Here is a 41846-nt window from a genome sequence, read left to right as displayed (position 1 = left end):
AGGAAGGTGACATCGCCGCTGACATGCAAGACACCGAGCGAATGGCCCGGCGCAACCGTACCGCCGGCATTGGCGGAAAGGGCTGCCAGGCGGCCGTCATGACCGGTGAGTCTGCCGCCTGCATTGATGGCGACCCTGCCGGACGACCCATCGAGACTGGCGAGGCCGCCATCGACAGTGACATCGCCGGTAACCCCGCTCGTGCCAACCTGCAGCGCTCCGCCCTTGTTGATCGTTGCATTCGCCGCCGTCCCATCGACCCGGAACAAGCCGGCGTCATTGACAACAGCGTTCGAGACGATCGAGCCGCCTTGGGCAATGGCAAGCTCCCCGCCATCGACGATCGTATCGCCGCGATACGTGTTCTTGCCGGCAAGCGTCAACGTGCCCAAACCGGATTTGGTCAGGCCGGCATCGTAGGTCTTGGTTGCGAGATAGGCCGTGCGAAGTTCACTGGACGTGAATTCGGATTCTACCACTTCCGCCGCTGCCGGCGCGATCACACCTGCTATTGCCCGATCATCTGTGTAGCTGGCGATGAAGTTGGCATAGTCTGTTTCAGTGCTCCAACCGCTTGCCCATCCGGGATGGGACTTTTCATAGAGCGCGAGCAGTGCCGATCCCGCCGGGTTTGCCCCGGCAGCAACCAACGCAGCCTGCAATTTCTCGGCTGTGTACTTTTCCTGTATATTGGCTGCGATCGCTGCCTCGAGCAGCTTCTTGCCTTCCGGAACATCATTGACGAGAGTGCCGGCAAGTGTTTCGACAAGATTCGCGGGAATCCCGTCTTTCAAACCTAGAGCGCTCTTTCGGGCACTCCACGCCGTTACCTCCTGCTGCTGCTCCGTCTGCCGCTGGTCGAGAGCGACTTGCGAAATATCGTTGGACCATGTGTCGGTGACACCCTCTCCCAGATTGGCGTTGAATCGCGACAGGAACTGCCCGGGACCGTTCATGGCCTTGGCAATATCGATGCGACCCCAGCCAAACTTGGCGTCGACGCCCGCCTCGCCTATGTCCGTCGCCGTGGTAAGCATGATTTGACGAATTTCATCGTTACCGAGACCAGGAAAGCGCTGCATCAGCAAAGCCAGTGTCGCGGAAGCATGAGGTGTCGCGGACGACGTTCCGCCAGAGCCGGCATATCCATCGTCAAGATATGTGCTTGTGGAGCCGTCGCCGGGCGCGGAAATACACCAGTATTGGGCTGCTCCGCATTTGTTGCTGGAGCCCAACTCTTCGGGAGCGTCCAGATTGGCAACGGCGATCCAGTTCTTTTCGAGCTCTGGCCGGTAATGGGGCAATATTGGCGTGATTGCGGGATTGGCTGTTCCTTCATTATACCCAGCGACAACCTGGATCACGCCAGCATTTGCAGCATCCGCCATCGCATCCAGATAGGAAGGCTTGGGCGCACGGGAATAAAACCCGTTCAGATAATTCAAAGTCCCATCAATTCCCGGCGATTGACCCCAGCTGTTACTGATGATGCGCACACCGGATTTGACCAGCCCTTCCTGCACAAGCTTGAAATATTCGTAGGGCCTCGTCGCATATTCCAGATCGTGGCTATCGTCGAGCCCGGTGCTGCCAATCACGAGATCCGCGCTGTAGGCCAGGCCCATCATGCCAATATGGTCACGCGCTGCGCCAAGAAGCCCGGCCATTTTTGTGCCGTGCCCATCTTTTGGATCGTCGCCGCGAATGTCGAACGGTGTCCCGTCAGCATAGGTGCCCGTATAGCTGAGAACCTTGATGTTCTTGTCCTTGAATTCAGGGTGGCTCACCTTCGTGCCGCTATCAAGGAGACCGATAAGAATGCCCTTGCCGGTGATGCCGCGCGCAAATGCAGCTTCAGCATTGATGGCTGCAAAACCCCATGTTCCCTTGAATTCTGGATCGTCGCGCCAGCTCTGCATGGCCGTATCGAGGTCATCAGTTTTGCTGCCATCGGCCATGAAATACTTGCCGGCGTCATGCGCCAAAGCGGGAACTGTCGGCAATGCGATGGCGATTGCCGCTGCTGACACAAACGAAAGCAGCTTGCGGCGCACGCGATGGAATGAAGGCGATAATGGAGAACGGGCGGAATCCGCCCCTGAAAATGCATACATGAAAAGCGTCCTTTAAAAAATCAGGCAATATGACGTGCAATAATAGCTGGAAAGAACTTTGCGGTTGTATATCGTTGTGTCAACTGCCTGAATTCGAGGCACGGTCAATTATTATGCATGTTGCAAAAAAACACACAATTTCAGGTTGTTAGATTGTCAGTGTAATCGCGCCGGTTGCCTTGGCCACATTTGGCATTAAGGCCAACTCGCCAGCAGCTGCGCTGTGCGTGGTTCGACAAGCTCACCATGAGGGAACTGCGTTGATTGCAGCGAGCCAGGCTCTGCAACGTTGACGGTTAACATGCAGCCCACCAACCTCCCTCATGGTGAGCTTGTCGAACCACGGCTGGGTGTTCCTCAGCAACTAACTAACGCCGGCTGAGGCTACCCAATATCCCGCGCACCAGCGCGCGGCCGAGCGACCCCCCGACGGAGCGGACGACGGATTTCATCGCGGCTTCGGCCACGGTCTGCCGGCCCCTCACCTGGCCCCCGCGCGGGCCGGTCTTCGGTTCGCCGCCGAGGAAATCGGGCAGCCTCCAGCCGCCGGTGCTGTCGGCGCTGGCCTCCTGCGCCGCCTCCGCTTCGGTTTTGGTCTGCGCCGCCTTCTTCTGCAAAAGCTCATAGGCGGATTCGCGGTCGACCATCTCGTCATAGAGACCAGCTACCGGGCTCGCATTGATCAGTGTCTGACGCTCGTCGCTGGTCAGCGGCCCGATGCGTCCCGCCGGGGGGCGGATCAATGTCCGCTGCACCATGGAAGGAACGCCCTTGTCGGCCAGAGTCGAAACCAGCGCCTCGCCGGTGGCGAGATTGGTGATCGCTTCGAACGTGTTGAAGGCAGGATTGGCGCGGAAGGTGTCGGCTGCGGTCTTCACCGCATTCTGCTCGCGGGGCGTGTAGGCCCGAAGTGCATGCTGCACGCGGTTGCCGAGCTGCGCCAGCACCGTTTCCGGCACGTCCAGCGGGTTTTGCGAAATGAAGAACACGCCGACGCCCTTGGATCGGATCAGGCGCACCACCTGTTCGACGCGGGTGAGCAACGCTTTTGGCGCCTCATTGAAGAGCAGGTGGGCCTCGTCGAAGAAGAACACCAGGCGCGGCTTTTCCGGATCGCCGATTTCCGGCAGTTCCTCGAAGAGTTCCGACAACAGCCAGAGCAGGAATGTCGAATAGAGCCGCGGGTTCATCATCAGCTTGTCGGCCGCAAGGACGCTGACGAGACCGCGGCCGTTTGTGTCCGTGCGCATGATGTCGGCGATCTTCAGCGCCGGCTCGCCGAAGAACTTCGTGCCGCCCTGCTGTTCCAGCACCAGGAGCGAGCGCTGGATCGCGCCGACCGAAGGCTTCGTGACATTGCCGTAGCGGGCGGAGATTTCTTCGGCACGTTCCGCGATATTGACCAGCAGCGACTGCAAATCCTTCATGTCGAGGAGGAGTAGTCCCTCCTCGTCGGCGATCTTGAAGGCGATGTTCAAGACGCCTTCCTGCGCTTCCGTAAGGTTCATCAGGCGCGAGAGCAGCAAGGGACCCATTTCCGAGATCGTGGCGCGGATCGGGTGCCCCTGCTCGCCGAAAATATCCCAGAAGATCACCGGCGAGGCAGAATGCTCGTAAGGATCGAGTTTGACGTCGGCGGCGCGCTTGACGAGAAAATCCTTGTCTTCGCCCTTGGCGCCGATGCCCGAAAGATCGCCCTTGATGTCGGCGCAGAAAACCGGAACACCGGCTTTCGAAAAGCCTTCAGCCAGTACTTGTAACGTGACCGTCTTACCCGTACCGGTAGCGCCAGTAACCAGGCCATGCCGGTTGCCGAATTTCAGCAGAAGGGATTCTGCCTGCTGGTAGGTATCGTCGGGCTTGCGGCTTGCACCAAGGAAAATACTGTCATCGGCCATGTCGTTCGTCCTCGTCGCAACGGTCACTTTATCCACGGTATAAACAGCCAAACTCCACGCGACAATGGCCAAGGCTTTATCGTCTCGGGAAAATTGCCGATACCCGGCAAAGTCCGGAATGCAAATGGAAAAGAAATATGCGGTTCCTGCACAAGAGTCCGTGATTCCCATGCAAGAAAGTGCGAATCTGGTGCAGGAATTTCATCGTCCGATTGCAATTTGATTGTACGAAGTGGAGAGAATGATCCAGATTGACTTAAACGCTTGTGCGGACGAACATTGCCGCATATTACGTAAACGTAATTCATAGCAGACGGGAGATTGAACTAATGGACGAACTTATAGCGCGCATTTCCGCCAATGTCGGCACCGATCCGGACACGGCTCGCAAGGCTGTCGGCCTTATTCTGGCATTCCTGCAGAAAGAAGCGCCAGCCGACAAGGTTGACCAGTTGATTGCCGGCGTTCCCGGTGCCGAGGCTGCCATCGCCGAAGCCAACAATAGCGGCGGCGGACTTTCGGGCCTGATGCCGGGCGTCATGGGCCTCGGTTCCAAGCTGATGGGCATTGGCCTCGGCATGGGCGAAATCACCGGCATTTCCAAGGAAACCATTGCTTTTGCTCGTGAAAAAGCCGGCAGCGGACCAGTCGACGAAGTGGTGAATTCCATTCCAGGTCTGAGCCAGTTCGTCTAAGCCGACCTCATCGCCAATTCTGAAAACGCGCGCTTTTCGGCGCGCGTTTTTGTTTTGCAGGCATCCAGAAAAACATGGTATCAAGCTGAATATTTTGAATAATTTGATCACCAGAGATATTATGAGCAGAGCAAAACTTCCCCGGACAACTCACCTTGAGCCCTTGAAAACAAGTGACGGAGATGGCACCTTTACCGATATGGAAGCACAGGTCGCAAAACTCTCGTCCGATATGGAGAATATCAAGATTGCTGTCTCTGACATCAAGACTGATATCAGAGAGTTGCGAAGTGATGCGCGGACCGATTTTCGTCTTCTATTTGGTGCGCTGATTTTTGTTGCTCTCGGTTTGGCAACCCTGATGGCCAAGGGATTTCATTGGCTCTAGCCACTTCCTTCAGGTCCGGTTGATCGAGACACCGCCATCGACCAACATGGCCGAGCCCGTGGTAAAACTCGACGCATCGGACGCGAGATAGAGCACTGACCTGGCGATTTCTTCTGGTGTTGCCCGCCGCTTAAGTGCATGTAACCCCTCAACAAAAGCAAGCTTCTCCGGCGTGTCGACCCAGGCCTCTGCCATGCTGGTTGCGGTTCCGCCGGGCAGAATCGCATTGACTCTGATCCCTTGCGAACCAAGCTCTGCGGCAAGTGTCTTCATCAGACCGATGACTCCTGCCTTGCTGGCGGCATAGGCCGCAGTGCCCGGCATTCCCACCGTGTGGCCGACGAAGGTCGAAGTGAAAATCAGCGAACCACCGCCGCGTCTCTGCATCGCGGGGATCTGGTATTTCGCTCCGAGAAAAGCGCCCGTCAGATTGACGTTCAGCGCTTCGTTCCAGCCGTCGAGCGAGACGTCCGGCGTCGGTCCCATTTCACCATTTGTGCCGGCATTATTGAAGGCAATGTCAAGCCCGCCGAAGGTACTTTCCGCCAATTCAACCAATGACTTGGCATAGGTTTCATCACGGACGTCACCTGCGAGCGCGATGGCTTTTCCCCCATCCCATTCGATGAGCGCCGCCAATTTGTCGAGTTCCTGCTGGCGTCGTGCGGCCAAAACCACATTGGCGCCTTCGCCAGCAAAGAGTCTTGCCGTTTCATAACCGATGCCTGAACTCGCGCCGGTTACGATGGCCGTCTTTCCCGTTAGCATGTTCATTCTTTGACCTTTCGCGTTTAACGTTTGCACCAGCCTTTCACGCCTGCTCCGCTCCAGCCACCCGAAACCGGATCTAACGAAAAATCGCGTCTTTCCAATAAGTTGCGCCAGCGGCACTTTGCTTTGTTGCGAAGCAGCATGACTCCTCCTAAAGTCGAAAAAACAATGCGCGCAACAGGGAGAAAGCATGGACGCGTCACTGCTCAAGGAAACTGAATTTGCGCCGATTGACCGGGATGGCTGGGTTAAACTCGCGCAAAAAGCCCTCAAAGGCGCGGATTTCGATGAATCCCTGATCTCGAAGACCGATGATGCTATCGCCATCGAACCTCTCTATGAACGACGCCGCACCGCGCAACTGACCCCGCGAAAAAATCCCTCGAATCCTTGGCATATCGTCCAGCGTATTGATGATCCGGATCCGGTTCGTGCCAACAGGCAGCTTCTGGAAGAACTGGAAAATGGCGCTACCGGTATTGCTCTGGTATTCGAGGGCGCCCCGAATGCTTTTGGCCATGGCCTCCCCTCGACGCGTGAAGCGGTCGACAAGGTGCTCTATGGCGTTCATCTCGACATGATCCATCTGCGCATGGACGTGCATCCGAAAAGCCGAGCCTGTGCCGACTGGTTCGTGGATTACATGCGCCCCCGCGATGTCAATCCGAAGACGCTGAGCTTCTCGCTTGGCATCGATCCCGCCGCCACTCTGGCAGGAACGGGCCGTCTGCGCATGAGCCTTGCAGCGCTGAAAGCCTCGCTGCCACAATCGCTTTCTGGCTTTTTCTCCTCCGATCTGCCAGGAATTGTGCTCGAGGCGGATGGCCGCGTCTATCACAATGCGGGTGCCACCGAGGCGCAGGAACTCGGTGCGATGTTATCCATCACCACTGGCCATTTCCGGCTGTTCGAAGAGGCGCGTCAGCCCATTGTCTACGCTGCACCACATATCGGTTTTGCACTTTCGGTCGACCAGGATCAGTTCGTTTCGATTGCCAAGGTCCGTGCTTTGCGGCGTCTATGGGCGCGTTTGCAGGAGGCTTGCGGCAGCATGCGCCCCTCGCAGGCAACGATCCATGCCGAAACATCGTACCGGATGATCACAAGGCTCGATCCCGAAACCAATATATTGCGTAACACCATTGCCGGCTTCGCTGCGGCTGCCGGCGGCGCAGATTCGATCGCGGTTTTGCCCCATACGATTGCCCATGGCTTACCCGATGCCTTTGCGCGGCGCCTTGCCCGCAACACACAGCTTGTCATTGCCGAAGAAAGCAATATGGCCTTCGTTGCCGATCCGGCGTGCGGTTCAGGTGCGGTGGAAAGTCTGACGGAGAATCTCTGCGAGGCGGCATGGAAGGAATTTCAGGCGCTTGAACACGACGGCGGCATTCTACAAAGCCTTGTCGATGGCAAGTTTCAGGCTCGTATCGTTGCGGCCCGGAATGCCCGAACAGAGGAATACCGTTCCGGCAAACGTGCCATTGTGGGCACGACGCTCTTCCCTGCCCGGCAAGAACGGCCGGTCGCCGTGCTCGATGCACCCCACATGCCTTTGCCCACGGATGGCGTCGTTCATTGCGAACCGCTAACCCTCCCGCGCATCGATGAAACCTTGCAGGCCTCTGAATAAAATGAGAATTCCGGACTTCACCAAGATCGATTGGCAAGAGCCGAAGCCCCTCGCTCCAACGCCGGAGGCCGCAGCCTGGATCACGCCTGAGGGTATCCAGGTCAAGCGCTCCTATGGCGATGCGGCGTTACGCGGGCTGCCGCATCTGGACGGCTTTCCCGGTGCTGCACCGTTCATCCGCGGCCCCTACCCGACGATGTATGTCCAGCAGCCCTGGACGATCCGGCAATATGCCGGCTTCTCGACCGCCGAGGAATCCAATGCCTTTTACCGGCGCAATCTTGGCGCCGGCCAGAAAGGCCTTTCCGTTGCTTTCGATCTGGCCACCCATCGCGGTTATGACAGTGACCACCCCCGTGTCGCAGGCGATGTCGGCATGGCGGGCGTCGCCATCGATTCAATTCTCGATATGCAACAGCTGTTCGACGGTATTCCGCTTGGCGAAATGACCGTTTCCATGACCATGAACGGGGCAGTGCTGCCAATTCTCGCCCTCTACATAGTTGCAGCCGAAGAACAGGGCGTCAGTCAGAAGCAGCTCGCCGGAACCATTCAGAACGATATTCTGAAGGAGTTCATGGTACGCAACACGTATATCTACCCGCCGCAACCTTCGATGCGCATTGTCTCGGACATTTTTTCCTACACGTCGGAAAATATGCCGAAGTTCAATTCGATCTCGATTTCCGGCTATCACATGCAGGAAGCGGGGGCAACCGCCGACCTTGAGCTCGCCTACACGATCGCCGACGGCATAGAATATGCGCGGGCCGGCGTTGCGGCTGGTCAGGATATCGACAGTTTTGCGCCGCGCCTCTCCTTCTTCTGGGCGATCGGCATGAATTTCTACATGGAAGTTGCGAAGCTGCGCGCCGCGCGCCTGCTTTGGGCCGTTTTGATGAAGAAGAACTTCAATCCGAAGGACGAGCGCTCGCTGTCGCTGCGCACCCATTCGCAAACCTCGGGCTGGTCGCTGACAGCACAGGACCCCTACAACAACATTGTGCGCACCATGATCGAGGCCATGGCTTCGACACAGGGGCATACGCAGTCGCTGCACACCAATTCTTTCGACGAAGCGCTGGCTCTTCCAACCGATCACTCGGCTCACATAGCCCGCAGCACACAGCTTGTTCTGCAAAAGGAGTCCGGCACGACGCGCACAATCGATCCCTGGGGCGGTTCATTTTATGTCGAGCGGCTTACACATGACCTTGCCACCCGTGCCCTCGCCCACATCGACGAGGTCGAAGCGCTGGGCGGTATGGCCAAGGCGATCGAACAGGGCATTCCGAAGATGCGCATCGAAGCCGCTGCAGCCCGCACGCAAGCCCGCATCGATAGCGGCCGGCAACCGGTCATCGGCGTCAACTCCTATCGCCCGACCGAGGATATGGAAGTCGACGTGCTGAAAGTCGACAACGCAGAGGTGCGCGCACGTCAGCTTGCCAAGCTGCAGCAGTTGAAGGGAACACGCAATGTTGCCGCAGTCGATGCAGCCCTCTCTGCGCTGACGGCCGCTGCGAAGTCGGGCAACGGCAATCTGCTCGACCTGGCTATTCAGGCCGCGCGCGCGCGTGCAACCGTCGGCGAGATCTCGTTGGCGCTGGAAAAAGCCTATGGGCGGCATGTCGCCAATATCCACACGATTTCCGGTGTTTACCGCAAGGAGGCCGGGAAGAGCGAAGTCATAGACCGGGTTGAAGCGAAGGCGATCGCCTACGAAAAACGCACAGGGAGGAAGCCTCGTATTCTTGTCGCAAAGATGGGCCAGGACGGCCACGATCGGGGCCAGAAGGTCATAGCGACGGCTTTCGGTGATCTCGGATTCGAGGTCATCGTTGGCGCCATGTTCCAGACACCTGAAGAAGTTGCGGACCTCGCCGTCGAGAGCAGCGTCGACATCGTTGGCGTCTCGTCGCTGGCAGCTGGACATCTGACACTTGTACCGGAGCTCAAGCAGGCGCTGAAACGCCGCGAGCGTGAAGATACTCTTATCATCGTTGGTGGTGTCATACCGCCGCAGGACTTCGATGCGATCCTCAAGGCAGGTGCAACGGCCATTTTCCCTCCTGGCACTGTAATCGGCGAGGCTGCCGAGAAACTCATCGATACATTGCTGGATTCATTGTGAAATGATTTATGTCTACGCGCTGCAAGACGATTATCTGATGCCCAGTGCTGCGCTTGCGGGGGCAGAGCTGCCGCCCAATGCAGTCTGGATCGACCTTATCAACCCGACGCATGAAGAGGACGTCCAGGTTGAGAACTGGACCAAGGCTACCATACCGACCCACGAGGATATGATCGAGATCGAGGAGTCCAGCCGCTTCTACGCCGAGAACGGCGCGCAATATCTGACCGCTTCCATCCTGCATTCCACCGAATTGAAGCATCACGGTATCGCTCCGGTATCGTTCATTCTAACGGGAAAGTTGCTTGTCACTGTCCGCTACACGGAACCGAAGGCCTTCAGTCTGTTCATTAGCCGCGCGACCAAGCCGGGAAACGGTCTTATTACACCTAGATGCAGCGGCATCAGCATTCTGCTGGGATTGGTCGAAGCTGTAACGGACCGGATTGCCGACATTCTCGAAGGTGTTGCTGGCGATATCGATGTGAATTCTCACGCCATCTTCCGGCGGTCGGAAAACGACAAGCCGATGACAACAAAGAACTTCAGGGACAGTCTCAATAATATCGGCATTCAAGGTGCGTTTCTTTCCAAGATTCGGGAAAGCATCGCCGGCGTCAGCCGGCTCCTTGTTTATACGGCAGCCATGCCGGAAGAGGCTTTGGGCAAGAAGGACATCCGGGCTACGATCAAGTCGCTGGAGCGCGACACGCAATCGCTAAGCACCTATGTCGATTTCCTTTCCAATAAGGTGACCTTTCTGCTTGATACAGTCGTTGGGCTCATCTCGATCGAGCAGAACGCCATCATCAAGATTTTCTCCGTCGCCGCTGTGGCCTTCATGCCGCCAACGCTGGTCGCATCGATTTACGGCATGAATTTCCATTTCATGCCGGAACTCGACAAGGTCTGGGGGTATCCGATGGCCATTGGTTTGATGATCGCCTCAGCGGTTATCCCGCTCCTGATCTTCCGCAAAAAGGGCTGGCTGTAAGACCACAATCTCCAGCTTGTATGTGCCGTGCACTTACGTTATACCTCTCGTTATAACATTGGAGTTAAGGCCATGAATGTGACCGTGAGGAAAATCGGAAATTCGGAAGGGGTTATCCTGCCGAAGGACGTGCTTGAGAGGAACCATCTGAAGGCTGGAGATCAGCTGGAAGTCATTCAAACTGCCGACGGCATAATTTTGAAGCCTACTGACGATTCGTTCGAACGTCAGATGGAAGCCGCACGCAAAATGATGGACAAGTACAAGATCGTTTTTCAAAAGCTTGCTGAATGAGTTGGGAATTCCTTTCCCGCTTGTCAGTGGAAGCAATGCATGCGGAGCAGTTGCATCGTCATGGCGGGGCTCACGGTTTGAGAGACGAAAATGCCCTCGAATCGGTTTTGGCTCGCGCCGAAAACAAATCTAATTATGGCGATCCAGACATAGCAGAGCTAGCCGGAGCTTACATGTTTGGCTTGGCCAGAAACCATGCCTTTGTCGATGGAAACAAGCGTACGGCGCTCGCTGCAGCCCTCGCCTTCCTCGTGATCAACGGCTATGTGCCGACTGCCGATCCCGGTACACTTTACACGTTTGTGATGAACGTCGCCGCTGGCGAAATTGACGAAACTGGCGCGGCAGCCTTCTTCCGCGATCACATCGAGTCGGCATGAAAAACGCTTTGAATTGAATCTCTTGGGGCTCACTGCTCAAAGCAGGATTCAACTTCAAGGTGCAGTATCGATCGCCGTTATCTCCCACTCGTGATCGTTCAGCACGAAACTGTCGCCAATGGATTTACCGAACATCGCCTTCGCCATGGGCGACACATGCGAGATCTTGCCATGGCTGGCGTCCGCTTCGTCCTCACCGACAATTGCCCAGGTTTGTGACTTGTCGTCTTCATTGGCGATTGTGACTGTCATGCCGAACCGGACCACGTCACTATGCGGATCGGGGCGGGAGACTTCGGCCGATTCTCTGCGTGCGTTCCAATACCGCAGATCGCGTGAGGCTCGCGCGATCAGATCGCGATCAGCCTCGGCATTGCCTTTAGCCAGCGCCTCATGCGCCGCTGCGAGCTCGGCATCAATGTGGGCGAGGCCCTTCTCCGTCACCAGATTCCGGTGCGGGCTTATCGGGCGCTCGCCGACATCGATCGAGGAGTTGCTATCGTCTTCCTTTGTGAAGGCCCTGCTCATCGAACGAAGGTATGCCTTGCTAGGCACTACAGCAAGTGCAATCCTCCATCACCCATCTCATTCTCTTCCGCGGAATAACAATATGATCAACCGACGCTTCGTCCTGACTGGTCTGGCCGCGCTTGCTGGCGCTGGGATTCTACCGCGTGCCACGCAAGCACAGACCGCATCAGGAATAATCAACGCCGTTGAATTCGGGCTGAATCCTGGAGCGCCAGACGATCAAACGATCAAGCTGAAAGCGTTGCTGACCAAAGCAAGTTCGTCCGGCCAGCAGATATTCCTGCCACCTGGAGCCTATATTGTCTCGGGTGTGCAGTTTCCAGACTATGTCAATCTGTTCGGTGTTTCCGGCAAGTCGCGTCTTCTGTTCGGAGACAAATCCGGTCTGATAAGCGCTCATGGTTCCAATCATGTCCAGCTCAAAGGTCTTGTAATCGACGGTGACGGCAGGCCGCTGGGTGATGGCGTTCGAGGGCTATTCGAAGCCAGTAACGTCGCCCGTCTTGTATTGGATGATTGCCAGATTGTCGGTGCGCGCAAGAATGCGGTGGACCTCTTCAAATGCGGTGGGCGTATCGAGGATATGCGTATCTCCGGCGCCAGCGATGCGGCCATATTTGCTGCGGACTCCACCGGACTAGAAATCACCGGCAATGAGATCCACGATTGCGGTAATGGCGGCATTCTCGTTCAGCGTTACGAGCAAGGCCGAGACGGCACGATCGTTACGGGCAACCGCATCGGCAAGACCAGAGCGGATGCAGGCGGCACCGGCCAGAACGGCAACGCCATCAATATCTTTCGCGCGAACAATGTCGTCGTTTCCAACAATGTCATCAACGAGAGCGCCTTTACCGCGATCCGCGGCAATAGCGCCAGCAATCTGCAGATCACCGGAAACAATTGCAGTGCGAGCGGCGAAACCGCGATTTATTCCGAGTTCGCTTTCGAAGGCGCGGTCATAGCCAACAATCTCGTTGATGGTGCTGCAAACGGCATATCAATGGTCAATTTCGACAGCGGCGGCCGGCTCGGAACCTGCAGCGGCAATCTGGTCCGGAATCTCTCGACCAAGGGCCCATATCCCGGCACCTTCGGGATAGGTATCAGCGTCGAAGCCGACATCTCGGTCACAGGCAACGTCGTTGAAAACGCCCCGCTTTACGGGATACAGCTCGGCTGGGGCGCTTACATGCGCAATGTGATTGCGACCGGAAACATCGTCCGCACGTCAGGCGAAGGCATCTATGTCAGCGTCGTCGAGGGCGTCGGTTCGGCCATCATTAGCGACAACATCGTCCAGAGTTCCCGGAATGGCGGCATTGTTGGTCATAGCTGGAGTGATGTCACGGTCAAGGATTTGACCCAGAAGAGGGCCCAGATCTATCCAAACCTTACCGTAGAGCGGAATGTCATCAATTGATATCGGCGTCCGTCAACGCTTCTGTCGGGCTGATGACACCATAGGTAATGCCGTTCCAGTTGCGCATTTCGCGATCGGCAAACCGGTCTAGCTTCGACTCCAGTTCATCCTCGTTGCGATAGATCCGGGCGAGAATCGTAGCGATGATTGCCTCCGATGCCCGCGCGCTCCCGTCATCACACTTGATAGCGATACCGAGCCCGAGTTCGGGCAACGCACCGGTGTAGACACCTTCAGCACCGCCTTTTACGAAGATGCGGTTTGGAGCCATCTCCATTAAAACCGTGCAGGCGCGATTGGTACCCGCGACATAGTATGGTGCTGCCATCGCCGCATCGACAAGGCGCCGCGCCGCAGCGGCACGAACCGGCTCGAATCCAACCCCCGTCGCCATGCGGGCGAAGCCATGCGCCAAGTTTTTCAGAGGAATGGCATAGGTCGGGATTGAACAACCGTCAGTGCCGCAGCGATCCAGCGTATGCGGCGCGCCGGTGACGCTTTCCATCGCATCGCGCACCATATCCTGTTCGGGCGAGCCCAAAGCGGAGTAGCCATGCGTTTCGATGCCGAGATGCCGGCATGTGCACAGGAAACCCGCATGTTTGCCGGAACAATTATTATGCAGCGGCGTCGGCTCCTGGCCACTTTTCGCCAGCGCAATCAACACGGGCTGCTGCGACGGCCAATGCGAGCCGCATTCAAGTGCCGAAACATCGAGCCCGGCGCGGCCCAGCATATCGGCAGCCTTCGCCACATGTTGCGGCTCGCCCGAATGCGAGGCACAGGCCATGGCGAGTTCCTCATTGCCAAAGCCATAGGCATCCGCCGCGCCGCTTTCGACCAGCGGCAATGCCTGAATTGCCTTGATCGCAGAGCGCGGAAAGGTCGGTCTCTCGATGTCGCCAAGCGAGAAGACGATCTTGCCGTCAGCATCGGTAACTATCACTGCGCCACGATGGCGGCTCTCGACCGTTTCGCCGCGAAAAACCTCAACCAGTACCGGATTGCTCATCGTGCCCCACATTCCCCGGGATGTTGACCTAAATCAGCCGGAATCCATGGTGTTATAAGGTGGTCCGTTCCCCTTTCCAATGGAGAAAGCCGCGTGTTCAAATTATTCGTTCGTCTGGCGCTCGGTATCTTCATCCTCTTCATTCTTCCTTCTCTCGCTGCGGCTGGTTGGTGGATGACCCAACATCACGAGGACAACTGGCGCAGCGCTGACTGGAGCTCTAGCGGCGTTATTCCTGCCAAGCCAGAAATCGGTGAGGCGTCGGTCTATATTCTCGCCGCGCGCACCGGCGGCATAAAAGGCGCCCTATCGCTGCATTCCTGGTTGGTAATAAAGCGGGCTGGTATAACAAGCTATGACCGTTATGAGGTTGTCGGCTGGGGAATCCCGGTCCGCAAGAATGCCTACGACGCTGACGGGCGCTGGTATTCCAATGGACCATTTATCGTGCATGAATTTCATGGCGCTGAAGCGGAAATTTTAATCCCGAAGATCCAAGCTGCAATCGAGGCATATCCCTACGGAAAGCCCGGCAACTACACGATCTGGCCGGGCCCGAACTCGAACAGCTTCGTTGCTCATATTCTCCGTTCCGTTCCCGAAATGCGCATCGTGCTGCCGTCAAATGCAGTTGGGCGCGATTTTCCAACGGATGGCAAGCTGTTCGTGATCGACGATGATTGGGAGAATTTTCACGCCACGCTTTTCGGATATGCTGGCGTTTCCGCCGGTTCTCGCAGCGGACTTGAGATCAATTTCCTGGGTTTGGTGGCGGGTGTGGATGTTTTGCATCCGGGACTTAAGGTTCCCGGATTCGGCAGGGTTGGTTTCTAGCAACCCCTATTTTATCCGCTCGAGCACCGAAACATAATTGGCGACCGCTGCCCCGCCCATGTTGAAAATGCCCGCAAGCTTGGCGCCCGGCACCTGGATACCACCCGCTTCCCCGGTCAACTGCATCGATGACAACACGTGCATCGAGACGCCGCTGGCGCCGATCGGATGCCCCTTGGCTTTGAGACCGCCGGAAGGATTGACTGGCAGGCGGCCGTTCATGGCTGTCTGGCCTTCGAGCGCTATCCTGGCGCCCTCGCCCGGTTTCGCCAATCCCATTGCCTCATACTCGATCAGTTCGGCGATAGTGAAACAGTCATGCGTTTCGACGAAGGACAGATCATCGATGGTCACGCCGGCTTGTTCCAGCGCACGCTTCCAGCCCTCCGAACAGCCTTCGAACAGCAGGATATCGCGCTTGGAGATCGGCAGGAAATCCTGAACGTGAGCAGCCGCACGAAATGCCACGGCACGCTTCATCTTCAAGGCAGTCTGCGTGTCGGTCAGGACCAGCGCCGCCGCACCGTCGGAGACGAGGGAACAGTCGGTACGCTTCAACGGTCCGGCAACGAATGGGTTCTTCTCGCTCTCCTGCCGGCAGAACTCGTAGCCAAGATCCTTGCGCATCTGTGCATAAGGATTATTGACGCCGTTCTTGTGGTTTTTGGCAGCGATCATCGCCAAAGCGTCGGATTGATCACCGTATTTCTGGAAGTATGCGGCCGCGATCTGGCCAAAGACTCCGGCGAAACCAGCAGGAATCTCGCCCTCTTCCGGAAGGTAAGACGCTTTGAGCAAATTCTTGCCGATTTCCGGACCAGGCGTTGATGTCATCTTCTCGACACCCACGACAAGTACGACCTTGGCGTTGCCTGCACGAATGGTCTTGATACCCTGATGCACGGCTGCCGAGCCGGTCGCACAAGCGTTTTCAACACGTGTCGCGGGCTTGAAGCGAAAGGCGTCACTCGCCTGCAGAACCAGGCTGGCGGTGAAATCCTGGGGGGAGAAACCGGCGTTGAAATGACCCAACACGATCTCGTCGACGTCTTCAGGACCGATGCCGGCATGATCGAGCGCCCCTACCGCAGCCTTGACGATCAGGCTTTCGACAGTTTCGCCTTCCAGCTTTCCAAATGGCAGATGCGACCATCCAACGATACAGGCTGTCATTTCCATTCCTCCAGATATTTTCCTGTTGAGCTAACCATGAAACCCGCACGATTCAAGGTGAACCTGCATGCACGGTCAGAAATATCGGTCGTCATGCGGTGCGCAATGGCGTAACTGAAACAGCGACCATGATTGCCATATGGAAAATGTTATGCGGACGAATTTAGTTGCTGCCGGAGCCTGCATGAAGCCGAATATACTGATCCTGATGGTTGATCAGCTGAATGGAACCCTTTTTCCAGACGGTCCGGCAGAGTTCATCCATGCGCCATACCTCAGGGTATTGGCCAAGCGTTCGGCCCGCTTTGCGAATACATACACTGCCTCGCCGCTCTGTGCCCCTGCCCGTGCTTCCCTTATGTCGGGTCAGTTACCCTCGCGCACCCGCGTCTATGACAATGCGGCAGAGTTTGTCTCGGATATCCCGACTTACGCACATCATCTGCGCCGTGCTGGTTACTATACCGGCCTCTCCGGCAAGATGCATTTCGTCGGCCCGGATCAATTGCATGGCCTTGAAGAGCGCCTGACAACAGATATCTACCCGGCGGATTTCGGCTGGACACCGGATTATCGCAAGCCGGGAGAACGCATCGACTGGTGGTATCACAATCTTGGCTCGGTCACTGGCGCGGGCGTTGCCGAGACCACCAACCAGATGGAGTACGACGACGAGGTAGCGTTCCACGCACGACAAAAGCTCTACCAGCTATCGCGTGAGTCGGATGATGCATCGCGCCGGCCATGGTGCCTGACAGTTTCCTTCACTCATCCGCACGATCCTTATGTGGCACGGCGCAAATATTGGGATCTTTATGAGGGATCGCCTGCGCTTGATCCGAAGGTCAGTGCCATTTCGTTTGAAAAACAGGACCCGCATTCAAAGCGGCTGCTCGAAGCCTGCGAGCATCATTCCTTCGATATAACAGCCAACCAGGTTCGGCGGGCTCGGCAGGGCTATCTTGCCAATATCTCCTATATCGACGACAAGATCGGCGAAATTCTCGAGGTCCTGCAGACCACACGAATGCTGGACGACACGATCATCGTGTTCACCTCAGACCACGGCGACATGCTGGGCGAGCGTGGCCTTTGGTTCAAGATGAACTTTTTCGAAGGCTCGTCGCGCGTTCCGCTGATGATCGCCGGCAAGGGCATCATGCCGCAACTGATCAGCCAGCCGGTCTCGACGCTCGATATCAATCCGACGCTCGGTGCGCTTGCAGGAATCGATATCGCCGAAATCCTGCCATGGACCGATGGCGAGGATTTGACCCCTGTCATGCAAGGCAAAACGCGCGTCGGTCCCGTTCTGATGGAATATGCGGCGGAAGGCTCGAACGCGCCGCTTGTCTGCATCCGCGAAGGCGCCTACAAGTTCGTGCATTGCGAGATCGACCCGCCCCAACTCTTTGATCTTGAATCGGATCCGGATGAACTGACCAACCTCGCGACAGATCCGGCGCATGCCAAGCTGGTTGCAGATTTCACGGCGAAAGCCCGGGAGCGCTGGGATATGGCGCAGTTTGATGCCGCGGTGCGCGAAAGCCAGGCGCGGCGCTGGGTGGTCTACGAAGCCTTGCGCAACGGCTCCTACTATCCGTGGGATTATCAGCCCCTGCAAAAGGCTTCCGAGCGTTACATGCGCAATCATATGGACCTGAACGTTCTGGAAGAGAACGCCCGCTACCCGCGCGGCGAGTGAGCATGCAAAGTATTATGGAAGCAGATTTCGTCATCATCGGTTCTGGTTCTGCGGGTTCCGCGATGGCTTACCGCCTGTCGGAGGATGGCAAATATTCGGTGATTGTCATCGAATTCGGCGGTACGGATATTGGCCCATTTATCCAGATGCCGGCGGCACTGTCCTTTCCGATGAATATGAGCACCTATGATTGGGGCTTTATGTCCGAACCCGAGCCACACCTTGGCGGGCGCCGCTTGGTCACGCCACGCGGCAAGGTCATCGGCGGCTCCTCCTCGATCAACGGCATGGTTTATGTGCGCGGCCATGCCCATGATTTCGACCATTGGGCGGAAAGCGGCGCGAGCGGCTGGTCCTATGCGGATGTGCTGCCCTATTTCAAACGCATGGAACATTCGCACGGCGGCGAACCTGGATGGCGCGGCACGGACGGCCCCATGCATATACAACGCGGACGCCGGGACAATCCACTATTCCACGCCTTTGTCGCCGCCGGACAACAGGCGGGCTTCGAAGTTACCGAAGACTACAATGGCTCGAAGCAGGAAGGCTTCGGGGCGATGGAGCAAACCATCTACAATGGCCGCCGCTGGTCCGCGGCCAATGCCTATCTTCGCCCGGCATTAAAACGCAAAAACATGAATCTGGTCAATGGTTTCGCACGGCGTGTGATCATTGAGAATCAACGGGCGGTTGGTGTGGAAATTACCCGGCGCGGCAGGACGGAAGTGATCCGCGCCCGGCGCGAAGTGGTCGTCGCTGCCTCGTCCATCAACTCGCCTAAGCTGTTGATGCTGTCAGGTATCGGCCCCGCCGCCCATTTGAAAGAGCATGGAATCGATGTCGTTGCCGACCGGGCCGGTGTCGGCCAGAATCTCCAGGATCATATGGAAGTCTATATCCAGCAGGAAAGTCTGAAACCGATAACTCTCAATTCCAGGCTCGGGCTCTTCTCCAAGGCCATAATCGGCGCCGAATGGCTGTTCTTCAAGACCGGCCACGGCGCAACCAACCATTTCGAGTCCGCAGCTTTCGTCCGTTCGAAACCCGGCGTGGACTATCCGGACATCCAGTATCATTTCTTGCCTGCAGCTATCCGTTACGACGGTCGGGCCGCAGTGAAGGGTCATGGTTTCCAGGCGCATGTCGGTCCGATGCGATCGAAGTCGCGCGGGAGCGTGACGCTTCGCTCATCTGATCCGATCGAGAAACCCAGGATCGTTTTCAATTATATGTCGCATCCCGACGACTGGGTGGATTTCCGCCACGCCGTCCGATTGACGCGCGAGATTTTCGGACAGGCAGCACTAGATCCCTATCGCGGCAAGGAGATTTCACCGGGTGCACATGTGCAGTCGGATGAAGAGATCGATGACTTCCTGCGTGAGCATGCGGAGAGCGCTTTCCACCCCTGCGGCACCTGCAAAATGGGCTCGGCGAGTGATCCCATGGCGGTTGTCGATCCGCAGTGCCGGGTGATCGGCATCGAAGGACTGCGCGTTGCCGATAGTTCGATCTTCCCGCGCGTGACCAATGGCAACCTCAACGGCCCTTCGATCATGGCCGGCGAAAAGGCTGCCGATCATATTCTTGGCCGAGATCCCCTGCCTCGCTCCAACCAGGAACCGTGGATCAATCCGCGCTGGCAGGTGAGCGATAGATGAGCTATCCCGTGTCTAACCCTAAAGATTGCTATGCCGATCAAGGGCCCGGCTCAAAAATCCGTCAGGACGAGCCGAAAATGACGGATTGCGAGAACCGGAGCGGAGCGTACTCTTCGTACGTGAGCACCGGAAGCGCAGAAAGCCGACAATTTGCAGGCCGACCTCACGTATTTTTTTGGAGAACACCATGCGCGCACAGCCATTAGCATCGCATTTCATCAATGGCCGCTTCGTTGAAGACAAAGAAGGCAAGCCGCTTGATGTGATCTATCCTGCAACGGGCGAGATCATCGCCAGGCTTTTTGGCGCGACACCGGCGCTGATCGAGCAGGCGGTGCAGGCTGCCGCCGCAGCGCAACCGGCCTGGGCTGCACTCAAGCCGGTGGAACGCGGCCGTATCCTGCGCCGCGCCGCCGATATCCTGCGCGCCCGCAATGCCGAAATCGCTGAACTCGAAACACTCGATACCGGCAAGGCTATTCAGGAAACGCTGGTTGCCGATCCCGCATCCGCTGCCGATGCACTGGAATTCTACGGCGGCATCATAGCCGGGTTCAATGGCGAGATGATCGAGCTCGGCGGATCCTATGCCTACACGCGCCGCGAGGCTTTGGGCGTTTGCGTCGGCATCGGCGCATGGAATTATCCGATTCAGGGTGCAGGCTGGAAGTCCGCTCCAGCGCTCGCTGCCGGCAATGCCATGATTTTCAAGCCGTCCGAAAACACGCCGCTGTCGGCCCTCGCCTTGGCTGAAGTCTACAAGGAAGCTGGCTTGCCCGATGGTCTGTTCAACGTGTTGCAGGGTTTTGGCGATGTCGGCTCGCAGCTGGTGGATCATCCGCTCGTCGCCAAGGTCTCGCTGACCGGTTCGGTCCCGACAGGCAAGCGCGTGTTGGCACAGGCGGGCTCGCATATGAAGCACGCCACCATGGAACTCGGCGGGAAGTCGCCATTGATCATTTTCGACGATGCCGACGTGGAAAATGCAGTCGGCGGTGCACTCCTTGGCAATTTCTATTCGACGGGTCAGGTCTGCTCCAATGGCACGCGCGTCTTCGTACAGGGTGGCATCAAGGAGCAGTTCCTCGACCGCCTGACCACGCGCACCAAGGCCATTCGCCTCGGGGATCCGCTCGATCCGGAAATTCATCTCGGCCCCTTGGTCAATGCGTCCCAGCGCGACAAGGTCGTGTCCTATATAGAAAAGGGCAAGGCCGAAGGTGCGACGCTGCATTTCGGTGGTGGCGTCCCTCAGATGCAGGGTTTCGAGGGCGGGTGCTTCGTCGAACCGACCATCTTCACCAACGTAACTGACAATATGGTCATCGCCCGGGAAGAAATCTTTGGCCCCGTGATGGCAGTCCTTGATTTTCAGGAGGAGGACGAAGTCATCGCCCGTGCCAACGATACGGAATTTGGCCTGTCAGCCGGTGTGTTCACCAAGGATTTGTCGCGCGCGCACCGCGTGATAAGCCAGCTCATGGCCGGCACCTGCTGGATCAACACCTATAATCTCGCGCCGGTAGAAATGCCGTTCGGTGGCTTCAAGCAATCCGGCGTCGGCCGCGAGAACGGCCTCGCCGCACTTTACCACTACAGCCAGATCAAGTCGGTCTATGTCGAGACGGGCAACGTCGAGAGTCCCTATTGAGACGGCCAGTTGATTTTGCGTTTCTTAGGGCGTGGTTCGACAAGCTCACCATGAGGGAAGTTGGTGCTGCAAAATTCTAGTTCCCTTGCAATAGCTCACCCTCCCTCATGGTGAGCTTGTCGAACCACGCAGCACATAAGCAAAGGCAACATCTTATGCTGCCTTCTTCCCGACGTAGTCCACATACTGCGTTAGCGCGCTGACAAGGTGGTAAAAGATCGAGGCCGGAACGTCTTCGGCCTTGGCGCGACCGGTTTCGTCGATGAGGTCGATCCACAACCCCTTTGGCGCAGGCTCGATGTGCCAGCGGAAGAGACGTCCGACGCGCGCCTCCACCTCCGGTTTCAGATCCGGACCGCCATTGCCATCAAGCGCCATCGCTGCTTTGACTGCTTCTGTCTGCGGCCAACTGCGCGAATTCGTGTCGAGCGGCAGGCCGTGGCGCGAAACGGCGCCGTAAGCAAGACCCGTTGCCCGGTTCAGGCCGTTGGCGATGGCCGATGAATACAGCTTGCGGGCAAAGCGAATGATATCTTTCTGACCCGATGCCGCCGCAAAACTGACCAGAAGCGACGCCCATTCGAAATGGTGGCCGGGCTCGGTCCATTCGCCCTGCTCTCCCTGCGCACGCTCCCAGTCATTGTTGAAATACTCACCCAGCGTCCAGGTTTCCGCGTCGAACATGTGATGCCGGAAGAGATCGACGATGCGCGCCGCCCGCTGCAGGTAATCACGATTCCCCGTGACGGCATACCAGGCCAAAAATGCTTCCAGCAGATGCATATGCGGATTGGACCTTCGCAATCCCTTGTCATCCGGGGTTTCCAGAAATCCTGTCAGACGTGCGTCCGCAAGGTACTCATCGATGAAGACAAACGTCTCCGTGCCAAGCGCCAAGGCTCTCCTGTGCCCGGCCTTGTGCGCATGGGCGAGCGCCAGGAGCACGAATGATTGGTCATATGCATCTTCGGCAGGATCAAGAACGCTGCCGTCCGGATTGAATGTCCTGATCCAGCCGCCGCGATCCGTGCGCCCATTGGCTGTGATGAATTCTATGCCATGATCTATCAGCGCATGAGCCGGTCCGTCCCAGCCCATTTCGTGGGCCACGGCAAACGCGTAGATCTGCCGCGCCATCGTGCGCATGCGTTTTGGTTTCGTGATGGGCGTCGCGTCAAACGACATGGCTTCGTGAAAGCCACCATGGCGATCGTCCACGCCTACGGTAGACCAGAGCGGAAGGGTCTCGCTGAAAAGCCAGTGGCGAACCCTGTTGCCGTAGGCGCCGACTTGTGGCAGGCGATCCTGTGCCGGTGTAAATTTTGTTTCGAGGCGTCCGGTCTTTTCCAGTTGCTCGACGATCTTGCGGACATTCTGACTCTCGTTGACCGGTGCAACGAATGTCGCATCCGCGGTTGCAACCACGGCTGTATCGCGCAAGCCCACTGCAGAAAGCAAGCGGCCATCACTGCGCAGATAGCTGTGCTCGCAATCGATAGCCACAACATCGCCGACAATCACATTGCCATTGCCATCGACCGAACCAACCTCCAGCAGCGATTGCCAGGAACCAAGATCATTCCAGCGGAATTTCGCCGGAACGAGTGCGATATCCGAAGCCCTTTCCATGATGGCATAGTCGACCGAAATGGACGGAACGGCCGCATAGAGATCGTGCGGCAGATATGTGCCGGATATGTTCGTGTCCGCCTGGTCTAGGGCAGCAATAGCGCCATCCCAGATATCGGCGGCATATGTTGTGAAGGCATCGCGCATAGTACTGGCGCGGAAGAGGAAAATACCCGCATTCCAGAGGAAATTTCCGGATTCAAGATATTGCTTGGCGGTCTGCTCATTGGGTTTCTCGACGAAACGTACGACATCGCGGATGCCCTCCGTCAGCGGGCCGACTTCGATATAGCCAAAGCCGGTTTCTGGCCGGTCCGGCTGGATACCGAAAACGACGATCCGCCCGGCTTTCGCCGCTTCGACACCTGCCTCGACTGTATTCCAGAAGTCACGATCCGTGGTGATCTCGTGATCCGAAGGCACGACCAGGACCAGTTCATCGCCATGTTCGCGCAGTGTCACTTCCGTTGCCAGCACGACTGCAGACGCCGTGTTGCGGCCCATCGGTTCGAGAATGGGTCGACCGCCGGCAAGATCGATTCCGGCAAGATCCTGGCTGATACGGTTTGCATGCCGTTCCGAAGCCAGCAGATAGACCGGAACCCTGCCCGCTTCGACCCGTGCGCCCATTCGCTTGACCGTCCGCAACAGCATAGATCCCTGCCCGGAAAGATTGTGGAACTGCTTGGGGAAATCCTCGCGCGAGAGCGGCCAGAGCCTCGAACCGACACCGCCGCTCATGACAAAGCTGATGATCTTTTGTTTTCCTGCCGCCATCGATCGCATTCCCGCTGTTCGAGCGCCCCAACCTTTGCTTGTCTAATCGATACAAGACTTTTCGCTTCGATCACAGTAGGCAAATTGGCTGTTACCCGGGTGCAATCGAATTACCACTGCCTTAATTGAAATGTGAGCAGCAAACGACTTGCAGGGGCTGAAACCGGACGTTATAAACCGCGCCTACTGGTCACGGAGTGTAGCGCAGCCTGGTAGCGCACGTCGTTCGGGACGACGGGGTCGGAGGTTCGAATCCTCTCACTCCGACCAGTCAGAACCTGAGCTTTCTACTCCCCGGATGCATTCACCCATGGCTTCAGCCGACCCGCTGGCCAGCCAGTCTTCAGATGGCCTTCAGGTGGAGCAGTACGGTCTTATCTGATCAACCGGGGTACGGCATCGATCAAAAGCCGCGTCGCTTCTGCTTGCGGTGCGGCAAGCACGCCTTCCGTAGTGCCGTTTTCGACGATACGTCCCTCATCCATCACGATCATCCGGTCGGCGAATGCCCGCACGACGGCAAGGTCGTGTGAAATGAAGAGGTAGGCGACACCCGTCTCATCCTGCAGATCGAGGAGCAGGTTGAGGATTTGGGCGCGCACTGAAACGTCGAGTGCCGAGACAGGTTCGTCGAGCACGATGAGATCAGGGTTGGTCAGGATTGCCCGGGCGATAGCGACCCGCTGGCGCTGGCCACCGGAAAGTTCGAGCGGCAAGCGTTGTTTGAACCCGGTGCCAAGGCCAACGCGTTCGAGAACCGCATCAATGGATGTATCAAAATCCTTTGGTTCGGCAAGTCCATGGACCCGCAAAGGATCTTCCAGAATGCGGCGGACACTGGCACGCGGATTGAACGCAGCCAGCGCGTCCTGAAACACCATCTGGAACTGGGAACGCATGCGCCTCAGGGGTTCGCCATGCAATCGCGTGATATCCCGGCCATGAAGCTGGATAGAACCCGCTTCCGGGTTTGCAAGCCGCATGATCAGCCGCGCCAGCGTCGTCTTGCCGGAACCCGAAGCGCCGACAACGGCCAACGTTTCACCACGCGCGATCGAAAAAGTCACATCCCTAAGCCCTGCCGCGCCGCGATCTCCAAAGCGCTTGGCAAGGTTGTTGACCTCCAGAACCGGCAATGCACGCGCGCTTTCCGTCATTGCAACGCGCTCGCATCGATTTCGGCAAGCCGCTTGCGCCGTGGTGTATCCAGCGCAATATGCGTGCCGATCAACGCTCTTGTATAGGGATGCTCCGGTTGGCCAAGCACCTTGGCGGCCGAACCCCACTCCACCAGCCTGCCCTTGTAAAGCACCGCAATCTGGTCAGCCCGTTCGGAAGCCAGCGCGATATCGTGCGTGACGAACAGCAGCGTCAGGCCGCTATCACGCACCAGTTCATCGAGCAGATTGACGATGTGTCTCTGGACGACCGTGTCGAGTGCGCTGGTTGGCTCGTCGGCGACGAGCAGCGAGGGATTGCCCGCCAAGGCGGCGGCAAGCGCAATACGTTGCTTTTGTCCACCGGAGAACTCGTGCGGGTAGCTGTTGAGCCGAGACAGGGCCTTCGGGATACGGACACGGTCAAGCAATTCCACCGCCCGGACCCGCGCCGCTATCCAGCCTGTCCTCTCATGCGTCATCACCACTTCGGCAATCTGGTCGCCTATCTTCATCACCGGATCGAGACTGCCGCTCGGGTCTTGAAACAGCACGCCAATGTCCTTGCCGAGTTTCGGCCAATGCGAGAACCCCGGAAATTCGATCGCACCCTCTGTTCTCGCCGATTTGGGCAAGAGGCCAGCAATGGCCATGGCGAGTGTGGACTTCCCCGAGCCGCTCTCGCCAATCACCGCCAGCCTGCCGCCCTTCGCGAGATCGAGAGATACATCATGCAAGGCGGCGGTCTGGCCATAGTTCACACAAAGATTCCGGACACGCAGATAAGTCTCTGTCATGGCTGCAATCTTTCGGTCCGTGACAGCCCTCGCCCAAGCAAATGTGCGCCCAGAACAGTGACCACCAGAGCGATACCCGGAACGATTGAAAGATATGGCGCGGCGCGCAAGACAGTGCGGCCCTCGGCGATCATGCTGCCCCATGTCACCCGGTTCGGATCGCCGAAACCGAGGAACGACAGTGCAGCTTCGATCAGGATCGCGGCGGCGACGGAAATGGCCGCTAGCGACGCGGCGGGTCCGAAGGCGTTGGGAAGCACTTCGCGGAAGGCGATTTCGAGCGGGCGCATGCCGAGTGCGCGCGCTGCGGCAACAAAATCGCGTTCGCGCAGTGACAGCACCTCGGCCCGCGTCACGCGGGCTGCCTGTGTCCAGGTGCCAAGGCTGATGGCAAAGATCAGCGTCGGAACGCTCGGGCCAGTGACGCTGATTGCTGCCAGGGCCAATAGGAATGCCGGCACGGTCTGGAAAGCGTCGGTGATGCGCATCAGCACCGTGTCAGCAAGACCACCCAAATATCCGGCCAGTGTGCCAACGATGCTACCAACGACCAATGCGACAGCCGCAGAAAAGCAGGCGACGAGCAGTGTCGTGCGCGTGCCATGCAATAGCCCGCCAAGCACGTCACGGCCAAGACGATCGGTACCGAGTATATGTGCAGCGGATGCAAAGGGCCGCAACATCGGCTCGCCTGTAATCGCCAGAGGGTCACCCGGCGCGATCCATGGCGCCAGCAATGCCATGAGGAGGAGAGCCGCGAGCACAACTGCGCCTACCCGTCCTTCCCGGTTCAGCATCCGCCAAAACGTCATCGCCCAATCCTTACGCGCGGATCAAGCTTGCCATAGGCGAGATCGACGACGAGATTGACGATGATCACCGTGATGGCGCTGCAAAGGATGACCCCGAGTAACAGCGGCGTATCGCGGCGCGCCACCGCTTCTGCCGCCAATCGGCCGAAGCCCGGAATAGCAAAGACACTCTCTACCACGACGCTGCCGCCCAGCATCGCTGCCGCCTGCAAACCAAGCATGGTAACCACCGGCAAGACTGCGTTGCGCGCTACATGCCGCCAGGTGATCCGCCCCCGGCTCAACCCACGCGCTTTCAGTGCGTTGACGAAAGGATCGCGCCAGATCTCGCTCATCCGGTCGCGCATCAAGCGCAGGTAAAGCGCGAGGTAGACCATGGCGAGCGAGGCAACTGGCAGGATCAGATGCGCACCGATGTCACCTATGCGCGCAAGACCTGTCTTACCGGATGCGACTGATTCAATACCGCCGATCGGCAGCCAGCGCAGATCGACGGCGAAGATCACGATGAGCACCAGACCTAGCCAGAAGCCCGGAACCGCATAGAGCGCGAGCGAGCTGGTGGACAAAAAGCGGTCGCGAAACGATCCAGGATTTGCTCCGGCGACCACGCCGAGCAGCGACCCGAGGAAGAAGGCCAGCGCTGTGGCCACGCCCATGAGCAACAACGTAATCGGCAGTCGCTCCAAAATGACCGAGGCAACAGGTCGTTCGAAGGCTGTGGACCAGCCAAGATCGCCTCGGGCAAGCGCCGACGCGTAGGCCTTGAAACGGTGAGCTGGACCTTGATCGAGACCCCATTCCTGGCGCAGTTGTGCAATCTGTTCCGCATCCATGCTGCCGGATCGCGCCACATAGGAATCCACCGCATCGCCGGAAGCAGCCTCAAGCAGGAGGAAGCTCCCAGCCAGCACCAGCGCGAGAACCGGAAGCGCCGTTGCGAGACGTCTCAGGAAAAAGGAAACGAGAGGCGGCAAGGAGAACTCCGGCTGGCGCGAATACCCGTTGAGTCTAGAGGGATTGCCGGGGAAAAACAAACGAGTTTGCACGAACAGACTAAGTCGTATATACACGTCAGTATATACACTTCTCGCTTACAGGATATGCACATGCCGCAGATTGCAAAAGTGTTTAACTCCGGCAATTCGCAGGCCGTTCGCCTGCCGAAAGAATTCCGCTTGAATGTCGACGAAGTTGAAATTTCTCGCGAGGGCGACGCGCTCATCCTGCGTCCCCACAAGACCGACAAGGAGGCCTGGAGTTCGCTTAAAGCGGCTCTCAACCACGGATTTAGCGAGGACTTTCTAGATGGAGGCCGCGACCAACCATCGGAGCAGGACCGGCCAGAACTGGACGACCTGTTCAAATGATGCGCTATGTTCTCGATACCAACGCCGTCATTCACTTGGTCTCGCGTAGATCGGACACTTTGGTCCGCCTCATTCTCGAAAAACGCGAAGGGGAGATTGGTATCCCCTCGATCGTTGCGCACGAACTCTATTTCGGCGTCTATAAAAGCCAGAAAATTTCCTTCAATCTGGAAGCTCTGCGCCTGCTTCTCACTGATTTTCCCATTCTGGAATTCGATCAGGAAGACGCACGCGTATCGGGAGAGTTGCGTAGCGTACTCGCTCAAACCGGTGCGCCGATAGGGCCTTATGATGTACTTATCGCAGGGCAAGCGAAAGCCCGTGACTTGACCGTCATTACCAACAATGTACGCGAGTTCAAAAGGGTGGACGGCCTGAAGGTCGAGGACTGGACGGCCTAGGTTTCCCCTACTCCTTCAACGACACATCCGACCAGTTCGAAACCGCCCAGCGCGGATTGTTCGATACGTTCTGCACGCTGTCGCGCGCCACGGTAATGAAGGAGAATTCGGCGACGTTGATCAGCGGCAGATCGTCGGCCACCTTCTTCTGCAGCTCCTTGTAAAGCCCGGCGCGCTTGTCGGCATCGATCTCGGAGGCGGCATCCTTGATCAGCTTGTCGACTTCCGCGTTTGCATAACCATACTGGTTGGAGAAAGGCACACCCGCTGGTAGTCCGCTTTCGAACAGGATCGTCGTCGAGATCGCCGGATCGGACCGATAGACCGGCGTTGCGACGGTAATGTCGAAATCATGATCCGTGTAGACCGCCTTCAGGTGTGCTGGCGTATCATTGCTGACGATCTGCGCATCGACGCCGATCTTGGCCAGCGCTTGGCGAAGATAATCGCCGAACTGCTTGGTTTCATTGAAGAAAGGCGCCGGCAGCAGCTTCAGCTTGAAGCGGTTTCCGTCCGCACCGCGTTTGTAGCCAGCCTCATCCAGCAAGGCCTCGGCTTTCGCAGGGTCAAAAGCGTACTTCGTCACATCGGGTTCGAAAAATGTCTTGTCGTAGGCCGGCACCGGTCCGGTCGAAGACTTGGCATAGCCGAGGAAGATCGTCTTGACGACGAAATCATGATCGATCGCATGCGCCAGCGCCTGACGCACCTTGACGTCAGCGAGTTCCTTGCGGCGATGGTTGATTTCGACAATCAATTGATAGGTAAGTCCCTCATAACCGTTGGAATAGACCTTCAGCCCCGGCACCTTGGAGATGCGTTCGAGGTCCGCGAGCGGAACGGCGGAGAATGCAGCCAGCTGGATCTCCTCGGCTTCGAGCGCATTGCCTGCCGCGGCACGGTCCGGCAGGAACTGATAAACAATCTCGTCGAGCGAGGGCTCATCCTTCTGCCAATAGGCGTCGTTGCGCTTGAGCAGGTAATATTCGCCAGGCTTGTATTCGCCGAACTTGAATGGCCCGGTGCCGACCAGTTTTTGATTGGCCGGATTCTTGCCAATATCCGTACCCTCATAAAGGTGCTTCGGCACGACCGAGGTGACCACTGGCAGAGCGTTTCGGATGAGCTGGAATGGCGTCGGCTGGGAAAATTTGAAGACAGCGGTGTGATCGTCGGGCGTCTCGACACTTTCGAGGTTCTTGAACACCACCCGCCCCAGATTCTGTAGCTTCTTCCAGACTTCCAGTGCCGAAAAGGCCACATCCGCCGAGGTGAATGGCTTGCCATCGTGCCAGGTAACGCCTTCGCGCAGTTGGAACGTGGCGGTGAGTCCATCAGCCGATCCCTCCCATGCGGTTGCAAGTCGCGGATCAAGACCATCCTTTCCATCATAGGACTGTTCGGCCAACGGCTCGATGACCTTGCTGGCGACGAAGAACACACCATTTGAAGCGACGATGGCGGGATTGAGGTTTGCCGGTTCGCTATCTCCAGCGACGACGAGACGCCCGCCTTTGACAGGCGTCGCAGTCTGCGCACGAGCCCATTCGGGTAGAACCATCATCGCTCCGGCACTCGCGGTCGTCGCGAGAAAATTGCGCCGGTTCAACAGGATACGGGACATTGTTGCAATCCTCTCAATCGGCTGAAAATGGTTCGGATAGAATCCCGCTCAACGCGGCAATGAATTGTCGGGCGAAGTCCGGCTGTGCCGAAGCGCCCATATGGCCAACACGGAGCACCTGGCCCGCCGTCTCCCCGCGCCCGAGCGAGACAAGAATGCCATGGTCGTGCAACAAGCGATCGCGCAGCGCCACATCGCTGATGTTTTCCGGCACCTTGAAAACGGTCGCCGTTGCAGAGCAGAAAGCTTCTTCCTTTGGCCACAAGGGCAGCCCAAGCTCGAACAGGCCCTTTCGCGTGATCGCCGCGGTCAGCGCATGGCGGGCCCACACGTTTTCGGGGCCCTCCTCCACATAACGGTCGAGCGCGGCGTTCAGCGCATAAATCTCACCAATGGAAGGCGTAACCGGAAAATGCTTTCCGGGTTCCGATGCATCCTTCCAGGCAAGGAGGCTGAGAAATGAGTTTACCGGCGCGTCCGGATTGGTTTCGATCTTCGCCCAGGCACGGTCGCTCATCGCAATCAGGCTCAAGCCAGGCGTGCTGCCAAGACATTTCGACGGCGACGTGATGAAGATGTCGGCATGCGCTTCCTGCGGATGCACGTCCATTCCGCCGAAGGATGACACGGCATCGACGATGAGGTAGGCGCCATGCTCCGCGACGATCGCACCGATTTCGTGCAAAGGATTGAGCGTGCCTGACGGCGTGTCGTGGTGGCACAGCGCCACAACCGAGATATCTGGCCGCTTTCTCAATACCTCGCGAATCGCCTGCGGATCGATGACATCATCATAGGGTACGGCGAGCTCGATGACTTCCTTGCCATAGCGTGATGCCCAGATGGCAAAACCTTTGCCATAGACACCGGAAACGAGGTTGAGAACGACATCTTTTTTCGAGATCAATGCGCCTGCCGCCGCCTCGATCCCAAGAATAGCCTCACCCTGCATGATCACCGGAGCAGTATCGCAGCGAAGCGCCTGACGCAGCTTTCCAGTGACGTCCGCATAGAAGATTTGAAAAGCCGGGTGATAGTCATAGAGCACCGGCGATCCCAGTGCCGCAAGGACTTCAGGATAGGCAGGAACGGGACCAGTGGTGAGCATCAGGGGCGGATTGGGAAGCATGGTGCAGACCATATTCTCGGGATTTCCAGAAACCAAGAAAAACCATTTCAATCATCTTTTTCCGGTCAGCAAATTCATTGTGCGTGGTTCGACAAGCTCACCATGAGGGGTGCTGCGTATGGCAGCGAGATATACACTGCGACGTCACCGATTGGCGTGCAACCAAACCATCTCCCTCACGGTGAGCTTGTCGAACCACGTACAAGGATTCCTGCCATCATTTTACTCCAGCGGGATCACATCGACAGACTGCTTGCCTTTCTGCGAACCGCTTGTCTTGAGCACACCCACAATGGGAGACACATCGGAATAGTCGCGGCCATAGCCGATGGTGATGTGATCGTTCCCCGCCGCCATGTTGTTGGTCGGGTCTAATTCCTGCCATCCCGCTTCGCGCCCGCACCACGCACGCACCCAGGCGTGCATAGCGTCAGCGCCTTCCAGCCGCTCCTTGCCCGGCCGCGGGATTGTTCGGAGAAAACCGCTGACGTAACCGGCGGGAATGCCAAGTCCGCGCAGCCCTGCAATCATCACGTGGCTGAAATCCTGGCACACACCCGCCTTCAGATCGAATGCCTGGCGCGCAGTCGTGCGCACGTCCGTCGCATCACCATCATAGGTGAAGTCCGCATGGATGCGCTTGTTGAGATCATTGACCACCTCCATCACCGTACGCGCATCGACAAGACTTTGCGCGGCGTAGGCCGTGATATCCGGGTCGATCGCTGCATGAGCGCTCGTGGCCAGGAAATGGTGCGGCGCATCGGCGGCAATCGACCAGACACTGCGTATCTCCTTCCGTAGCCGGGCAAGATCAGGCGAAACGTCGAGCATGTTCTGTGGCCGGGTAACATTCACTCGGGCAGCCATGGTCACATCCAGCGTCTCGTGTGGATTGCGATAGACGATCGAGGTCACACTGTTGGAGAAAAAGTCCGTGAATTCAGATCGTTCCGCTGAAACCGGATCGAACGAAAGGCTGGAGGCGACAATGCGTTGAACGTCGGGCATCGCCTGCGGCATGACCCGGATGTGATGCCGCCCGCCTGCGGCAGACCGTTCGTAATCATAGTGAAGATGAAGACGGATGTTGTAGAGCATACTAGGCCGGACCTTCAGGCGAAATAGGTGTCGGAAATCATATTGGAAAGATTACCCAGTTCGAATGCTATCGTCTCGAGCTTCTCGGGCGTGAGTTCGCTTGCCTCCATAATCGCGAGCTCGGTGTGCAGACGCAGCACTTCCTTGGAAAACAGAGGCATGTGAGTGTCCGCATCACGCGCCGGCAGCAGACCAAACTCCGTCTTGAGCGCGTCAAGCTGGAAGATGATCGAGCGCGGATTGAGTGGATCGAGTCCCAGAAGGTCAAGCACGCTGAGACGGCCTGAATAGACGCTGTACTGGCGCCGATGGGTCATGACACTGTCGCCGATCTCGAGCAGCATTTCCAGCGCTCCCTCGGCCGCATCATGGTGCGACAAGGTTGCGAGAAGGCGGGCCATCTGGATGCCACGCTCCACCCGGCGGCCGATTTCGAGGAAGCGCCAGCCGGTGAAACGATACATGTTTTCATGCACAAGGCCCGAGAACCCTGCAAGCTTGCGCAGGATGATGGTCATGGCGCGCGTGGCGTCATCGCCTGGAGAAACCGCATCGGAGAAGCGGTGGATCGTCTTCGAAAGATCCCGTAGCGCCAGCCAACCATCCGGCGAGAAACGGTCGCGAACGCGGCCTGCACTCAACATGGCGCCGTCAATGGAGCGCTGCAGTCCCTTTGGAATTGCCGTATCGAGATTGACGCCAAGCGGCTTCAGGTAGGCGCGCATTTCGTCAAGCAGCGGAGTTTCCATATTCGCCGCTTCGGCATAGCGGGCATGGCAGGCGCGTAAAATCCGTGCTGTCCCTTCAGCGCGTTCGATATAGCGCCCCATCCACATCAGGTTTTCGGCAGAGCGGCTAGGCAACGTGCCCGGCACATTACGCCGGAATGTGTCACCTTCGCGCGGCAGCAATGTATCCTTGGGCACCTGTCCACTGCTGGTAATCCAGACATCGGCAGCCTGCCCGCCCCGCTGCATGGCAATCGCGGCGGTGTCCATCGTCCGTCCAACCCGGGCAAAGCCGCCAGGCATGAAGCTCCAGCCGTCCTTGTGGCGCGCCGCAAAAACGCGCAGCACGAATGGCCGCGGTTCGAGCTTGCCATTGACATAGACCGGCGTGGTCGAAAGCGTGACTTTTTCCTGGCCGACCAGTCCGCGCCCGTCTTTCTCCAGCCGGGCGAGAAGCGCGGCCCTCGCATCCGCATCGAGCGAGGAGCCAAGCACGGTCGTGTCCACGTCCTCGAATGGCAGCCGCGTCGACAGCGCCGGGCCGATCATCATCTGGTCGATCCGGTCCATGACATGCTTGCGCTCCTTTTCCTGCCCGCACCACCAGGTGGCGATGCTTGGCAGCGCGAGATCGCGATTATGCAACGCTTTGGAAATTGCAGGCAGAAACGCCAGCAAAGCACGTGTCTCGAGTATTCCGGAGCCAAGCGCGTTGACCAGCGAGACTGATTGCTGACGCAATGCACTGACAAGGCCGGGCGTGCCGATCCACGAGTCGGTTTTAAGCTCGAGCGGATCCATATATGCGGCATCCATCCGCCGCCACAGAACGTCGATAGGCTTGAGACCGGAAACGGTACGGACCATCACCCTGCCCTTGCTGACCGTCAGGTCATCGCCTTCCAGAAGCATGAAGCCGAGATACCGGGCAATATAGGCATGTTCGAAATAGGTCTCGTTGTTGGGTCCAGGTGTCAGGATAGCGGCGCGTCCCTGTGGATCGGTAACGAGGCTCTGCAGCGAATCGCGGAAATCCTTGAAGAACCCCGCGAGACGGTGCACGTTCATGGCACCGGAAATATCCGAAAGTGCGCGTGTCGTTGCCACCCTGTTTTCCAGCGCGAAACCGGCACCGGAAGCCGCCTGCGTGCGATCACCCAGCACCCACCACCGGCCATCAGGCGCACGCCCAAGTTCGAATGCGCAAAAATGCAGGAAATGGCCGCTCGCCGGTTTTACGCCTGCCAGCGGATGCAGGAATTCCGGATTGGAGGCAATCAGATCAGGCGGCAATATTCCATCGCGGATCAGTTTTGTCTCGCCATAGATATCGGCGACGATCTCCTCCAGGAGGTCGGCTCGTTGTGTGAGACCGGCAGTGATTGTCTGCCAATCCGCCTCATTGATCAGAATCGGTATATGCGCCAGCGGCCACTCGCGTTCCTGCGTGCCGTTCTCGTCATAGACGCGGTAAAACACACCGGCATCGAGCAAGTACTGGTTGGCGCGGGCAAAACGTGTCGCGAGCTTTTCAGGACCAATCTGGTCGAGCGTATGGAGCAGTGTTTCCCAGCCCGGCCGCACCGCCCCCGATGGATCGATCATCTCATCGGCTACGTCAGGCAGGGGCTTATAGCTTGCAAGCAGGCCGGAACTTGCGCGAAATGGAGCTTGGCTCACCTTTGACATCGTCGCTTTTCGATACCTGTGTTCACACGCGTGGCCTTCGCAGATCAAGTGTCATCGGAAACTCCGCTGCGGGCTGTTCCTTTCTGAGCTCGTAAGCTCCGGCCGTGTGCCCGCGCGGCTCAAACCGGGTAAGCCTGCGTGCTTCCGCCTCGTTTGAATTCACGGGAAACGTATCATAGCTGCGCCCGCCCGGATGTGCGACATGATAGACGCAACCGCCGATAGCACGTCCGGACCATTGATCGTAGAGGTCGAACACCAGCGGCGTATTGACCGGGATCATCGGGTGGAGACCGGATCGCGGCTGCCACGCCTTGTAACGGACGCCGGCGACGGCGGTGCCTTGCACGTCGGTCATTTTCAGCGGCACTTCGCGACCATTGCAGGCGACGCTGTGGCGGGCAGGATTGAAGCCTTCGACCTTGACCTGAAGCCGCTCGACCGAACTATCGACGAAACGCACCGTACCACCAATCGCGCCCTGCTCTCCCATGACGTGCCAAGGCTCCAGCGCCTGGCGTAATTCAAGCTTGATGCCCTCATTCTCGATTTCACCGCAGAACGGAAAGCGGAACTCTAGTTGCGCCTCGAACCATTCCGGGCGGAAATCAAAGCCGTTCTGGCGCAGATCGGCCAAAACATCCAGAAAGTCCTGCCAGACGAAGGCCGGCAGCATGAAGCGGTCATGCAACGTGGTGCCCCAGCGCACAAAACTCCCCTCGATCGGCGTATTCCAGAACCGCGCGATCAATGCTCGCACCAGCAATTGCTGCGCGAGGCTCATACGGGCGTTGGGCGGCATCTCGAATCCGCGAAACTCGACCAGGCCCAGCCTTCCGGTCGGGCCATCGGGAGAAAACAGCTTGTCGATGCATATTTCCGAGCGATGCGTATTGCCCGTCACATCGACCAGCAGATTGCGAAACAGGCGGTCGACGAGCCAAGGCAGCGGCGGCGTGCCCTTGCCGGGTAACGGCACCTGCGCCATGGCGATCTCGAGTTCGTAGAGGCTGTCGTGACGCGCTTCATCGAAACGCGGCGCCTGGCTGGTCGGCCCGATAAACATCCCCGAGAACAGATAGGAAAGTGAAGGATGGCGCTGCCAGTGCAAGACCAGGCTCTTCAACAGATCAGGTCGGCGCAGGAAGGGACTGTTGTTCGGTGTCTCGCCACCGACCACCACGTGATTGCCGCCGCCTGTACCAGTATGGCGACCGTCGATCATGAATTTGTCGGCTCCAAGCCGCGTCTGCCGCGCCTCTTCATAAATCGCGGTCGTTATGTCGACGCATTCGCGCCAGTTCGACGCCGGGTGAATATTCACCTCGATGACACCGGGATCTGGCGCAACACGAATGACATTGATGCGAGGGTCCTGTGGCGGGCCATAACCCTCGATATGGACGGGTATCCCCAACCTTGCCGCTGCAGCTTCAGCCGCGCCAACAAGTTCGAGATAGTCTTCCAGCGCCTCCACCGGCGGCATGAAAACGCTTAATCGGCCATTGCGCGGTTCAACCGAAATGGCCGTGCGCACCGCGCCGCCGATTTCACCGAGCTCCTGTTCGACACGCTCCTGCTGGGTGCCCTCGGCCGCAGTGAACGAGGCCACGGTCTGCGGCGCATCCCGTACCGCGCCTCCAGGCTCAGCAACCGAATCCGGCAAAGGACCCCGCTCGACAGATGGGTCTACGGGCACGATAAACGGGTATTCGGATGGGGGAACATGCGGCAAGGAACCGAGCGGCAGGCGATAGCCAACAGGCGAATCACCCGGCACCAGAAAAAGCTTGCCACGACGGGTCGTCCATTTCTCGCTGCGCCAGCGCGGACCGGCGGCAGCCTGGCTGTTCCAGCGCTGCACGGGGAGCACGAAACCTGTCGGTTCCGTCAGTCCGCGTTCGAAGACGCGTGCCATGCGGCTGCGCTCTTCCGGATCCTTGAGCTTGGAATTGGAGGGATCAACGTTGGCGGGCAGATTGCCTTCCTTGACGATCCATTCGGCCGGGTCTTCGTAGGCAGGCGTGACCATCTCGTTCTCGACGCCGAGCACCTCGGCCATGCCGGTCAGAAGTTTGCCCGCATCGTCCGGTTTGATCTTTGCCACGCTGTTCTCGGCTGCAATCAGATCCGGATTGATCCAGATCGGTTTGCCGTCCTTGCGCCAGTAGAGGGAGAACGTCCAGCGCGGAAGGCTCTCGCCGGGATACCACTTCCCCTGCCCGTAATGCAGGAACCCGCCCGGAGCGAAACGCTCGCGCAGGCGGCGGATAAGCTTGTCTGCCTTTTCGCGTTTGGTTGGGCCGACAGCATCGGTATTCCACTCTCCGGATTCGAAATCGTCGATCGATACGAATGTCGGCTCGCCGCCCATGGTCAGGCGCACATCGCGCTCTTTGAGAAACGCGTCCACCTTTTCACCGAGTGCATCCAGCGCTGTCCAGGATTCATCGGAGAATGGTTTGGTGATGCGCGGGTGTTCGGAGACGCGTGTAACACGCATATCGAAGCCGAATTCGACATTCGCGGGTTCCGCCATGCCGGAAATCGGCGCCGCATTGCGGTAGTGCGGGGTGGCAGCCAGCGGCACGTGGCTCTCCCCAGTCAACAGACCCGATGTCGGATCAAGGCCGACCCATCCAGCACCCGGCAGATAGACCTCGCACCAGGCATGAAGATCGGTGAAATCCTCCGCCGTGCCGGCGGGCCCGTCCAGCGAAACAAGATCGGGCTTCAACTGGATCAGATAACCGGAAACAAACCGCGCCGCGAGACCAAGATGGCGTAACGCCTGCACCAGCAACCAGCTCGAATCACGGCAGGAGCCTGTACGCACGTCCAGAGTCACTTCCGGCTCCTGCACACCGGTCTCCATTCGAATGACATAGCCAACTTCGCGCTGGATACGCGCATTGAGATCCACGACGAAATTCACGGTGTTTGTCGGAGCACGATCGACCGTCGCAAGAAAATTCGAGAGCAACGGGCCGATCGGCTCGGGCTTCAGATAGATCGACAAATCGTCCTTTATGTCGTCGGGATAGGCAAAGGGCCAGGTCTCGGCGACGGGTTCGACAAAAAAGTCGAAGGGATTGTAGACTGTCATGTCGGCGATGAGATCGACTTCGATCTTCAGCTCCGTCACCGGCTCCGGGAAAACGAAGCGCGCCAGGAAATTGCCGTACGGGTCCTGCTGCAGATTGACGAAATGGTTGGCCGGACTGACCTTCAGCGAATGACTCAGAACTTTGGTCCGGGAATGAGGCGCAGGTTGCAGGCGGATCACTTGCGGCCCGAGCATGATCGGGCGGTCATATTTGTAATGGGTCAGATGATAGACTGCTGCGTGAATTGCCATGTCGCCTCAAATTTTTTTCTGAAATGCTTATCCCCGAAGAACCGTAGCCTACTCTACGCCTTTGTTAAATGTCCCTGCCAATTATTTTAGCACATCAGACCGTTGCCGCATAAACGGGCTTGGCCACACAACTTGGAACGCCGTCGCGACCTGACGAATGCAACCCTGCATCCGTTGCCGCCAAGGTCGATCACAGGCACCTTCGTCGAGTTTTGTGAGTGAAGCAGAGAACACCGAGCCAGCCGGTGTATCGGAGATGATAGGCCTCTCCGAGCTAGAGCAAGGGCCTTGCTCGCAAGACAGGAGGTGACGCTATGTGGTTTCTACCACTGCGTATCACCCTGGAATTGAAAAAGACCCGGACGAGTTGGTCAATAACGGTCCGGGTCCACTTTCAATAAAACCAGGAAAACGGAAGGCAGGCGAAAGCTTGCCTTCCACTCCCTTCCCAAACATAGCATTTCTCGACTTTTTTCCAAGCTCTATGTGTTTCAGCGAAAGAGGTTCCCTTCGAACGTTCTTTCCTCTACTGGTTATTGTGATGGTTTCTCCGGCAAGACAACGCTGGAGATGAAAAGGGAACACGGTGAGGCGTACCCAAAAGGGACCGAGACCGTGGCTGCCCCCGCAACTGTAAGCGGTGAGTGAGGCTCGATAGCGCCACTGGTGAAAACCGGGAAGGCCGGGCCAAACCGAGACCCGCGAGCCAGGAGACCTGCCATCAATACTGAAATTCGAACCGGACGGGGTGTGCCGGGAGCGATGCGATGTTTCCCGCTGCAACGGTCCCCTTCGCGGGTCCGTGTCTGATGGCTACATTGTCCGTTCCCTGATCCCGTCGCCAGCAGATGGACGGGAATGAGCACCCCAAAGATTTTCTCCCGCATCAGGCCAGTTCTTGCCATCGTCGCATCGCCACTCTTTACATACGTTATAACGTTACGTAATGGAGGTGTTGTGCGCTGCGGCTTTTGCCGCATTTCAACATCCGGAGAACTTCGCTCATGAGTCATACCGTGCTCAACGCAGACGCCGTGACTTATCGCATCGCCGGCGAGACCCTGGTCGACAAGGCATCCTTGACGATCGAATGCGGTGCACGCCTGGCGATCATCGGACCGAACGGTGCCGGCAAGTCGACCTTGTTACGCATGCTGGCAGGTCTTCTCCAACCAGCCTGCGGCAATATCACCCTCAATGACAAGAGCGTCAGCCATTTGACGCCGCTTGAGCGTGCCCGGCAGTTTGCCTTTGTCGGCCAGACCGACACGCCGGAGCTCCAGCTTTCCGTCGAAGATTATGTCTCTCTCGGCCGTATTCCGCATGTTGGCGCCTTTACCAAGGTACGGGAACGCGAGATCGTGGTTGAAGCCCTGCATCGCGCGAAGATTGCTCAGTTTTCGCGCCGAGCCATCGGATCGCTGTCGGGCGGCGAGCGTCAGCGCGTACAGTTGGCGCGGGCCATTGCCCAACAACCGGCTGTGTTATTCCTTGATGAACCAACCAACCATCTCGACCCCAGGGCGCGCAGCGAGTTGCTGTCACTGGTCGCCGGACTTGACCTAACGACAATCGCGGTCCTGCACGACCTGCCTTTGGTCGCGCCCTTTGCCACGCATGTCGCGGTCATGCACAACGCCCGGGTAGTCGCCACCGGCACCCCCGATGAAACGCTGACGCCTCGGGTTGTCGGCGACGTCTTCAATCTAGACGTTTTGCGCTTGCGCCACCCATCGCAAAACCGCGACCTCATGGTGTTCGAGACGCCAGAACCATCGCCATCAGTCAACCCCACGCACGGAGCATTTGATGAAAAAGACAATTCTTGCCCTCGCACTGACCGTAGTCTCGACGCCCGCTTTCGCATTCCCGGTTACTGTCGACAGTTGCGGCAAGCCGTTGACTTTCGATGCCGCGCCAAAACGAGCCGTGGTCCAGGATCTTAATATGAGTGAAATGGCCTTCGCACTCGACCTGCAATCCTCAATGGTCGGTGTGACCGGCATCACTGGCTGGTACAAGGTGGATGACGCCTTCAAGAAGCAGCTTGGTCAAATCCCGGAACTCGCTTCCAAGGAACCGACGGTGGAAAACCTCGTCGCCGCCAACCCCGATTTCTTCTTTGCCGGCTGGTACTATGGGATGAAACCCGGCGGTGACGTGACGCCGGATACGCTTGCGCCCTACGGCATCAAAACCTTCGTCTTGACCGAGAGCTGCGTCCACCTCGACAAGAATCGCCCCGCCGCCTCGATGGATCTGCTCTATCGTGACATAACAAAACTCGGCAAGATTTTTGGCAAGGAGCAGCAGGCCGAGGCATTGGTTGCCGGCTGGAAGACACAGCTTGCGGAGATCAAGAAGAGAATCAGCAACAGCGGCGAAACCCGTGTTTTCCTTTATGATTCCGGCGAGGACAAGCCCTTTACTGCGGGCAAGTTCGCAATGCCGACGGCACTCATCAGCGAGGCCGGCGGTACCAACATCATGTCCGACATGGAGACGAGTTGGGGCACGACGTCATGGGAAACCGTCGCGGCGCGCAACCCGCAATTCCTCATCCTGCTCGATTATCAGGATGGTGCAGGCTATCAAAAGCTGCTCGACTTCCTCAAAGCGCATCCAGCGATGAAGGAAACCGATGCGGTGATGAATGAGCGTTTCGTGGCACTGCGCTATGCCGAGCTCACCCCCGGTCCGGCCAACATCGAAGCGATCGGCAAGATCGCCAAAGCCATGCATCCGGAAGCTTTCTGAGTGCAAGCCCGACAACGCATTTCGCTCGTGGCAGGGGTGATGCTGGTCATCGCCCTCGCTCTGCTATCCATCGCCTACGGCTCGACTGTCATACCCGTGAGGGATGTTCTGAATGCCTTCGCCCATGCGGCGGGTCTCAGCGATCTAGACACCACGATACCAATCGAGCGCATTGTCGTCGATCTGCGCCTGCCGCGCGTCATACTGGCCATCTGCGTCGGCGCCGGACTCGGCATTGTCGGCGCGATGTTGCAGACGGTGACGCGAAACGATCTCGCAGACCCCTTCCTGTTCGGGCTATCGTCGGGTGCGGCAGCCGGTGCGGTTTCGGTGATCAGCATTTTCGGGGACCGCTTCGGCATCTGGACGCTGCCGATCGCTGCGTTTTGCGGCGGCATGCTCGCTGCGATCATTGTGCTATTGCTTGTACGGCGCGTACAGGGTCAGGGGCCGGAACGCATGATCCTTGCGGGTCTTGCCGTCTCGTTCCTGTTTGCCGCACTCACCAACTACATGGTGTTTTCCGGCGATCAGCGCGCCGCCCATTCCGTCCTGTTCTGGACACTTGGAGGGCTCGGCCTCGCACGCTGGGAAAACCTGCCGCTGGCATTGCTGGGCCTCACCGCAATCCTGATCCACGCGCTCTATAACCACCGCAACCTCGATGCGTTTCTCGCCGGCGAAAATACGGCGGAAAGCTTGGGCGTCCGCGTCAACCGTACACGCAACACAGTCTTCATCGTCTGCGCATTTTCAACGGCGATCTTCGTTTCGGTCGCAGGCGTCATCGGTTTTGTCGGTTTGATGATTCCGCATATCGCACGGCGTTTTGCAGGTCAGCTTCATGCGGGCCTGATCCTCACCTGCGCAGTGCTCGGCGCAACGTTGATCCTCCTGAGCGACCTTGCCGCACGGCTTCTGCTCGCGCCGCAGGAACTGCCGATCGGCATCGTTACCAGCTCCGTCGGGGCGTTCTTCGTGGTGACGCTGCTGTTACGCAAGCGGTCGGGCTAGAACCTGCCCCGCGCCACGAAGCTTGGATTGGCGAAGTCCGCATCATTGGCCTGATTGCGGCGGCCATAGGTCAGCGGCTTGCCGTCAAGCGTAAGCGTGATACCGCCCGCGGCGCGCAGAACCGCATCGCCTGCCGCCGTGTCCCATTCCATCGTCCGGCTGAGCCGCGGATAGATGTCCGCCTCGCCCCGCGCCAACAACCCGAACTT

34 protein-coding genes, 1 tRNA gene and 1 riboswitch (1 of these 36 only partly in view) are annotated in these 41846 nt (G+C 58.0%); of the genes, 18 read left to right on the top strand and 17 right to left on the bottom strand.

Going from position 1 to position 41846, the window contains the following annotated elements; translation table 11 throughout:
• Together C7476_RS28550 and C7476_RS23055 are read right to left on the bottom strand one after the other, a co-directional pair.
• Positions 1-2114, bottom strand: a 2114-nt coding sequence (locus tag C7476_RS28550; protein WP_147274714.1) for a S8 family peptidase, incomplete at its 3' end; no start/stop codon positions are given.
• 368 nt (positions 2115-2482) lie between these two features.
• Complete coding sequence (locus C7476_RS23055; protein WP_114432192.1) at positions 2483-4012, bottom strand: helicase HerA-like C-terminal domain-containing protein; 1530 nt, start codon at positions 4010-4012, stop codon at positions 2483-2485.
• Between the two features lie 329 nt (positions 4013-4341).
• Here C7476_RS23055 and C7476_RS23050 point away from each other — a divergent pair, with 329 nt between their 5' ends.
• Together C7476_RS23050 and C7476_RS28545 are read left to right on the top strand one after the other, a co-directional pair.
• The gene (locus tag C7476_RS23050) at positions 4342-4707 is read left to right on the top strand and encodes a DUF2267 domain-containing protein (RefSeq protein WP_112527475.1); all 366 of its coding nucleotides are present in this window, start codon (positions 4342-4344) and stop codon (positions 4705-4707) included.
• Between the two features lie 94 nt (positions 4708-4801).
• A complete protein-coding gene (locus tag C7476_RS28545) occupies positions 4802-5095 on the top strand; it encodes a hypothetical protein (RefSeq protein WP_210207811.1) in 294 nt (97 codons plus the stop codon).
• Between the two features lie 9 nt (positions 5096-5104).
• Here C7476_RS28545 and C7476_RS23040 read toward each other — a convergent pair whose 3' ends face one another.
• Positions 5105-5869, bottom strand: a complete 765-nt coding sequence (locus C7476_RS23040) for an SDR family oxidoreductase (protein ID WP_114432190.1) — start codon at positions 5867-5869, stop codon at positions 5105-5107.
• 187 nt (positions 5870-6056) lie between these two features.
• On the opposite strand from C7476_RS23040, the gene C7476_RS23035 reads away from it, so the two are divergent.
• From C7476_RS23035 to C7476_RS23015, 5 genes are all read left to right on the top strand, one after another.
• A complete protein-coding gene (locus tag C7476_RS23035; RefSeq protein WP_114432189.1) occupies positions 6057-7499 on the top strand; it encodes a methylmalonyl-CoA mutase family protein in 1443 nt (480 codons plus the stop codon).
• 1 nt (position 7500) lies between these two features.
• Positions 7501-9633 (top strand): methylmalonyl-CoA mutase, encoded by a 2133-nt coding sequence (scpA, locus tag C7476_RS23030; RefSeq protein ID WP_114432188.1) that lies wholly within the window; start codon positions 7501-7503, stop codon positions 9631-9633.
• A 1-nt stretch (position 9634) separates the two neighbouring features.
• Positions 9635-10627 carry a magnesium transporter CorA family protein gene (locus C7476_RS23025; RefSeq protein ID WP_114432187.1) on the top strand — a complete coding sequence of 331 codons (993 nt, stop codon included), beginning with the start codon at positions 9635-9637 and terminating at the stop codon, positions 10625-10627.
• Between the two features lie 72 nt (positions 10628-10699).
• Complete coding sequence (locus C7476_RS23020) at positions 10700-10921, top strand: AbrB/MazE/SpoVT family DNA-binding domain-containing protein (RefSeq protein WP_114432186.1); 222 nt, start codon at positions 10700-10702, stop codon at positions 10919-10921.
• Positions 10918-11301 (top strand): type II toxin-antitoxin system death-on-curing family toxin, encoded by a 384-nt coding sequence (locus tag C7476_RS23015; RefSeq protein ID WP_114432185.1) that lies wholly within the window; start codon positions 10918-10920, stop codon positions 11299-11301. Before C7476_RS23020 ends, C7476_RS23015 begins: the two co-directional genes overlap by 4 nt.
• A gap of 54 nt (positions 11302-11355) precedes the next feature.
• Here the strand turns inward: C7476_RS23015 and greA are convergent, their stop codons facing one another.
• A complete protein-coding gene (greA, locus tag C7476_RS23010; protein WP_114432184.1) occupies positions 11356-11829 on the bottom strand; it encodes a transcription elongation factor GreA in 474 nt (157 codons plus the stop codon).
• A gap of 82 nt (positions 11830-11911) precedes the next feature.
• Here greA and C7476_RS23005 point away from each other — a divergent pair, with 82 nt between their 5' ends.
• On the top strand, positions 11912-13255 hold the full coding sequence (locus tag C7476_RS23005; RefSeq protein ID WP_114432183.1) for a TIGR03808 family TAT-translocated repetitive protein: 1344 nt from the start codon (positions 11912-11914) through the stop codon (positions 13253-13255).
• On the opposite strand, the gene C7476_RS23000 is transcribed toward C7476_RS23005, so the two are convergent.
• A complete protein-coding gene (locus tag C7476_RS23000) occupies positions 13248-14267 on the bottom strand; it encodes an asparaginase (protein WP_114432182.1) in 1020 nt (339 codons plus the stop codon). The two genes, C7476_RS23005 and C7476_RS23000, sit on opposite strands and share 8 nt — an antisense overlap.
• Positions 14268-14360: 93 nt before the next feature.
• On the opposite strand from C7476_RS23000, the gene C7476_RS22995 reads away from it, so the two are divergent.
• Entirely contained in the window at positions 14361-15101 is a 741-nt protein-coding gene (locus C7476_RS22995) for a DUF3750 domain-containing protein (RefSeq protein ID WP_245426492.1), read from the top strand.
• A gap of 6 nt (positions 15102-15107) precedes the next feature.
• Here the strand turns inward: C7476_RS22995 and C7476_RS22990 are convergent, their stop codons facing one another.
• A complete protein-coding gene (locus C7476_RS22990) occupies positions 15108-16274 on the bottom strand; it encodes an acetyl-CoA acetyltransferase (protein WP_114432204.1) in 1167 nt (388 codons plus the stop codon).
• A gap of 184 nt (positions 16275-16458) precedes the next feature.
• Here C7476_RS22990 and betC point away from each other — a divergent pair, with 184 nt between their 5' ends.
• The 3 genes from betC to betB all read left to right on the top strand — a co-directional run bounded on the left by betC (position 16459) and on the right by betB (position 21294).
• Positions 16459-17979 carry a choline-sulfatase gene (gene betC, locus C7476_RS22985; RefSeq protein WP_114432203.1) on the top strand — a complete coding sequence of 507 codons (1521 nt, stop codon included), beginning with the start codon at positions 16459-16461 and terminating at the stop codon, positions 17977-17979.
• A 14-nt stretch (positions 17980-17993) separates the two neighbouring features.
• Entirely contained in the window at positions 17994-19643 is a 1650-nt protein-coding gene (gene betA, locus C7476_RS22980; protein ID WP_181872569.1) for a choline dehydrogenase, read from the top strand.
• A gap of 187 nt (positions 19644-19830) precedes the next feature.
• Positions 19831-21294 (top strand): betaine-aldehyde dehydrogenase, encoded by a 1464-nt coding sequence (betB, locus tag C7476_RS22975; protein WP_114432181.1) that lies wholly within the window; start codon positions 19831-19833, stop codon positions 21292-21294.
• 153 nt (positions 21295-21447) lie between these two features.
• On the opposite strand, the gene C7476_RS22970 is transcribed toward betB, so the two are convergent.
• Complete coding sequence (locus C7476_RS22970) at positions 21448-23700, bottom strand: AGE family epimerase/isomerase (protein WP_245426491.1); 2253 nt, start codon at positions 23698-23700, stop codon at positions 21448-21450.
• 193 nt (positions 23701-23893) lie between these two features.
• Here C7476_RS22970 and C7476_RS22965 point away from each other — a divergent pair.
• Positions 23894-23970, top strand: a tRNA-Pro gene (locus C7476_RS22965).
• Positions 23971-24074: 104 nt separating this feature from the next.
• Here C7476_RS22965 and C7476_RS22960 read toward each other — a convergent pair.
• Genes C7476_RS22960 through C7476_RS22945 form a run of 4 tightly spaced genes read right to left on the bottom strand, consistent with a single transcriptional unit; the run spans position 24075 to position 27443 of the window.
• Positions 24075-24857 (bottom strand): ABC transporter ATP-binding protein, encoded by a 783-nt coding sequence (locus C7476_RS22960; RefSeq protein ID WP_114432180.1) that lies wholly within the window; start codon positions 24855-24857, stop codon positions 24075-24077.
• Positions 24854-25654, bottom strand: a complete 801-nt coding sequence (locus C7476_RS22955) for an ABC transporter ATP-binding protein (RefSeq protein ID WP_114432179.1) — start codon at positions 25652-25654, stop codon at positions 24854-24856. The genes C7476_RS22960 and C7476_RS22955 overlap by 4 nt, the downstream gene beginning before the upstream one ends.
• Positions 25651-26466 carry an ABC transporter permease gene (locus tag C7476_RS22950; RefSeq protein WP_114432178.1) on the bottom strand — a complete coding sequence of 272 codons (816 nt, stop codon included), beginning with the start codon at positions 26464-26466 and terminating at the stop codon, positions 25651-25653. Before C7476_RS22950 ends, C7476_RS22955 begins: the two co-directional genes overlap by 4 nt.
• Positions 26463-27443, bottom strand: a complete 981-nt coding sequence (locus tag C7476_RS22945) for an ABC transporter permease (RefSeq protein WP_114432177.1) — start codon at positions 27441-27443, stop codon at positions 26463-26465. Before C7476_RS22945 ends, C7476_RS22950 begins: the two co-directional genes overlap by 4 nt.
• A gap of 132 nt (positions 27444-27575) precedes the next feature.
• On the opposite strand from C7476_RS22945, the gene C7476_RS22940 reads away from it, so the two are divergent.
• Together C7476_RS22940 and C7476_RS22935 are read left to right on the top strand one after the other, a co-directional pair.
• Complete coding sequence (locus C7476_RS22940; RefSeq protein ID WP_114432176.1) at positions 27576-27836, top strand: antitoxin; 261 nt, start codon at positions 27576-27578, stop codon at positions 27834-27836.
• Positions 27833-28237, top strand: a complete 405-nt coding sequence (locus C7476_RS22935; protein ID WP_114432175.1) for a type II toxin-antitoxin system VapC family toxin — start codon at positions 27833-27835, stop codon at positions 28235-28237. The genes C7476_RS22940 and C7476_RS22935 overlap by 4 nt, the downstream gene beginning before the upstream one ends.
• 7 nt (positions 28238-28244) lie before the next feature.
• Here the strand turns inward: C7476_RS22935 and C7476_RS22930 are convergent, their stop codons facing one another.
• From C7476_RS22930 to C7476_RS22910, 5 genes are all read right to left on the bottom strand, one after another.
• Positions 28245-29861, bottom strand: a complete 1617-nt coding sequence (locus C7476_RS22930; RefSeq protein ID WP_114432174.1) for an ABC transporter substrate-binding protein — start codon at positions 29859-29861, stop codon at positions 28245-28247.
• 13 nt (positions 29862-29874) lie between these two features.
• Entirely contained in the window at positions 29875-31041 is a 1167-nt protein-coding gene (gene ppaT, locus C7476_RS22925; RefSeq protein ID WP_245426490.1) for a pyridoxamine--pyruvate transaminase, read from the bottom strand.
• A gap of 171 nt (positions 31042-31212) precedes the next feature.
• Positions 31213-32091: a transglutaminase family protein gene (locus C7476_RS22920; RefSeq protein ID WP_114432173.1), complete on the bottom strand. Its 879-nt coding sequence runs from the start codon at positions 32089-32091 to the stop codon at positions 31213-31215.
• Positions 32092-32105: 14 nt separating this feature from the next.
• On the bottom strand, positions 32106-34508 hold the full coding sequence (locus C7476_RS22915) for a circularly permuted type 2 ATP-grasp protein (protein ID WP_114432172.1): 2403 nt from the start codon (positions 34506-34508) through the stop codon (positions 32106-32108).
• A gap of 22 nt (positions 34509-34530) precedes the next feature.
• Positions 34531-37866 carry a transglutaminase family protein gene (locus C7476_RS22910; RefSeq protein WP_114432171.1) on the bottom strand — a complete coding sequence of 1112 codons (3336 nt, stop codon included), beginning with the start codon at positions 37864-37866 and terminating at the stop codon, positions 34531-34533.
• 525 nt (positions 37867-38391) lie between these two features.
• Positions 38392-38603: riboswitch (cobalamin riboswitch) on the top strand.
• A 267-nt stretch (positions 38604-38870) separates the two neighbouring features.
• Here C7476_RS22910 and C7476_RS22905 point away from each other — a divergent pair.
• The 3 genes from C7476_RS22905 to C7476_RS22895 are packed head-to-tail and all read left to right on the top strand — an operon-like array spanning position 38871 to position 41637.
• Entirely contained in the window at positions 38871-39812 is a 942-nt protein-coding gene (locus tag C7476_RS22905) for an ABC transporter ATP-binding protein (RefSeq protein ID WP_245426489.1), read from the top strand.
• Positions 39703-40623, top strand: coding sequence for an ABC transporter substrate-binding protein (locus C7476_RS22900; protein WP_245426495.1), 921 nt, complete (start codon positions 39703-39705; stop codon positions 40621-40623). Before C7476_RS22905 ends, C7476_RS22900 begins: the two co-directional genes overlap by 110 nt.
• Before the next feature lie 39 nt (positions 40624-40662).
• The gene (locus C7476_RS22895) at positions 40663-41637 is read left to right on the top strand and encodes a FecCD family ABC transporter permease (RefSeq protein WP_114432199.1); all 975 of its coding nucleotides are present in this window, start codon (positions 40663-40665) and stop codon (positions 41635-41637) included.
• Here the strand turns inward: C7476_RS22895 and cysQ are convergent.
• On the bottom strand, positions 41634-41846 hold the end of the coding sequence (gene cysQ, locus C7476_RS22890) for a 3'(2'),5'-bisphosphate nucleotidase CysQ (protein ID WP_181872568.1). It continues 588 nt past the right edge of the window; only the last 213 of its 801 coding nucleotides appear in the window; the start codon falls outside the window, past its right edge; it ends in the stop codon at positions 41634-41636. The genes C7476_RS22895 and cysQ overlap by 4 nt on opposite strands.

Source organism: Phyllobacterium bourgognense (assembly GCF_003337575.1).
In the GTDB taxonomy this organism is placed as follows: Bacteria; Pseudomonadota; Alphaproteobacteria; order Rhizobiales; family Rhizobiaceae; genus Phyllobacterium; species Phyllobacterium bourgognense.
This window is presented reverse-complemented; position numbering and strand designations above follow the sequence as displayed.

Coding starts and splice junctions, on each gene's coding strand:
- C7476_RS23055 (WP_114432192.1), bottom strand. CDS start 4,012: ATGGCCGATGACAGTATTTTCCTTGGTGCAAGCCGCAAGCCCGACGAT.
- C7476_RS23050 (WP_112527475.1), top strand. CDS start 4,342: ATGGACGAACTTATAGCGCGCATTTCCGCCAATGTCGGCACCGATCCG.
- C7476_RS23040 (WP_114432190.1), bottom strand. CDS start 5,869: ATGAACATGCTAACGGGAAAGACGGCCATCGTAACCGGCGCGAGTTCA.
- C7476_RS23035 (WP_114432189.1), top strand. CDS start 6,057: ATGGACGCGTCACTGCTCAAGGAAACTGAATTTGCGCCGATTGACCGG.
- scpA (WP_114432188.1), top strand. CDS start 7,501: ATGAGAATTCCGGACTTCACCAAGATCGATTGGCAAGAGCCGAAGCCC.
- C7476_RS23025 (WP_114432187.1), top strand. CDS start 9,635: ATGATTTATGTCTACGCGCTGCAAGACGATTATCTGATGCCCAGTGCT.
- C7476_RS23020 (WP_114432186.1), top strand. CDS start 10,700: ATGAATGTGACCGTGAGGAAAATCGGAAATTCGGAAGGGGTTATCCTG.
- C7476_RS23015 (WP_114432185.1), top strand. CDS start 10,918: ATGAGTTGGGAATTCCTTTCCCGCTTGTCAGTGGAAGCAATGCATGCG.
- greA (WP_114432184.1), bottom strand. CDS start 11,829: ATGAGCAGGGCCTTCACAAAGGAAGACGATAGCAACTCCTCGATCGAT.
- C7476_RS23005 (WP_114432183.1), top strand. CDS start 11,912: ATGATCAACCGACGCTTCGTCCTGACTGGTCTGGCCGCGCTTGCTGGC.
- C7476_RS23000 (WP_114432182.1), bottom strand. CDS start 14,267: ATGAGCAATCCGGTACTGGTTGAGGTTTTTCGCGGCGAAACGGTCGAG.
- C7476_RS22990 (WP_114432204.1), bottom strand. CDS start 16,274: ATGACAGCCTGTATCGTTGGATGGTCGCATCTGCCATTTGGAAAGCTG.
- betC (WP_114432203.1), top strand. CDS start 16,459: ATGAAGCCGAATATACTGATCCTGATGGTTGATCAGCTGAATGGAACC.
- betA (WP_181872569.1), top strand. CDS start 17,994: ATGGAAGCAGATTTCGTCATCATCGGTTCTGGTTCTGCGGGTTCCGCG.
- betB (WP_114432181.1), top strand. CDS start 19,831: ATGCGCGCACAGCCATTAGCATCGCATTTCATCAATGGCCGCTTCGTT.
- C7476_RS22970 (WP_245426491.1), bottom strand. CDS start 23,700: ATGGCGGCAGGAAAACAAAAGATCATCAGCTTTGTCATGAGCGGCGGT.
- C7476_RS22960 (WP_114432180.1), bottom strand. CDS start 24,857: ATGACGGAAAGCGCGCGTGCATTGCCGGTTCTGGAGGTCAACAACCTT.
- C7476_RS22955 (WP_114432179.1), bottom strand. CDS start 25,654: ATGACAGAGACTTATCTGCGTGTCCGGAATCTTTGTGTGAACTATGGC.
- C7476_RS22950 (WP_114432178.1), bottom strand. CDS start 26,466: ATGACGTTTTGGCGGATGCTGAACCGGGAAGGACGGGTAGGCGCAGTT.
- C7476_RS22940 (WP_114432176.1), top strand. CDS start 27,576: ATGCCGCAGATTGCAAAAGTGTTTAACTCCGGCAATTCGCAGGCCGTT.
- C7476_RS22935 (WP_114432175.1), top strand. CDS start 27,833: ATGATGCGCTATGTTCTCGATACCAACGCCGTCATTCACTTGGTCTCG.
- C7476_RS22930 (WP_114432174.1), bottom strand. CDS start 29,861: ATGTCCCGTATCCTGTTGAACCGGCGCAATTTTCTCGCGACGACCGCG.
- C7476_RS22920 (WP_114432173.1), bottom strand. CDS start 32,091: ATGCTCTACAACATCCGTCTTCATCTTCACTATGATTACGAACGGTCT.
- C7476_RS22915 (WP_114432172.1), bottom strand. CDS start 34,508: ATGTCAAAGGTGAGCCAAGCTCCATTTCGCGCAAGTTCCGGCCTGCTT.
- C7476_RS22910 (WP_114432171.1), bottom strand. CDS start 37,866: ATGGCAATTCACGCAGCAGTCTATCATCTGACCCATTACAAATATGAC.
- C7476_RS22905 (WP_245426489.1), top strand. CDS start 38,871: ATGAGTCATACCGTGCTCAACGCAGACGCCGTGACTTATCGCATCGCC.
- C7476_RS22895 (WP_114432199.1), top strand. CDS start 40,663: ATGCTGGTCATCGCCCTCGCTCTGCTATCCATCGCCTACGGCTCGACT.